This window comes from Mesorhizobium sp. PUT5, from assembly GCF_052216645.1.
Classification (GTDB): Bacteria; Pseudomonadota; Alphaproteobacteria; order Rhizobiales; family Rhizobiaceae; genus Mesorhizobium.
In genome coordinates this window covers 2015340-2069618 of record NZ_JBQOSO010000003.1, presented here as the reverse complement: position 1 = coordinate 2069618, position 54279 = coordinate 2015340, and the positions used below count along the sequence as shown (strand labels likewise).

The following is a 54279-nucleotide window of genomic DNA, read 5'->3' as shown; positions in this document are numbered from 1 at the left end:
GCGATGGCAAAAGCCGCCGCTTTGGCAACGACAAGGCCGGCCATAGAGCATTCCTGGCGTGGCTGGCACAGCCTGACACCCGCATCGTCTACGAACCGACCGGTCCTTATCACCGAGCCTTCGAGCGGAGGCTGGCGGATGGCGGCTTCGCCCTTGTCAAGGTCAATCCGCGTCAGGCAAGGCGCTTCGCCGAGGCCACCGGCCGGCTTGCCAAGACCGACCGGCTCGACGCCGCCATGCTGGCGCGCATGGGGATGTTGCTCGACCTCGAGGCCCGACCGACGCGCGGCCCGCTCCTTAATGATCTCAAGGATCTCTCCATGGCCCGCGAGGCGCTGGTGAAAAACCGCACGGCGGCGAAGAACAGAGCAAAGAACCTGACCTTACCCATCCTCAAGCGTCACAATGGCGAGCAACTCAGGCAGATCGAGCGCCAGCTCGCCGCGATCGAAGTCGAGATCATGAAGCTCATCAAGGCCGATCCTGACCTAGCCAACCGCTTCGACATCCTTGTATCGATCCCCGGCGTCTCGGCCATCACCGCCTTCGCGCTGATCATCGACATGCCCGAACTCGGCACCCTCGAAAACACCCAGGCTGCATCGCTCGCTGGCCTCGCCCCGGTCGCACGCCAGTCTGGAAAATGGACAGGCCGCGCCTTCATCAGAGGCGGTCGGGCCAACGTTCGCCAGGCCCTCTACATGCCGGCCCTCGTCGCCACGCGCTTCAATCCAGACCTCAAGGCAAACTACGATGGGCTCAAGGCCGCCGGCAAAGCCTCCAAGGTCGCCATCACCGCCATCATGCGAAAGCTGATCGTCCTCGCAAACGCACTGCTCAGGGACCACCGCAAATGGGCCCCATAACTTCCTTGACCAAAACGGATACTCTAGCGCAGGCACCGCACCGGCATGCGGCGCACAACGCCGCGGTACGGTCTCCGGGGATCGTTTCCGGCCGGCGCCCTATCGCGCGACGGTGACGATCTCGTTGTAGGCGTCGAGGTCCACGTAGAAGATGCGGGTGATCTCCGAAATCATCTCGTCTTCGTCGTAACCGCGCGACTTCAGGATATTGACGGCTGTCAGGATATCGACGCGCTCCGTGAGCCGCCGCTTCTGATAGTCGTCGAGGAAGTGCTCCGTCATTTGCCCATGCCCCTTGCTCCCACGGGTCGGATGACTCAAAGGAAGACGCTGGGAATATTGGGAACGGTCGCTTGCGCGGAACTTGCCGGCGCCGCCGCCTTCCCTCACATCTGCCCCCAGACACACACGGAAAAAGCGGCCGACTCACCAAGCCATGGACAGAATACAACAGCTTCGGCCACGGGCGGAAAGAATGTTGGAGCAACGACGCAGACTATCCAGGCCGGATATTCACGATAATCTGTCCGGTAACGGCCGTGCCGGCCACCGGACGCCGCGATCCACCCGAACCGGATGCGACATGAGACGTTTTCTGCCCTGTCTTGCCGTTCTCTGCCTGGCCATGGCCGCCGGCCGCCCGGCCGACGCAGCCTACGTCCCTGGCCACCTGCCGGACGGCAGCTACCGCTGCGAGGTCTATATGCTGGGCATGTTCCTGACCCTCGGCGACATCGGCATCAAGGGCAGCGTCTATCAAGGCCCATCCTTCGAAGGGCCCTTGTTCTCCGGAAGGCCGCAGCAGGGCTACAACTACCAGATCAATCCCAACGGCGAGATCACCTGGCTCGGTCCGCTCGGCGGCTTCACCTCGGGCGGCAACAGCGTGGTGCTCACGCAGGTCACGGACGATGGCGAAACGACGGCGTCCTTCGACATCGTCATGCGCCATCGCGACGGCGCCTTCACCGCCGCCACCTGCACGATCCGGCCGCACTCCTGAAAGGCATCCCCGCCCGGCCTACGCCTCGAGCACTTCCTTCACCACGGTGGCGAGTTGCTTGAGCGAGAACGGCTTGGGCAGGAAGCCGAACTGGGCGTCCGCCGGCAGGTTCTTTGCGAACGCATCCTCGGCATAGCCGGACACGAACACGAACTTGATGTTCGGCTGGCGCTTGCGCAGTTCGCCGAGCAATGTCGGCCCGTCCATCTCGGGCATGACCACGTCCGAGACGACGATATCGATCTTGCCGTCCAGCGAATCGAATACCTCCAGCGCCTCGACCCCGGAAGACGCCTCGTGGACCGTATAGCCGCGCGAAGTCAGCGCGCGCATGCCGCCCATGCGCACCGCATCCTCGTCTTCCACCAGGAGCACGGTGGCCGAGCCCGACAGGTCCCTGGCGGCGGGGTCGGCCTTGGCGGCCGCGACCGCTTTCGCCTCCGCGCCGCCGGCCTTCGGCTCGGCCGCCTGGACGGCCTCGGCCACGTGCCGCGGCAGGAAGATGCGGAAGACGGTGCCCTTGCCCTGTTCCGAATCGCAGAAGATGAAGCCCCCGGTCTGCTTGATGATGCCGTAGACCATGGAAAGGCCGAGACCCGTGCCCTTGCCCACCTCCTTGGTGGTGAAGAACGGCTCGAAGATCTTCTTCAGCACGTCCGGCGCGATGCCGGAGCCGCTGTCCTCCACCTCGACCAGCACATAGTCGGCCGGCACCAACTCGCGGCGATAGGAAAATGCCGCGCATTCGTCCGCCGTCACGTTCCTGGTGCGCACCGTCAGTTCGCCGCCGTCGGGCATGGCGTCGCGCGCATTGACGGCCAGGTTGACCACGACCTGCTCGAACTGGCCGATGTCGACCTTGACCGGCCACAGGTCGCGGCCGTGATCGACCTTGAGCTTGATGTTGTTGCCGACGAGACGGGCAAGCAGCATGCGCAGGTCGGCCAGCACGTCGGTGAGGTTGAGCACTTCCGGCCGCAGGGTCTGCTTGCGCGAGAACGCCAGGAGCTGCCGGACCAGCGAAGCGGCCCTGTTGGCGTTCTGCTTGATGTTCATGATGTCCGGGAAGGACGGGTCGGACGGCCTGTGATTGGCCAGCAAAAGGTCCGACGCCATGATGATGGCGGTAAGAACGTTGTTGAAATCATGCGCGATGCCGCCGGCAAGCTGGCCCACCGCCTGCATCTTCTGGCTCTGCGCCATCTGGCCTTCCAGCGCCTTCTGCTCGGTGGTGTCCACCGCATAGACGATGGCCGCCTCCTCGGCGCCGTCGCCCGCCGTGCCGTCGGCCACGGCGTTGACGTAGAAGCGCACATGCCGCTCCTCGTCGTTCGGCAGCACCGTATCGATCGGAGCGATGTCGGCCTGCTGCTGGCGCGCCTTTTCCAGCGCGGCGGCAAAGGCGGCCCGGTCGCGCTCGTGGATGACGGTATCGAAGCGCACCCGCCGGTCGAGCGCGTCGCGGTCCACCACGCGGGAGAACAGCGACAGGAACGGCGCGTTGGTGCGCAATATGCGCCCCTGATGATCGACGCCGGCGATCGCCATGGGGGTGGAGTTGAAGAAACGCGTGAAGCGGACCTCCGATGCCCGCAGATCGGCGGAAGCGTCCTCTCCCTGGGTACGGTTGAGCACGATGGTGCGGGTCGGGCCGCTCACGCCTTCGCGGCTCGCCGAGACGCGGTGCATGAAGCGCACCGGAAGCGCCTCGCCCGTCATGGTGGTGAGGTCGAGGTCGATGACGGCGTTGCGCGTCGTGCCCGGATCGGCCCGCACCGAGCGGATCAGCGCCATGCCGTCGCCGGCAACGATCTCCGGCAGGGCCACCGCGCCCGGCGTGAAGGAGGCGAGGTCGATGCCCAGCCATTCGGCGAGCGTGGCGTTGATGTAGGTGACCCGGCCCTCCTGGTCGGCCGAGAAGAAGCCTGCCGGCGCGTGGTCGAGATGGTCGATCGCCTCCTGCAGGTCCAGGAAGAAGCGTTCCTGCTCGGCGCGCTCGCGGGAAATGTCGGCGAGTTGCCAGGCCGACAGCGGCTGGCGCTGCCCGGGCACGTTGAAGATGCGCGCCCTCACGCGATACCAGCGCGCGCCGGGCTCGGCGCCCGGCCGAATCGGCTGGGAAAGACGGAACTCGCCGTCGCCCGCCTGGCCGTCCCTGAGGCCGGAAGCGAGGCGATAGATGGTGGAGGAAGCCTCCGGCACATCGGAAAGCAGGCCCTCGACGGTCTTGATGTCGGCCGGGGAGCCGGCCCCCGTCATATCGGCATAGGCGCGGTTGGCATAGATGACCCGGCCCTTGTTGTCCGAGACCAGAAGGCCCTGCGACATCGAATCGATGAAGGCCTTGGACAGTTCGTCGCCCGTGGACCGCGGCGCCACCTGAACGAAGCCGATGGCAGTGGCGAACAGGAAGCCGACGCCGATCATTGCCAGCACGCCGAGCAGCCCGAGCAGGAAGGGGTCGCCGAATCTTTCGCGAAAGACCGCAAAGACGATGGCCGCACCCGCCAGAACGACCATGAAGGCGATCAGCCGCGTGACCGCCCCGGGCCGAGTGCCCTGATCCACGATCGGCACGGGATAGAAATCGCCGCCCGTTTCCTTGGCCATCTGCCTCTTATCCACGAATTCCTGTGCCCCGCCCCGCCCGTTCCGGTTGGATCATATTCTACCTGCACAAAAAAGGCCTCCGCTGCAACGTCGGCGAAAAATGCAGAGGGAACGGTCGCGAGGCTCCGGGGCCGCAGGGACATGGCGTCACATTATCCACATTGCCGAATGGCAACTTGCGGGCGCCCGCCGCGCCGGTCTAGTGTCGCGCTCGGGCGGATTTTGAGGGCAAGGCGATGCAGGAGTGGCTGGATGGCATGGCGGGTCCTGGATATGCGGCGGCCATCCTGTGGACGCTGGCGGCCCTCGTCCTGCTGCTCGTGGTCCTGCTCATCGTCAAGCTGGTCCGCAGCCTGACCTTCGGAACCTTCGTGGCCGGCGGCAGGAATCGCAAGACGCGGCTGGCGGTCATGGACGCCACCGCCGTGGACAGCCACCGCCGCCTCGTGCTGGTGCGCCGCGACGACATCGAGCACCTGCTTCTGATCGGCGGGCCCACCGACGTGGTGGTCGAGCGCGACATCCGCCTCGTCCCCGCCCGGCGGCAGCCGCCGCCTGCCGAGCACGGAAATCCGCATCCCGCCGCGCCGCCGCGGCCCCGTGCGCCGCAGCCTGCTCCTGCCCCCGTTCATCGGCAGGTTCCGGCAGGTCAGCAATATGCCGCTGCACCGCCTCCACCGCCGCCGGCACCGCAACGTGGGCCGGCAGCCGCTGTGGCGCCGCCGCCCGCGCCGCGGCCCGAACCGGTGCCGCATCCGAAGGACGCGGCAAACCCGGAGCCGCCGGCCCGGCCCGTTTCCGCCCCGGCTTCTCCGGCGGAGATCGACGATACGCTGCTGCGCGAACTGGAAGTGTCGCTGGAGGAAACGCCGGATACGGCCCCGGTCTCTGCGCCGAAGGCCCCGCCTTCGCTCGATGACGAGATGGCGCGTCTGCTGGGCGAGCTTTCCCACCACAGGAAATGACGAGACGCACCGGCGGGACCCCAAGCCGGCTGCACTAATCGAAGCGGCAGCAGGGCATCGGACCGAAAAGTCCGCTAGGCTTTCGGGATATTCCGCCGCTCAATCAAAGCATCCAAAGCGTCCTTCGCGCGTGCGAAGGAACGCACGGCGCTTCGGCTTGCCAGGCGCAAGAAACGGCGCCCGGCCGATCACCCGGCACCGATCATCACCGCAAGCTTCACCGCCCTTCGGGGGGCGGTGCGCCTGCCTCAATCGTCGCGGTAAACCTTCTCGCGGCGCTCGTGGCGTTCCTGCGCCTCGATCGACAAGGTGGCGATCGGCCGCGCATCCAGACGCTTGAGCGAGATCGGCTCGCCGGTCTCCTCGCAATAGCCGTATGTGCCCTCGTCAAGACGCTGCAGCGCGGAATCGATCTTGGAGATCAGCTTGCGCTGCCGATCCCGGGCACGCAGTTCGATCGCGCGGTCGGTTTCCGACGAGGCGCGGTCGGCGAGATCGGGATGGTTTGCGTTTTCCTGCTGCAGGATTTCGAGGGTTTCACGCGCTTCGCGCAATATGTCGTTCTTCCAAGTAACGAGCTTCTGCCGGAAGTAGGATTTCTGCCGCTCGTTCATGAACGGCTCGCTTTCGGAGGGCACGTAATCGGTAGCAATAAGATCGCTCATTCGACTCACCCGACAACCCCAAAGTTTGGCGCCTATATATTCGCCGCAACAAGGCTATACAAGCGCAAACCTCCGCACGTTGGCGTATTGTCGCAAACGTTGTTCCCGCATGGGTTGCGAGCGGTCGCGTTGTCCAAACCCGCCCGCCGTTGCGCGCCGGAGCGCAGACGGCTAGAGCTTGGGTCGCGGGGCTGCATCCCGCCGGAGGATGCGGATGGCGAGGCTTTTCCTTCTCAGGCACGCGAAGGCCGGGTGGGCCCAGCCCGGAATGCGCGATTTCGACCGCGCGCTGGAGCCCTCCGGCGCCGCCGACGCCGAAGCGATGGGCGAGGCCATGCGAACCCATGGCTACGTGCCCGACCTGACGCTGTGCTCGACGGCCGCAAGGGCGCGCCAGACGCTGGAAGGCGTCGCCGGCCGCGCCGACACCGGCCGGGTGGTCTTTCTCGAAGAACTCTACAGCGAGGATGCGGCAGGCTATCTTGCCATCATACGCGCTCACGGCAGCGCCGGTTCCCTGCTGGTCATCGGCCACAACCCGATGATGGAAGACCTTGCGGTGGAAATGTCCGGCCGTGGCGAAGAGGAAGCGAAGATGCAGCTTCGCCACGGGTTTCCCACCAGCGGGCTCGCCGTCATCGGCTTCGAGGGCGGCATCGCGGCAGCCGCGCCCGGCACCGGGCGGCTGGAAGCCTTTCTCAGGCCGGCAAGGCGCTGAAAACCGCTGCCGCCATGCCTATATGGGTTGGCCGACGCTTGAGAGGACCAGATTGGCATCATCGCTGACCAGCTTTTCCGACGAGGCCCGCATTGCGCTGGATACCATTGCCGGTCGCGCCACCGGGCTTCTTTCGCCGTCGCTGCGCCTGGGCGTGACCGGCCTGTCGCGCGCCGGCAAGACGGTGTTCATCTCGGCCCTCGTCCACAACCTGATCCATGGAGGCCGCCTGCCGCTGTTCGAGGCGCAGAAATCCGGCCGCATCGCCCGCGCCTTCCTGGAGCATCAGCCCGACGACGCCGTGCCGCGCTTCCAGTACGAGGACCATGTGGCGGCGCTGGTGGACGAGCGCGTGTGGCCGGACTCCACCCGCGCCATCTCCGAGCTTCGCCTCACCATAGAATATGAATCGGCGTCCGGCTGGGGGCGCATGTTCTCGCCCGGACGGCTTTCGCTGGACATTGTCGACTATCCCGGCGAATGGCTGCTCGACCTGCCGCTGCTGGGAAAGTCCTTCGCCGATTTCTCGCGCGAGGCCTTCGAACTGGCGGCGCTGCCGGTGCGTGCGGACCTGTCGCGGGAATGGCGCAGCCTGTCGGCCGGGATCGACGCGCAGGCCGGCGCCGACGAGATGACGGCCCGGCGGCTGGCCGAAAGTTTCGCCGCCTATCTCAAGGCCTGCAAGCACGACGAGCGGGCGCTCTCGACCCTGCCGCCGGGCCGCTTCCTGATGCCGGGAGACATGGAAGGCTCCCCTGCCCTGACCTTCGCGCCGCTGCCCGACCTGAGCGACGGCCGGCCGCACGCCGGCTCGCTGCATGCGATGATGGAGCGGCGCTACGAAGCCTACAAGACGCATGTGATAAAGCCGTTCTTCCGCGAGCATGTCGCGCGCCTCGACCGGCAGATCGTGCTGATCGACGCGCTTCAGGCGCTCAATGCGGGCCCGGCCGCCATGGCCGACCTCGAACGCGCCGTGACGGAGATCCTCGCCTGTTTCCGCCCCGGGCGCGGCAGTCTTTTCACCGACCTTTTCTCGCGCCGCATCGGCCGCATCCTGATCGCGGCGACCAAGGCCGATCATCTCCACCACGAGAGCCACGACCGGCTCCAGGCCATCGTGCGGCGGCTGGCCGAGCGCGCCATCGCGCGCGCCAACTTCACCGGCGCCGATGTCGACGTGGTGGCCATGGCGGCCGTGCGGGCCACGCGCGAGGGCACCGTGAAACAGGGGCGCGAGACATTGCCCGTCATCATCGGCACGCCGCTGGCGGGCGAGCGCATCGGCGGCGAAACCTTCGACGGAAATACGGAAACAGCCATATTTCCCGGTGACTTGCCGGAAAAGGTTGAAGCCGTGTTCAAGGACATTAAGGCAACACCCAAGGCGCCCGACGCCGACCCGGCCATCCGCTTCGTGCGTTTCCGGCCGCCAAGGCTGGAGCGCACGGCCGAGGGGGTGGCGCTGTCGCTGCCGCACATCCGGCTGGACCGGGCCTTGCAGTTCCTGATCGGAGATCGCCTCGCATGACCGAACCGCGCAAGCCGGCCGCGTTCCGTATCGAGCCGGAACCGAAACCAGCGTCGACCGGTGCCGCCGCGACAGCCGCGGAACCGCAGCGCCGGCCGCGCGCGGTCAAACCGGCGGAAGCGGTGGTCATCGCAGATGCCGTGGACGCATTCGCCGAGCCCGACATCGTCGCGGCGGAACCGCCGCCGGCGATCGCGCCGCGCAAGCGCTCGATGCTTGCCACGGTCTTCTTCGGCGCGCTCGGCGTGCTTGTGTCGCTGGCCGTCGGCCTGTGGACGGACCGGCTGATCCGCGACCTGTTCGAGCGCGCGCCGTGGCTGGGCTGGTTCGCCGCCGGCATGGCCGGCCTGGCGCTGGTGGCGCTGGTGGCCCTGCTGGCGCGCGAGTTCCTGGCCATCCGGCGGCTGGCAGAGGTCGAAAAGATGCAGTCGCGCGCGCTGGACGCCTTCGCCCGCAACGACCCGAAGGCGGCGCGGGCGCTGGTGGACGAGTTGTCGGCCTTCGTCGCCGCCAGGCCGCAGACCGCCGCCGGCCGCAAAACCCTGGAAGGGCTGCGCGGCGAGGTCATCGACGGCACCGATCTCTTGAAGCTGGCCGAAACGGAAATCCTGCGGCCGCTCGACGAGCGTGCCAAGGTGCTGATTCTCGACGCGGCCAAGCGCGTCTCGCTGGTCACCGCCGTCAGCCCGCGCGCGCTGGTCGACGTCGCCTATGTCACCTTCGAGGCCGGGCGGCTGATCCGCCGCCTGTCGGAACTCTATGGCGGCAGGCCCGGCACGCTGGGCTTCCTGCGGCTGGCGCGCGGCGTGCTGGCGCACCTGGCGGTGACGGGTTCGATCGCCGTCGGCGACAGTTTCGTCCAGCAGATCGTCGGCCACGGCCTGGCGGCCCGCCTGTCGGCCAAGCTCGGCGAAGGCGTGGTCAACGGCATGATGACGGCACGCATCGGCATCGCCGCGATGGAGACGACGCGCCCCCTGCCCTTCACCGCCGCAAAGCGCCCGGGCCTCGGCGATTTCCTGTCGGCCCTCACCGCCTACGCCACCGGCCGCAAGCGTGCGCCGGGCACTCCCGACGCTTGACCCGAACCCATTTTTCGTAAAGCTCTGCCACGCGGCAGTGACGAAGCATTAACCAATCTTCTTCATGGTCCGGCTATCCCTTCCGCGTGTCTTTCGTTGCCTGGTGTCGTTCATGAAGAGCATGTTCCTGTCCGCCGTACTGCCTCTCGCGATCGCCGCCTCGGCGTCGGCCGGTGTTGCGGCAAGCGCGTCCGCCGGCGAGCGGGACGTCGACTTCTTCCGCACCGTCGAAGGCAAGTGGGTCGGCCCCGGCGAGATCGTCGCCGGCAAGTACAAGGGCACCAAGTTCACCTGCAATTTCACCGGCTCCACGCCGGCCGGCAAGGTCGGCATGTCGCTGGACGGCGGCTGCCGCGTCGGCGTCTTCAGCCAGCCCATGTCGGCTTCCGTCGAGCGCAAGGGCCGCGCCGGCTACAAGGGCAGCTTCATGGGAGGCGCCTCCGGCAACGGCCTCGACATCGTCGCAGGCAGCGTGGTCGACCAGCGCAAGGTGGTCTTTTCCATCAACCGCAACCAGTTGCGCGGCGTCATGCAGGCGCGCGTGCCCGACGACAATTCCATGATCGTCACGGTTTCGGTAAAGGTCGAGGACCAGATGGTGCCGGTGATCGGCATGAACCTGAAGCGCGTGGACGCGGCTTCGGTCGGCGCGGTCGCCAAGAACTGACGGCCAAGGCGCGTCGCGCCGATCCGTTTCCTTCCTGCCGGATACGGCCTTCGGGCGATGTGCCGCGCGCGGCCGGAATTGCCCCTGTCCATTCGCCGTCGCAGCCCCTATCTTTGCCGCTCGGCCCTGCCGCGCCGCGGCGCGGCGCGAAGGATCGGACACATGCATGTCGGCTGAGGTTTCGGGCACCGATCTTACCCAGGTGGTGGCGCTTCTGGCGGCCGGCGTGGTCGCGGTGCCGATCTTCAAGCGCGCCGGTCTGGGCTCCATCCTCGGCTATCTGGCCGCCGGCCTCGTCATCGGCCCGTTCGGCCTGCGCGTCTTCTCCGATCCTCAGGCCATCCTCCACGTCGCCGAACTCGGCGTGGTCATGTTCCTGTTCATCATCGGGCTGGAGATGCAGCCTTCGCGGCTGTGGGGGCTGCGCGGCGAGATCTTCGGCCTCGGCACGCTCCAGGTCGGCATCTGCGCGGCACTGCTGACGCTGGCCGGCCGGCTGGGCGGCTTTTCCTGGGCGCAGTCCTTCGTGGGAGGGGCCGGCTTCGTGCTGACCTCGACCGCCATCGTCATGCAGCTTCTGGAGGAACGCGGCGACATCGCCGTGCCGAAGGGCCAGCGCATCGTCTCCATCCTGCTGTTCGAGGACCTGATGATCGTGCCGCTGCTGGCGGCGGTGGCCTTCCTCGCGCCGGGCGGAAGCGAGACGACCCTGTCCGAACGGCTGACGGAAGTCGGCATCGGCATCGCCGCCATCGTCGGCCTGATCGTGGCAGGACGCTACCTGCTCAACCCCTTCTTCCGCATCCTGGCCGATGCGCGCGCCCGCGAGGTGATGACGGCCGCTGCCCTGCTGGTGGTGCTGGGATCGGCACTCGTCATGCAACTGTCGGGCCTGTCCATGGCCATGGGCGCCTTCCTGGCCGGCGTGCTGCTTTCCGAATCGACCTTCCGCCACCAGCTCGAAGCCGATATCGAGCCCTTCCGGGGCATATTGCTCGGCCTGTTCTTCCTGGCGGTCGGCATGTCGCTGGACCTTGCCGTGGTGGCACAGGACTGGCGGCTGGTGGCCGTCTATGTGGTGGCCTACATGGTCGCCAAGGCATTCGGCATCTATATCGTGGCGCGGCTTCTGCGGACCCGCCACGAAGAAGCGCTGGAACGCGCCGTGCTGATGGCGCAGGGCGGCGAGTTCGCCTTCGTGCTCTATTCGTCGGCCGCTGCCGTCGGCATCATCGATGCGCGCGCCAATTCGGTGCTGACCGCTATCGTCATCCTGTCCATGGTGCTCACCCCGCTGGCCATCGTGGCGCTGCGCCGCCTCGGCCCGCGCGACGAGCAGTCGCTGTCCGACGTGGAGGTGGCGGACGGACTGACCGGCTCGGTGCTCATCATCGGCTTCGGCCGATTCGGCCAGATCGTCAGCCAACCCCTGCTGCTGCGCGGCGTGGACGTGTCGATCATCGACAACGACGTGGAGATGATCCAGGCGGCGGCCGATTTCGGCTTCAAGGTGTATTACGGCGACGGCACGCGCCTCGACATCCTGCACGCGGCCGGCGCCGGGCGCGCCCGGGCCGTGCTCGTATGCGTGGACAAGCCCGAGACGGCCGTCCGCATCGCCGAGCTTCTCAAGGCGGAGTTCCCGTTGGTGACGGTGCTCGCCCGCGCCTACGACCGGGGCACTGCGCTGCAACTCATCCACGCCGGGGTGGACTACCAGTTGCGCGAGACCTTCGAATCGGCGCTGGTGTTCGGTGGCTCCACGCTGGAGGCGCTGGGCGTCGATCCCGAAGACGTGGCCGATACGATCGAGGACGTGCGCCGCCGCGACGACGCGCGGCTCGACATGCAGCTTTCAGGCGATATCCGCGACGGCCGCAACTTCCTCCAGGGAAATATCGCCACGCCCGTGCCGGCCCCGCTCGCCCAGCCGCGCCAGGCGGGCCGCGCCCTGAGCGAGGAGACCGCCGACATGTTGAGAAACCCACAGGACAGGACCAGCCCGTCATGACCCAGCCCGACGCCATCACGACCTTGCCCGACGAAAGAGCGCTCGCCGTGACCGCCTTCTGGCGCGAAGCCGGGCGCGATGCGTGGTTCAGTAAGGACGAGGCCTTCGACGACGGGTTCCGAAGCCGCTTTCTCGACCTGCACTACATGGCGGCCAGGCGCGAACTGGACGATTGGGCTGACCACCCGGAAGGCTCGCTGGCGCTGATGATCCTGCTCGACCAGTTCCCGCGCAACTGTTTCCGCGGCACCGGCCATATGTTCGCGACCGATCCGCTAGCGCGGCACTTTGCGGCAAGGGCAATCGAGGCCGGGCACGATCTGGCTGTCGAGCAGGAGGTGCGCGTCTTTCTCTATCTGCCATTCGAGCATTCGGAGGACATGGCCGACCAGGAACGCTCGGTCGAGCTCCACAAGGCCCATGCCGAGGGCGAGCTTGAATATGCCGTCGACCACCGCGACATCATCGCCCGCTTCGGTCGTTTTCCGCATCGCAACTGCGCGCTCGGGCGCGAGACGACGCGCGAGGAGCAGGCCTTCCTCGACGGCGGTGGGTTTTCCGGCTGAGAGGGGCCGCTCGTCAGGCCGCCGGCGATGCGGAATTGCCGGCTCGCCACCAGCCCTGCCCGGTTGGCAGCCTTTCGATGCCGGCGGCATCCATGGCGGCCAGCCGTTCGGAAACGCTGCGGCCGGCAACGACCAGGCCGGGCGCGATTTCGGCCAGAGGCGCGAGCACGAACGCGCGCTCCAGCATGCGCGGATGCGGCACGTCCAGCCCCACCTCGTGGATGGCGCGGTCGCCGAAGACCAGTATGTCGACGTCGATCAGCCGCGGCCCCCAGCGCTCCTCGCGCACCCGCTTCAGTCGGCGCTCGATTTCCAGGCAGAGGTCCAGCAGGCCGCGCGGGGCCAGCGTGGTCGAAAGCTCGGCAGCCGCGTTGAGGAAATCCGGCTGGTCGGTCTTGCCCCAGGGCGGCGTGCGGTAGAGCGAGGAGACGCGCACCACCGTCGTGCCGGCGTCCTCGTCCAGCATGCGCAGCGACTTGCCCATGGAGGCTGCCGGATCGCCGAGATTGCCGCCCAGGCTGACGAAGACGGCGCTCGCGCCCGAATTATTGCGGCCAGACAACTGTCACCTCGACATGGTCGAGCACGCCGCGCACCGGAGCGTTGGGCTTGCGCACGGTGATCTCGGCCTGCACGATCTGCGGGAAGCGCACGGTGAGGGCCTTGGCCACCTCCAGCGCCAGCGATTCGATGAGGAAGCGGCGGGCCCCGGTGATGATCTTCTCGATCAGTTCGAAGGCGACGCCGTAGTCCACGGTGGCCTCGATGGCGTCCTCCTCCAGCGCGCGGCCGGGGTCGACGGTCAGTGCCGCGTCCACGTAGAAGCGTTGGCCGAGCGTCTCCTCCTCGTCCAGCACGCCGTGGCGGGCGAAGAAGGCGCAGTTCTTCATGCGGATCGTGTACATCAAGGCAGGTCCTGCAAGGCGGTCTGTCGGGTCACAATAGCATCGGCGACGGCCAGCGCGTCCACGTTGATTGCGACATCGTGGACGCGAAACAGATGCGCCCCCTTCAGCCGCAAGACGACGCTGGTGGCCGCCGTTCCGGCCGCGCGGTCGGCGGCGTCGCGACCCGTCACCGTGCCGAGAAAGCGCTTGCGCGAGGTGCCGACCGCCAGCGGAAAGCCGAGCGCGTGCAGTTCCCCGAAGCGCACCATCAGGTCCAGATTGGCCTCGGCCGTCTCCTTGGCGAAGCCGAAGCCTGGATCGAGCATGATGCTTTCGCCGCGCACGCCGGCCTGTCTGGCGATCTCCAGCGATCTTTCGAGGAAGAAGAACTGATCCTCAATGACGTCGGGCAGGATCTCCCGTTCCCGGCCGGTGTGCATGATGACCAGCCCGGCCCCCGTCCGAGCCGCGACCTCGGCTATACCGGGCTCGCGCTGGAGGCCCCAGACGTCGTTGACGATATGGGCACCGGCGGCCACCGCCAGCCGCGCCGTCTCGGCGCGATAGGTGTCGACCGAGATCAGCGCCTCGCCCGCTGCCGCCAGGGCCTCGATCACCGGCAGCACGCGGTCCTGCTCCTCGGCCGCGCCGATCGGCGCGGCGCCGGGCCGGGTCGATTCGCCGCCCACGTCCACGACAGCCGCGCCCTCGGCGATCATGCGCCGGGCCTGCGCCAGGGCGAGGCCGGCGGTATCGAACAGGCCGCCATCGGAAAAACTGTCCGGCGTGACATTGAGGATGCCCATCACCACGGCCTTCTCGCCGAGGTCGAGGTGGCGGCCATGCGCCAGTTGCCATCGTCTCATCATCATTGCCGGTCAACCATGGCCGCAGACAGGACCGACCCTTCATGGGTTTTCCGTTGCGCCGGCAACGGCCCTAACGCAAGGTGGAAGCAGAGGCAACATGATGAAACGTCCCCTGCTCTGCGTTCTTGTCCTGCTCTTGGCCGCATTTCCGGCCGAGGCGGCTTCGCTGGTCAAGACCTACAGCTATTTCACCATACGCGGGCACACGCTCGACCAGATCCAGGACCAGCTCAACAGCCACGGTCCACAGGTGAAGACCACCGGGCTGCGGCATCCGGGCGCCACGCAGATGCGCTTCACCACCCGCATCGGCTATGCCCAGCAACCGGGTTCCTGCTCCATCGTCTCGGCGGAGGTGACGATCCGCACCAGCGTCATCCTGCCCAGGTGGCGTCCGCGCGGCAAGGTCGATCCGGGGGTGCGGCTTTTCTGGGACACGCTTTCGGCCGACATAAAGCGCCACGAGGAGCGGCATGTCGAAATCGCCAAGAACTACGGCCGCGAGTTGGAGGACGCGCTGAAGGCGAGTTGGCCGCAGAAGACCTGTCAGGCCGCGACCGCCAAGGCCGGTGAGATCAGCGCCGCTATTCTCGCCCGCCACGACAAGGCGCAGGCCGAGTTCGACCGGGTCGAACTCATCAACTTCGAAAGCCGCATCCTGCGGCTCATGCGCTACCGCCTGGAGCGCATGGAAGCCGCAGCGGGCCGACAGATCAACTAACGGCTGTCCTAGGGTCAGGACCTGTTAATTTGGTTGGAATGGCGTTCGAGATGGCAAGAGATGCGAGGAAAAGTCCGAAGAGCGGGGCGGTTCCCCCGGTCGAGGACTTTGACGCGGCAGATCGACGCCAGCTCGATCGTCCTTCGGATCGGGCGGATTTGCACGGGCTGCTTTGTCGCAAGGCCTTGAAAGGCTTCAGCCTTCCTGCGGCCTTGCTTCGCGCATCCGCACAAATCCGCTCCGACCATTCCAACCAAATTAACAGGGCCTGACCCTAGCCTACACCTACACCAGCCGGCTCTGCGCGATCGCCGCCTCGATGAAGGAGGCGAACAGCGGATGCGGGTCCAGCGGCCGGCTCTTCAATTCGGGATGGTACTGCACGCCGATGAACCAGGGATGGTCGGGATATTCGACCGTCTCCGGCAGCACGCCGTCCGGCGACATGCCGGCGAACACCAGCCCGCACGCCTCCAGCCGCTCGCGATAGTCGATATTGACCTCGTAGCGATGGCGGTGGCGCTCGGAAATGTCGGTGCTGCCGTATATGTCGGCGATCTTGGAGCCCGGCGCCAGCCGTGCCTCATAGGCGCCGAGCCGCATGGTGCCGCCGAGATCGCCGACCGCCTGCCGCTTCTCCAGCATGTTGCCCTTGAGCCATTCCGTCATCAGGCCGACGACAGGCTCCTTGGCGGGGCCGAATTCGGTGGACGAGGCATTCTCGATGCCGGCCAGCGAGCGCGCGGCCTCGATGCAGGCCATCTGCATGCCGAAGCAGATGCCGAAATACGGCACCTTGCGCTCGCGCGCGAACTTGGCGGCCAGGATCTTGCCTTCCGAGCCGCGCTCGCCGAAGCCGCCGGGAACGAGGATGCCGTGAACCTTTTCCAGGAACGGCGCCGGATCCTCCTTCTCGAAGATCTCGCTTTCGATCCAGTCGAGCTTGACCTTGACGCGATTGGCGATGCCGCCATGCGACAGCGCCTCGATCAGCGACTTGTAGGCGTCCTTCAGCCCGGTGTACTTGCCGACGATGGCGATGGTGACCTCGCCTTCCGGGTTGTGGATGAGCCTCGAAACGCCCTGCCACGGCTCCATGCGCGGCTTCGGCGCGGGATCGATGCCGAAGGCGGCCAGGACTTCCGAATCCAGCCCTTCCTTGTGATAGGCCATCGGCACGTCGTAGATGTGGCCGACATCCAGCGCCTGGATGACGGCGCTCTCGCGCACGTTGCAGAACAGCGACAGCTTGCGCCGCTCTTCCTTCGGTATGGCGCGATCGGCGCGCACCAGAAGGATGTCGGGCGCGATGCCAATGGAGCGCAGTTCCTTCACCGAATGCTGGGTGGGCTTGGTCTTCAGCTCGCCCGCGGCCGGAATCCACGGCATCAGCGTCAGGTGCACGTAGACGGCGTTGTTGCGCGGCAGATCGTTGCCGAGCTGGCGGATCGCCTCCAGGAACGGCATGGCCTCGATGTCGCCGACCGTGCCGCCGATCTCGCACAGCACGAAATCGAACTCGTCATTGCCGTCGAGGACGAAATTCTTGATCTCGTCGGTGACGTGCGGGATCACCTGAACGGTGGCGCCGAGATAGTCGCCGCGCCGTTCCTTCTCGATGATGTTCTGATAGATGCGGCCGGTGGTGATGTTGTCGTTTCGGTTGGCCGAGCGGCCGGTGAAGCGCTCGTAATGGCCGAGGTCGAGGTCGGTCTCGGCCCCGTCGTCGGTGACGAACACCTCGCCGTGCTGGTAGGGGCTCATCGTGCCCGGGTCGACGTTTAGATAGGGGTCGAGCTTCTTGATGCGCGCGCGGTAGCCGCGCGCCTGCAACAGGGCTCCGAGAGCCGCCGCGGCAATGCCTTTACCAAGTGAGGAGACCACGCCGCCGGTGATGAATACATATCGCGCCATGGGAACCATCGCATAACGCGGCTGGAACGATTCCGCCAGAGGAAAAACCGCCGCGAAGGCTTTTCCAGGCAAGTCGAAGCGCCCGAACGGGCAAAACAAAAGGGCCGGTCCGAGCCGGCCCTTTCGCCAGATTGTGCCGCTGCGTCAGAGAATGACGACCTTGGTGCCCATCCGCACGCGGCTGTAGAGGTCCATCACATGCTCGTTGATCATGCGGAAGCAGCCGTTCGAGGCGCTGGTGCCGATCGTCTGCGGAGCGACGGTGCCGTGGATGCGCAGATGCGTGTCCTTCTTGCCCTGATAGAGGTAGATGGCGCGCGCGCCAAGGGGGTTCTCGCCGCCGCCCGGCATTCCGTCCTTGTACTGGCCGTAATGCTTCGGCTCGCGTTCCTGCATCTCCTTGGTCGGAATCCAGCGCGGCCATTCCTGCTTGTCGCCGACGGAGGTCTCGCCCTTGAACTGCAACCCTTCCTTACCGACGGCAATCGCATAGCGGCGCGCCGTCGAGCGGGTTTCCACGAGATAGAGGCGCCGCTCCTGCGTGTCGATGACGATGGTGCCCGGCTCATAGCCGGAGAACGTCACTTCCTGCGGCACGAATTCCGGCCTCACCTGGAAGGGACGCTTCTCGTTCTTCTTTCGCAGGGCCGAATCGAGCGCGCGGGTTTCCGGCAGCAGCGAGATCGAGGACGTGGTGCCGCCGAACAGGCCGGCGAACAGGCCGCTGCTTTGCTTCCGCTCAACCGTTTCGGAGCGCAGTTCGCCATTGTTGCCCGACAGCATGACGCTCTGCGCCTCCGGCGGAATCGCCTCCTCGGCCTGCAGGATGGGCTTCAGCGGCGCGACCGGCCGCACAGGAGCCGCCGCCGCGGCCTTGACTGCGAACTTGCCGCTTTCGCGCTTGGCGAGGAAGGCCTCCCGCTCGGCCTTGGCCCGGGCCTTGGCGGCCTCGCGCATGGCCAGTTTCTTGGCCTCGACGGCCTTGGCCTGGGCGATCGCCCGCTCGGCCGCGACCTGCTTTTCCAGTTCCTTGATGCGAGCCAGGTCCTCGTTGGTCGGCTTCTTCTTTTTCTTGAGCTGCCTCAACTCGGCCGCCGGGCTCTTGGCGGCCGCCAGCATCACATCAGTCGCCGCGCCACCCTCCGGCGCCTGAAGAGCCGGCATGGCCGCATGAGCGGGCATGCCAAATGAGAACGCCGCGCAAAGGCCGGCGAGAATGAAGCTGCGAAGCTGCATGGCGAAATTTCCGATCAGAAAGCGTGTTGCCCACGGCGCCGCCCGGCGCCTCGCAGGACGCCGAATATGCCGCAGGGCAGCTATAAGCGATTGAGTGCCGTGGCCTCAAGCGGCGCCGCGGCGAATCGCAGCGCCAATGCGCCATTTGTCGCCACTGTGTTCAAACAACAACAGGTTGCGGCGGGGATGCGCGAAACAGGGCTTACTGGTTCGGAACCTGCGGCTGCGCAGGCTGGGTCGCCTCGCCTGCCGGCGGCGTGGCGGAAGCCGGCGCGGCCTCGGAAGCGGGTGCGGCCGCATCGCTGCCGGAGGGCGGCGTCGGCGCCTTGCTCTCATTCGGAGCGGCGGGCGGCAGCGCGCCCGGCAACTGGTCGAGAACGCCCTTGCCCGCGCCCTGCTCGGTGGCCGGCACGCGATCCAGGATATCGATCGGCTTTTCGCCGTAGCGGGCGAGGATCGAAAGAATGAGCGAGGTGGCGAAGAAGGCCGCCGCCAAGATCGCCGTGGTGCGCGTCAGCGCGTTGGCCGCACCGCGCGCGGTCATGAAGCCGGAACCGCCGCCGATGCCGAGACCACCGCCTTCCGAGCGCTGCATCAGCACCACGCCCACAAGCGCGAGCACGACCATGAGATGCACGACGATCAGTACGGTTTCCATTCTCTATCCTGGCAAGGCTGGCGCGGGCGCACGCGGCGCCGGGTCATCGGAGGCGGCTCAATACAATGCTTTGGCGGCATTTCCAAGCCCGCGCCCTGAATATGGGTCGCGTGGCCGGATTATCAAACCGTCTGGGCGCCGCATCAGATGGAACGATAGGCTTCCGCGATGGCGAGGAAATCCGCAGCCTTGAGGCTGGCGCCGCCGACCAGCGCGCCGTCCACATTGGCCACGCCGAGCAGTTCCACCGCGTTGGAAGGCTTGACCGAGCCGCCGTAAAGGATGCGCATCTTTGCCGCAGCCGACCCCAGCTTCTCGGCAAGCCGCTCGCGTATGTGCCGGTGCGCCTCCGCTACGTCCGCCACGGTCGGTGTAAGCCCCGTGCCGATCGCCCAGACCGGCTCATAGGCCAGGATGGCGTTCTGTGCCGTGGCGCTTGCCGGCACGGACCCGGCTATCTGGCGCGCCAGCACGTCGAGCGTGGCATCGGCCTCGCGCTCGGCCTTGGTCTCGCCGATGCAGATGATGGCCGTCAGCCCCGCCCGCCAGGCGGCACGCGCCTTGGCCTGCACGGTGGCGTCGTCCTCGCCATGGTCGATGCGGCGCTCAGAATGGCCGACGATGACGTGGCTGGCGCCCGCGTCCTTCAGCATCTCGGCCGAGATGTCTCCGGTATGGGCGCCGCTCTCGTCGGCGTGGCAGTCCTGGCCGCCGACGCGCACCGGCGTGCGGGACACCGCCTCTGCCGCCCTGGTGAGCAGCGTCGCGGGCACGCAGACGAGCGCCTCGGTTTCCGCGTCGAGCCCGCCCATGAAGCCGTTGCCGATCATCCTCAACTCGTTGAGCGAGGCTCCGGTGCCGTTCATTTTCCAGTTCCCGGCGACGAGCGGGCGAATCCCTGGTGTCATCGATCTGACCTCCGAAGCGGCCGGCTGGGCCTGTTGCGAACACCGGCTTCACTACCAAAATCGAGGCACAAAGCAATCGACACTGGCCGTGAAGGAGGCTATTGCCCTTTCATCTGTCAAATTGGACGTGGCAATGCTCGGTACCTTAAGAGATGCGGCTGGAACCTGGGTGGCCAAGGCGCTGCTTTCCCTGCTCGTGGTGAGCTTTGCCGTGTGGGGCATATCCGGGCGGGTCATGGGCACGATCGCCGGTCATCACTCCGTCATCACGGCCGGCGGCACCACGGTTTCCGTCACCGAATACCGCCTGGCCTATGACCGCCAGATCAACGCGCTGTCCCAGCAGTTCGGCCAGCGGCTGACGACCGAGCAGGCGACCGCCCTGGGGGTCCAGAACCAGGTCCTGGCCGGGCTGGTTTCCGGCGCGCTGCTGGACGAGCAGGCCCGCAAGCTCGGCCTCGGCCTGTCCAAGGACCGGCTTGCACAGCTCACCCATACCGATCCCGCGTTCAAGGGCGCCGACGGCCAGTTCGACCGGCGCATGTTCGACTACGTGCTGCGCCAGGTCGGCATGCGGCCGGAAGACTATCTGAAAAACCGCTCCCAGGTCGCCGTGCGCCAGCAGATCGTGGAGGCCGTGTCGGACGGGCTCAAGACCCCCGACACCTTCCTGAAGGCGGTCGCGCTCTATCGGGGCGAGGACCGCACGATCGACTATGTCGTGTTGCCCAGGTCGCTGGTCGAGCCGATCGATCCGCCGTCCGCCAGCGCGCTTTCGGCCTATTTCGAAGAAAACAAGAAGGCCTACGCGGCGCCCGAATACCGCAAGTTCTCCTATGTGCGGCTCGAGCCGCAGGATATCGTCGACACGAGTTCGATCACCGACAGCGAGGTCGCCGCCGACTACGAAAAGAACAAGGACCGCTACACCACGCCGGAAATGCGCACCGTGGAGCAGCTCGTGTTCAAGTCGGCCGAGGCCGCCACAGCCGCCGCCGACTCGCTGAAGGCCGGCGCCACCTTCGACAAGCTGGCCGCAGCAGAGGGCAAGACCGAGGCCGACACGGTGCTCGGCACCCTGTCCAAGGACAAGATTCCCGACAAGGCCGTGGCCGATGCCGCCTTTTCGCTCAATCTCAATGAGGTGAGCCCTGTCGTGAAGGGCGCCTTCGGCCCCGTGCTGCTGCGCGTCACCGAGATCAAGCCGCAGGTGGTGAAGCCGCTGGCCGAGGTTTCCGACCAGATTCGCAAGGAACTGGCGCTCGTGGAGGCGAACCGCGTGCTGCCCGACACGCACGACGCCTATGAGGACGCACGCGCCGCCGGCGAGACGATGCAGGAAGCCGCCAACAAGATGAAGCTCAAGGTCGTGACGGTGGACGCCATCGACCGCGCCGGGCAGCACCCCGACGGCACCGTCGCGGCGGGGCTGCCCGAGTCCGCAGCCCTGATCCGGGCGGTGTTCGACGCCGAGACCGGCGCCGAGAACGAAGGGCTGAGCACGGCCGATGGCGGCTACGTCTTCTACGAGGTCAACGCGGTGACCCCTGCCCGCGACCGCACGCTGGACGAGGTGCGCGAGAAGGTCGTCGCGGACTGGACGAAGGCGGAGGCCGAGAAGCGCCTCAGCGCCAAGGCCGACGAACTGGAGAAACAGGCCAGGAACGGCGCCTCGCTCGACACGATCGCCGGCGGGCTGAACCTGGAAAAGCAGACCAAGCGCGGCCTGAAGCGCGAGGCCGACGACGCCGATTTCGGCAAGGAGGGCGCAGCCGCCATGTTCGGCGTTCCGGATGGAGCGGTGGGCGTGGTGCCGGCGCCGACGGGCGAGGCCGAGATCCTGTTCAAGGTGGCGGAAGTGTTCGAGCCGGCCGGCGCCGACGCCGGCTCGGTGCCCGAGGAGGCGCGCAACGCCTTCGCCTCCGGCATGGCCGACGACATGCTCGACGAACTGGTGGCGAAATTGCAGACGCAATACGACGTGCGCATCGACCAGACCGCGATCGCCCAGGCGATGAACCAATGAGCGCGCTCAAGACCCACATAGCCAAGGTGGCCGCGGGCGCGCCCCTGTCCTTCGAGGAAGCGCGCGAGGCCTTCGACATCATCATGTCGGGCGACGCCACGCCGGGCCAGATCGGCGGCTTCCTGATGGCGTTGCGGGTGCGCGGCGAAACCGTGAGCGAGATTTCCGGCGCGGTCGCCACCATGCGCGACAAGATGCTGCGAGTGAACGCGCCGGAGAACGCCATCGACATCGTCGGCACCGGCGGCGACGGCTCGCACAGCCTCAACATCTCCACCGCATCCGCCATCGTCATCGCCGGCTGCGGCGTGCCGGTGGCCAAGCACGGCAATCGCGGGCTCTCCTCGCTCACGGGCGCCGCCGACGTGCTGACCGCGCTCGGGATCAAGATCGACCTGTCGGCGGAGGCGATCGGGCGCTGCATCCGCGAGGCCGGCGTCGGCTTCATGTTCGCGCCGGCGCATCATCCGGCCATGAAGCATGTCGGCCCCACGCGCGTGGAACTGGGCACCCGCACCATCTTCAACCTGCTCGGACCGCTTTCGAACCCCGCCGGGGTCAAGCGCCAGCTCGTGGGCGTGTTCGCGCCGGAATGGATCGTGCCGGTTGCCGAGACGCTGAAAGCGCTGGGCGCCGAGCATGCCTGGGTGGTGCATGGCGACGGCTATGACGAGATCACCACCACCGGAGAGACTTCGGTGGCCGAGCTGGCGGACGGCGAGATCCGCACCTTCACGCTCCAGCCGGAAACCTTCGGCCTCAAGCGGCACGGCCGCGAGGCGCTGCGCGGCGGGGATTCGGCTTTCAACGCCAAGGCCCTGCGGGCGCTGCTCGACGGCGCGCCAGGCGCCTATCGCGACACCGTACTGATGAACGCCGGTGCCGGCCTCGTGGTCGCCGGCGTCGTGACCCGGCTGGAGGACGGCATCCTGAAGGCCGCCGGCGCCATCGACAGCGGCCGCGCGCGCGACGTGCTGAAGAAGCTCGTCGAGGTCTCCAACGAGCAGGAAGATGGCTGACATCCTCAAGAAGATCGAGGCCTACAAGCGCGACGAGATCGCCGCTGCCAAGGCGCGCGTGCCTCTGGGCGAGATCGAGGCGCGGGCGAAGGACGCCGATGCGCCGCGCGGGTTCCTGGCCGCGCTCGAAGCCCGGCGCGGGCAAGGCCGCTTCGCCCTGATCGCGGAGATCAAGAAAGCCAGCCCTTCCAAGGGCCTGATCCGCGCCGATTTCGATCCGCCGGCGCTTGCCAGGGCCTATGCCGCCGGCGGCGCGGCCTGCCTGTCGGTGCTGACGGACGCGCCGTCCTTCCAGGGCGCGCCGGAATTCCTCACCGCGGCGCGCGCCGCCTGCCCGCTGCCGGCGCTGCGCAAGGATTTCCTGTTCGACCCCTATCAGGTCTATGAAGCGCGCGCCTGGGGCGCCGACGCCATCCTCATCATCATGGCCAGCGTCGACGACGCGCTCGCACGCGAACTGGAAGAAGCCACTTTCTCGCTCGGCATGGATGCGCTGGTGGAGGTGCATGACGAAGCCGAGATGGAACGCGCGCTGAAACTGTCGTCGCGGCTGATCGGCATCAACAACCGCAACCTGCGCACCTTCGAGACCAGTCTGGAAACGTCCGAGCGGCTGGCTGCCATGGTCCCGCCCGACAGGCTGCTGGTGGGCGAGAGCGGCATCTTCACCCATGCCGACTGCCAGCGGCTGGCGCAAAACGGCATCGGCACCTTCCTCGTCGGCGAGAGCCTTATGCGCCAGCAGGACGTGACCGCGGCAACCCGCGCTCTTCTCGGGCTAGACACGGCTGCGGAGGCCGTCTGAGCTCATGTCCGGCCGCCCTGCCCTCACCCATATCGGCCGGCAAGGCGAGGCGCACATGGTCGATGTCGGCGAAAAGGCCGAGACCCAGCGCACCGCCGTGGCCGAGGGTTTTGTCCGCATGCTTCCGGAGACGCTCGCGACCATCCTGGAAGGTAATGCGAAGAAAGGCGACGTGCTCGGCACGGCCCGCATCGCCGGCATCATGGCGGCCAAGAAGGCGCACGAGCTGATCCCGCTCTGCCACCCGCTGCTGCTGACCAAGGTTTCCGTGGAGATCGAACCGGACGAAGCCCTGCCCGGCCTGAGGGTCACGGCGCTCGCCCGGGTAACGGGCAAGACCGGCGTGGAAATGGAGGCGTTGACGGCGGCCTCGGTCGCCTGCCTGACCATCTACGACATGGCCAAGGCCGTGGACCGGGCCATGACGATTTCCGGCATACGGCTGGTCGAGAAAACCGGCGGAAAGTCCGGCGACTACAAGGCTGACGCGTGATGGCACTCATCCCGATTTCGGAAGCGCTCGACCGCCTGCTCGAAGGCGCAGACGCGCTGCCGGCCGAGAGCGTCGCGCTGGCCGATGCCTGGGACCGCGTGCTGGCGGCGCCGCTCATGGCGCTGCGCACCCAGCCGCCCTTCGATGCCTCGGCCATGGACGGCTATGCCGTGCGCGGCAGGAACGTGGCGACTGCGCCTGCGCGGCTGCAAGTGGTGGGCACGGCGGCCGCGGGCCACAGCTTCGGGGGGCGCGTGGGCGATGGCGAAGCCGTGCGCATCTTCACCGGCGCACCGCTGCCGGCGGATTGCGACACCGTCGTTATCCAGGAGAACGTGCGCGACCTGGGCGACGGCGCCATAGAGGTGCTGGAGCCGGCCTCAATGGGCCGCAACGTTCGCAAGGCCGGCCTCGACTTCGCGGAAGGCGACCTGCTGCTGGAGGCCGGGCGCCGGCTCGACGCGGCAGCCCTGTCCCTGGCGGCGGCGGCCAACCATCCGCGCCTGGACGTGGTGCGGCGGCCGCTGGTCGCCATCGTCGCCACCGGCGACGAACTGGCGACGCCAGGCAGCGCCATCGGCCCCGACCAGATCATCGCATCGAACGCCTACGGCGTGGCGGCCGCCGCACGCTCCGTGGGCGCCGCGACACTCGACCTCGGCATCGCGCCGGACAGCCGCGAAGCCATCGCCGCGCTCGTGCGCAAGGCGGTCGCAGCCGGCGCCGACGTGATCGTGACGCTCGGCGGGGCCTCGGTCGGCGACCATGATCTGGTTCACGACGTGCTGACGGCGGAAGGCATGAAACTGGGCTTCTGGCGCATCGCCATGCGTCCCGGCAAGCCGCTGATGTTCGGCCGGCTGGACGGCATTCGCTGCCTCGGCCTGCCGGGCAACCCGGTGGCGAGCCTGGTGTGCTCGCAGCTTTTCCTCAAACCCCTGCTTTCGCGCCTCGGCGGCCGGCCGTTCAGACAGGACATGCGCGAGGCGCGCCTCGGCATCGCCATGGCCGCGAACGACCGTCGCCAGGATTATGTGCGCGCGGTGGTGGTGAAGGAAGACGAAGGCGCGCTCGTGGCGACGCCTTTCGGCACGCAGGATTCCTCGATGCTGAAGATGATGGCCGACGCCAACGGCCTCGTCATCCGCGAGCCGTTCGCTCCGGCCGTCGAGGAAGGAGCCGCCTGCCGCGTGCTCATGCTGCGCTGAGCCCCATACCGGCCGGGCGAGAACATCGAGGAAGATACCCCTGTCGAAATCTCTACAGGGTCGAAATCTCTGCAGGGTGGTGAGCCGGGAGGGGATCGAACCCTCGACCACATGATTAAAAGTCACGTGCTCTACCGCTGAGCTACCGGCCCGTCCTGGCATTCCGGCCGCGACGGAATTTCCGTTTCGCAACCTTCCGGCCGCGCGGCGGAAAAGCCGCGTTCGCCTCGGCAACCGGACGCGCCTGCCGCTGCGTTTCCGAGGCTTCTCACGCCCCGAAATTGCGGCGGAACATAGGGAGCGAGCTTCGGCCGGTCAACCGGAAAAAGCGCCCCGCCACAGGAGTTTGCGGCTGCCCCTGCACCGGAAGGCGCGGCGCGGCGGATTTGGCGCCGGACGGGCAAAAGCTTGACTTCGCGGAACAAATGCCACCTCCCTTCGTTTCCCCGTGGGACGTCAAGCAAGGAGAAGATTCATGAAGAAGCTGATGCCAGGTCTTCTGGCGGCCGCCTTGGGCGTTTCGCTCGTTGCCGCCGAGATCACGGCGGCCAACGCCCAGTCGGTTTACGTGCCGCAGAAGCCCGTGGCCTCCTCCGATCTCCAGACCGTGCAGTGGAGAGGGCGTGAACGGGTGATCCGTCGCGGCGGCGACCGCGTCGTCCGTCGCGGCGGCGACTACTACTGGCGCGGGCATCGCGGCTATCGCAACTATCGGCCCGGCTATCGCCGCCATGGCGATCTCTGGTTCCCGCTGGGGGCCTTCGCGGCCGGGGCGATCATTTCCGGTGCCCTCGCCAATGACCGCCCGCCACCTGCGGCCTACGGCAATGCCCATGTGAACTGGTGCTCGCAGCGCTATCGTAGCTATCGGGCCTACGACAACACCTGGCAGCCCTATAACGGCCCGCGCCGCCAATGCGTTTCGCCGTATTGACGGACGGCTGGCCCCGACAGGCAAAGACGGCCGCGCCGGCGACGGCGCGGCCTTTCACGTGGCGCTCAAGGTGCGTCGCACCGCATCGCGCCAGCCTTTCAGCTTGGCGGCCCGCGTGGCGGCGTCCATCTGCGGCTCGAATCGCCGGTCGAGCGCCCAGCTTCGGGCGAATTCGTCCGCCGCCGGCCATACTCCCGCCTCGGCACCGGCCAGCCATGCCGCGCCCAGCGCCGTCGTCTCCAATATCGTGGGCCGGTCCACCGGCGCGTCGAGGATGTCGGCCAGGCGCTGCATGGTCCAGTCGGAGGCGACCATGCCGCCGTCCACCCGCAGGACGGTCCTCGCCGCCTTTTCCTGCCAGTCCTTTTTCATCGCGTCCAGCAGGTCGCGCGTCTGGTAGGCGACCGATTCCAGCGCGGCGCGCGCAAATTCCGCCGGCCCCGAATTGCGGGTGAGGCCGAAGATGGCGCCGCGCGCCTCGGCATCCCAGTGCGGCGCGCCGAGCCCGACAAAGGCCGGGACGAGATAGACATCCTGGGCGGGGTCCGCCTCGGCGGCAAGCATGCCGCTGTCTCCGGCCTTGCCGATCACCTTCAGTCCGTCGCGCAGCCATTGCACGGCTGCGCCCGCCACGAAGATGGAACCTTCCAGCGCATAGGTGGTCTTGCCGGCCAGGCGATAGGCGATGGTGGTGAGCAGGCGGTTTTTGGAGCGCACCATGTCGGTGCCGGTGTTCAGCAGGGCAAAGCAGCCGGTGCCGTAGGTGGATTTCATCATGCCCGGCTCGAAGCAGGCCTGGCCGATGGTGGCCGCCTGCTGGTCGCCGGCCACGCCGCAGATCCTTGTCCGCGCGCCGAACAGCGTTTCGTCCGTTGTGCCGAAATCATCGGCGCAATCCTTCACCTGCGGCATCATCTGCGCCGGGATGTCCAGAATGCCGAGCAGATCCTCGTCCCAGGCATTGTCGGCTATGTTGTAGACCAGCGTGCGCGAGGCGTTGGTGGCGTCGGTGACATGCGCCCTGCCGCCGGTCAGCCGCCAGATCAGGAACGAATCGATCGTGCCGGCCAGCAATTCGCCCTTTTCGGCCCTTTTCCTCGCGCCCTGCACCCTGTCCAGAATCCAGGCGATCTTGGTGCCGGAGAAATAGGGGTCGAGCAGCAGTCCGGTCCTGCGGGTGAATTCCGGTTCCAGCCCCTGTTTCTTGAGCCTGGCGCAAAGCGGCGCGGTGCGCCGGTCCTGCCACACGATTGCCGGGTGGATCGGCCTGCCGGTCGCCCTGTCCCAGATGACGACGGTCTCGCGCTGGTTGGTGATGCCGATGGCGGCGATCTCGCCGGCCTGCCGCCCGGCCTTTTCGAGCGCCGCCTTCACGCTCGCCACCACGCTCGACCAGATCTCCTCCGGGTCATGCTCGACCCAGCCGGAAGCCGGAAAATGCTGGGTAAACTCCTGCTGGCCGACGCCCGCCATCCTCATGGCGCCGTCGAACAGGATCGCTCGGCTCGAAGTCGTGCCCTGGTCGATCGCCAGGATATGGCCGGTCATATTCCCCCCTCTTGCACGCACCGCCCGACCCTATCCCGCCGCCGCTCGATGCGGCCCTTTCGCAGGTTGCAGGAAATCTTCCAGCGCCGCCACCTGCGCGGGGCTGAAATGCAGCCCGCGCTTGGTCCTTCGCCACAAAATGTCCTCGGCCGTCCGCGCCCACTCGTTGTCGACGAGATAGCGCACCTCCGCTTCGTATAGCTCGGCGCCGAAGTCGCGGCCAAGCTCGGCCTTCGATCCGGCGGAACCGAGCAGGACACGGGCGCGCGTGCCGTAGAGCCGGGTGAGCCGCCGCGCCAAACCGGCGCCGAGAAAGGGATAGTCGGCGGCAAGCCGCTCCGCCTCCGCTTCGAAGCCGGTGGCCGGGAAATCCCCGCCCGGCAAAGGCGCCTCGGCCGTCCACGGCGCGCCGCGCCGGCCAAGAAAAGCCTCGATCTTGTCCAGCATCGCTTCCGCGAGCCGGCGATAGGTGGTGATCTTGCCGCCGAAGGCGTTGAGCAGGGGAGCCTCGCCTTCCCCGCCATCGGCCTTCAGTACGTAGTCGCGCGTCGCCTCCTGCGCCCTGGAGGCGCCGTCGTCATAGAGCGGCCGCACCGCCGAATAGGTCCACACGATGTCGTCGCGCCGCACGGCTTCCGCAAAATATTCGCTTGCCGCCGTGCACAGATAGTCGATCTCCTCCTCGCTGATGCGCACGTCGTGCGGATCGCCCGGGAAATCCCGGTCCGTGGTGCCGATCAGCGTGAACTCGTCCTCATAGGGGATGGCGAAGATGATGCGGCCGTCACGGTTCTGGAAGAAATAGGCGCGCGGGTCGTCGAACTTCTTCCGTACCACGATATGGCTGCCCTGCACCAGGCGCACATTATGCACCTCCGACAGGCCCACCGTGTGGGAAAGCACATGATCCACCCACGGGCCCGCCGCGTTGACCAGCAGGCGCGCCCTCACCTGCTCCGTGGCGCCGGTGCGCCGGTCTTCCAGCGTACAGGTCCACAACCCATTTTCGCGCCGGGCTGCCGCCACCCTGGTGCGCGTGCGGATCACCGCGCCGCGGTCGGCGGCATCGCGCGCGTTCAGCGCCACCAGCCGCGCGTCGTTGACCCAGCCGTCCGAATATTCGAACGCCTTGGAAAACAACGGTTTCAGCGGCACGCCGGCCGGGTCCGTGCGCATGTCCAGCGTGCGGGTGGGCGGCAGCAGCCGGCGCCCGCCGATGTGGTCGTAGAGGAACAGGCCGAGCCGCAGCAGCCAGGCGGGCCGCAACCCGGCCGCATAGGGAAGCACGAAGCGCAGCGGCCAGATGATGTGCGGCGCGTTGCGCCACAGCACCTCGCGCTCCATCAACGCCTCACGCACCAGCCGGAATTCGTAGAACTCCAGATAGCGCAGCCCGCCATGGATCAGCTTGGTGGAGCCGGAGGAGGTACCGCTGGCAAGATCGTCCATCTCCGCCAGGAAAACCGAAAATCCGCGGCCGGCCGCATCGCGCGCGATGCCGCAACCGTTGATGCCGCCGCCGATGACCAGGATGTCATGGATGGGGTTTTCGCCCAAAGATCCCTCCTGGCGACTTCGCATTGCAGCATTTTCGGCTTTCACGAAAATGTGGAGGAATTATTCCGAAATAGAAACGCGTGTCAAACGAAATTATGGCAATGAAAACCGCCGTTCGTACCGGCTTCAGGGCAGCGCGGTCTCGACCAGCTTGACGTCCGATTCCGCGCAGATACGGCGGATGGCGGGGATGTCGCAACGGTCGGTGATGAAGGTGTCGACCTGCGACAGATGGCCGATGCGCACCGGCGCGGTGCGCTCGAACTTGGTGCGGTCCGAAACCAGTATCACGTGCCGCGCATTGGCGATGATGGCCTGGGCCACCTTCACCTCGCGGAAGTCGAAATCCAGCAGCGCGCCGTCATGATCGATCGCCGAGGCGCCGATGACGGCATAGTTGACCTTGAACTGCTTGATGAAATCCACCGCGGCCTCGCCCACGATACCGCCGTCCGACCCGCGGACGACCCCGCCGGCAATCACCACCTCTATGGAAGGATAGACCCGCATCCTATTGGCGACATTGATATTATTTGTGATGACCATAAGGCCGGAATGGTCGAGAAGCGCCTTGCTGACCGCTTCCGTGGTGGTGCCGATATTGATGAACAGCGAAGCGCTGTCGGGGATGATGCGCGCAGCCGCCCGCCCGATCGCCTCCTTCTCCTCGGCCGCGATCTTGCGCCGCGCCTCGTATTCCATGTTCTCGATGCCGGAGGGAAACAGAGCCCCACCATGGATTCGGGTCAGAAGCCGCTGGTCGCACAAATCGTTGAGATCCTTGCGGATCGTCTGCGGCGTGACCTTGAAATGGCTCGCCAGGTCGTCCACCAGAACGCGGCCATGATCCTTGGCCAACTGGATGATCTCGGAATGACGCGGCGACAGATACATCGGCCCTCTCCACCGTTTTCGTTTTTCTTAGCAATAGCTGAAAACGAAAGCAGTGGAAAGGAAAAGTCGGGGTGTGCGCCGCAAGGCGCCGCCGTTCAGAAGGCGCGGAAGGTCACCGTCGTGAAGGTGTCCTTGATGCCGGGGATCACCTGCACCTTCTGGTTGACGAAGTGACCGATATCCTCGTCGTCCTCCAGATAGAATTTGGCCAGCAGGTCGTACTGCCCGGCCGTCGAATAGATTTCCGATGCGATCTCGGCGTCCGCCAACTCGCTGGCGACTTCATAGGCCTTGCCGAGGTCGCACTTTATCTGCACGAAAAACGCCTTCATCGCCTCGCTCCACTTGCGCCGGGTCTTCGGCCTTGTGACAGACCGGAGGCTGCCTTTCAAGCCGGGGCCGGCCGCCGGCGCCATCGCCTCACAGCGGCGCGATGTCGCCGCGCGCCCAGCCCTCGGAAATTTCCTGCGCCCGTTCCGCAAACGCGCCGGCCTCGATCGCGGCGCGGATATCCTGCATCAGCTTCTGATAGTAGGAAAGATTGTTCCAGGTCAGAAGCATCGCCCCCAGCGCCTCCTGCGAGCGCACCAGATGATGCAGATAGGCCCTGCTGTAATCGCGCGCGGCTGGGCAGTCGCTCTCCTCGTCCAGCGGGCGATGGTCGTCGGCATGGCGGGCGTTGCGCAGGTTCACCTTGCCGCGCCGGGTGTAGGCCAGCCCGTGCCGCCCTGCCCGCGTGGGCATGACGCAGTCGAACATATCGATACCCCGCGCCACCGATTTCAGGATATCGTCGGGCGTGCCGACGCCCATCAGGTAGCGCGGCTTGTCGGCGGGCAGTTCGGGACAGGTGGCGTCGAGCATGTCCAGCATCACCGCCTGCGGCTCGCCCACGGCAAGCCCGCCCACCGCATAGCCCTTCAGGTCCATGGCGGCCAGCGCCCGGGCCGAGCCGACCCGCAGGTCTGCCACGTCGCCGCCCTGCACGATACCGAACATGGCCTTTCCCGGCTGACTGCCGAAGGCCGCCTTGCAGCGCTCGGCCCAGCGCAGCGACAATTCCATCGCCCGCTCGATTTCGGTGCGCGGCGCCGGCAGCGCGGTGCACTCGTCGAGCTGCATCTGGATGTCGGAATCGAGCAGTCCCTGGATCTCGATCGAGCGCTCCGGGGTCATCTCGTAGGGCGCGCCGTCGATATGCGAGCGGAAGGTCACGCCATGGTCGGTCAGCTTCCTCAGCTTGGACAGCGACATGACCTGGAAACCGCCGCTGTCGGTCAGGATCGGGTGCGGCCAGCGGGCGAATTCGTGCAGGCCGCCCAGCCTCGCCATCCGCTCGGCCCCGGGCCGCAGCATGAGGTGATAGGTGTTGCCCAGGATGATGTCGGCGCCGAGGTCGCGCACCTGGTCCATATACATGGTCTTGACCGTGCCGCCGGTCCCCACCGGCATGAAGGCCGGCGTGCGCACGGTACCGCGCGGCATGGAGACTTCGCCGCGGCGCGCCTTGCCGTCGGTGGCCAGCACCTTGAAGGAAAATTCGGAACTCATGTGTCGGCCCTGAACAGCAGGCTGGCGTCGCCGTAGGAATAGAAGCGGTAGCCGCCTGCAATGGCATGCGCATAGGCCGCGCGCATCGTCTCCAGCCCCGAAAAGGCCGAGACCAGCATGAACAGGGTCGAGCGCGGCAGATGGAAATTGGTCATCAGCGCGTCGGCCGTCCGGAAGCGGTAGCCGGGCGTGATGAAGATGTCGGTGGCCCCCGACCAGGCGGCAATGGTGCCGTCCTCGCGCGCGGCGCTCTCCAGCAGGCGCAGCGACGTGGTGCCGACGGCCACGATGCGGCCGCCCCTGGCCCTGGCGGCGTTCAGCGCATCGGCCACGTCCTGCGGCACGAATCCGGTTTCGGCGTGCATTTTATGATCGGCCGTGTCGTCGGCCTTGACCGGCAGAAAGGTGCCGGCTCCCACATGCAGCGTCACGAAGCGGCGCTCGATGCCGGCCGCGTCCAGCGCGGAAAACAGTTCCGGCGTGAAATGCAGGCCGGCGGTGGGGGCAGCCACCGCGCCCTCCTCGCGGGCATAGACGGTCTGGTAGTCGGCCAGGTCGCGCTCGTCGTCGTCGCGCTTCGAGGCAATGTAGGGCGGCAGCGGAATATGGCCGACGGCATGCAGCGCCTCGTCCAGGAAGGGGCCGGAAACGTCGAAGCCGAGCAGCACCTCGCCGCCCTCGCCCTTTTCGATCACCGTGGCGTCGAGCTGGCCGAGAAAACACGAATTGCCGTCATGGCCGAAATGAATGCGGTCGCCGGCGGCGACGCGCTTGCCCGGCCGCATGAAGGCCAGCCAGCGGTCGGGCGCGGTGCGCATGTGCAGCGTGGCCTCCACCTGCGCCACCGCCTCGCCGCGCCGGCGCAGCCCCTTCAACTGGGCGGGTATGACCTTGGTGTCGTTGAACACCAGCACGTCGCCGGGGGCCAGAAGGTCCGGCAGGTCGCGCACGCGCAGGTCGCGCAGCGCTTCACCCGGCTTCACCTCGAGCAGGCGGGCCCGGTCGCGCGGTTCCGCCGGCCGCAGCGCGATGCGCTCCTCGGGCAATTCAAAATCGAACAGGTCCACGCGCATGTTCAGTAGATCCGGATCAGCACCGCTCCGGCAAGCAGCAGCATGGCGCCCGCGACGCGCCCGACCGAAATCTCACGCACCGCAAGCCCGAGGAAGCCGATGCGGTCCACGATTAGGCCGGCAAACAATTGACCGGCGACCACGAAGCCCATCGTGGCTGCCGCGCCGAGCCGCGGCGTCAGGATGATTATGGCGGTGACGAAGGCGGCGCCCAGGCAGCCGCCGGCAACGAACATCCACCATGGCGGAACGCGCCAGCCGATCGTAACGCCCTGCGCCTGCGAAACCGCCATCGACACGAAGGCCAGCGCCACCGCGCCGGCGAAAAAAGACGAGGCCGCGGCCGCCACAGGCAGGCCGAGGCCCTTGCTGAGTGCGGCATTGATCGGCGCCTGGATGGCGAGGAACGACCCCGCCACCACGCCAAACGCCGCCCAAAGCAGGCTCCAGATCATGCCGGTCTCAAGCCGCGACGTCGGCAGCGACCTTCAGCGACACGATCTTGTCGGGGTCCTGCACCGGCTCGCCGCGCTTGATCTTGTCGACATTGTCCATGCCCTCGACGACCTGGCCCCAGACCGAGTATTGCCGGTTGAGGAAGGAGGCGTCATCGAAGCAGATGAAGAACTGCGAGTTGGCCGAGTTGGGGTTCTGCGCACGCGCCATGGAGCAGGTGCCGCGGCCATGGTTGGCGTTGGAGAACTCGGCCTTGAGGTCCGGCTTGTCCGAACCGCCCATGCCGGCGCGCGAAGGCGCGAAGGAAGGCTTGGACGAGTTGCCGTACTGCACGTCGCCGGTCTGGGCCATGAAGCCGTCGATGACGCGGTGGAACACCACGCCGTCATAGGCGCCCTCGCGCGCCAGTTCCTTGATGCGGGCGACATGGCCCGGCGCCAGGTCCGGAAACATTTCGATGACGACGGTGCCCTTCGTCGTTTCCATGATGAGGGCGTTCTCGCGGTCCTTGATTTCGGCCATTTTCCTGTCCTTTCGTCATCCGGCTCCTTGCGGCCGGCTTACTTTCCGTCTGCCGCGATGCGAACCTTGACCATGCGGTCGGGGTCGTCCACGGCGCCGTTGCGGGCATCGTCGCCCTTCTTGATGTTGTCGACCAGTTCCATGCCCTTCTCGACATTGCCGACGATGGTGTATTTCCCGTCGAGGCTCGGTGCGGGCCCGAACATGATGAAGAATTGCGAATTGGCCGAATCCGGGTTCTGCGACCGGGCCATGCCCACCACGCCGCGCACGAAATGCTCCTTGGAGAACTCCGCCGGCAGGTTCGGCAGTTCCGAGCCCCCGGTACCCACGGCAGAGGCGTTAAAACCCTTCTTGGCATTGCCGTATTGCACGTCGCCGGTCTGGGCCATGAAGCCGTTGATGACGCGGTGGAACACCACGTTGTCGTAGGCGCCCTCGCGCACCAGCTTCTTGATCTGGGCGACATGCTTGGGCGCAAGGTCCGGACGCAGCGCCACGGTGACGTCGCCGTCCTTCAGCGTGATGATCATGGTGTTTTCCGGATCAGCCGCAAAGGCCGTCGCCGATCCGGCGAAGAGCCCCGCCAGCACGACGAGGAAGGCAGCGAGCTTCTTGAGCTGCATGAATGTATCTCCGAGCTATTTCGCGAACTTGGCGACGAGCGCGCCGACAACGCATGCCGGCACGAAGGGGCGGATGTCGCCGCCCATCGAGGCGATCTGACGCACGAGTGTGGCGGTAATGGTGCGCACGGAGGGGCTGGCCGGCAAAAACACCGTCTGCAGTTCCGGCGCCATGGTCTCGTTCATGCCTGCCATCTGCATCTCGTAGTCGAGGTCGGTGCCGTCACGCAGGCCGCGAATCATGATCGAGGCGCCATGCCTGCGCGCCGCGTCGACGACCAGCCCGTCAAAGGCCACGACCTTGATGCGCGCGCCGTCGGCACCCAGTTCTTCGCGTGCGGACCGCTCGATCAGGTCCACCCGCTCCTCGAACGAAAACAGCGGCTTCTTGCCCGGGTGGACGCCGATGGCCGCATAAACGATGTCGGCGACCGCCAGCGATGCCTTCAGCACATCGAGATGGCCGTTGGTCAGCGGGTCGAAGGAGCCGGCATAGATGGCGACGCGTTCTTTCATGGCGCAGCTTTCTAGATCAGCCGCAGGACAAATGCCATCCCCGCAGGCGCATGAACCATTCGGAAACCATGAACTTCAAATGAACGCGCCGGTCAGGAGCGGTTAAATATCGTTCACGTAGAGATGATGGCGTGGGTGAAACCAATTCGCGGCCCGTTCGTTGTCGAACCAGGAGAACCAAGCCATGATGATCTTCATGCTCGCCGCCGCAATGACCGTCGCCATGCTGATCGCCACAGTGTTCGGTCTGCATCAGGAAGCTGAAAGGGTGCGCCTGAACACCCGCGACCGCCGTTACCATTTCGGCCGCCGCGACTGATCCTAAAGCCTTTTGCTCAGCGCTCGCCGGGGTCTTTCTTCGACAGGTCCTTTTCCATGTAGACGACCGTCCAGCCGTCCCGCTTGGGATGGAAGCGACGCTCCCTCTCCACATAGCCATAGGCCGCGTAGAGCCCGATGTTGCGGGTCAGGCGCTCATTGGTAAACAGCCGCATGCGATCCAGCCCGGCAAGCGCGGCCCGCTCCTCGGCCCAGTCGAGCAGGCGATGGCCGAGCCTGCGCCCCTGGAAGGCGGGGGCCACCACCACGCTGTAGATCAGCATATGGTCGGAATGCGCCTCCAGCACGATCAGCCCGGCCGGCTCGCTCTCCACCTCCAGCAGCCAGACCTGGCCGGCGGCGATTCGGGGCGCATAATCTTCCCCGACAGGCAGCGGCGGCGCGCCGAGCAGCGGCGTGTATGGCGCATAGGCTTCCTCGGTCAGCCGCTCCACCGTCGCCAGATCGCCGGCAACGGCAAGGCGCAGCGAGGAAGCGGCCGCGCCGGTCATGCCTCTTCGCCGGCTCCGTTCTCTTGCGCCGGGCCAGCGTCTTCGGTTCCGTTCTCGCCGTCGCCGTTATCTCCGTCGCCCTGGGGCTCGGAAATGCGCTCGACGGAGACCACCTTCTCGCCGGCAGCGGTGTTGAAGATGGTGACGCCCTTGGTCGCGCGGCTGGCGAAGCGGATGCCATGGACGGGAACGCGGATGACCGTGCCGCCGTCCGACACCAGCATGATCTGGTCTTCGTCACCCACCGGGAAGGTTGCAACCAGCCGTCCGATCTCGTCCACCTTCGACACGTCGGTGGCGCGGATGCCCTTGCCTCCACGTCCGGTCCGCCGGAAATCGTAGGAGGAGGAACGCTTGCCGTAGCCGAACTCCGTGACGGTCAGCACGAACTGCTCGTGCTGCCTGAGGAATTCGTAGCGCTCGTCGGAGAGCTGGGCCTCCTCGCCCACCTCCTCGTTGGTCAGCGCGATCTCCTCCTCCTCGCCGGCGCCCGAGAGCAGCCGGCGCTCGGCGGTCGAGCGCTTCAGGTAGGCGGCACGCTCCGAAGCGTCGGCCTCGACGTGCTCGATGACGGTCATGGAAATCGCAGGGTCGTTCTCGGCCATGGAAATGCCGCGCACGCCGACCGAATTGCGGCCTGCAAACACGCGCACGTCCGAGACCGGGAAGCGGATGCACTGGCCTGACGCCACCGTCAGCAGCACGTCGTCGTTTTCCGTGCAGGTCTCCACGCCGAGGATCTCGTCGCCCTCCTCGTCCAGCTTCATGGCGATCTTGCCGTTGCGGTTGACCTGGACGAAGTCGGACAGCTTGTTGCGGCGCACGGTTCCGCGCGTGGTGGCGAACATCACGTCCAGCTCGCCCCAGCTTCCCTCGTCCTCCGGCAGCGGCATGATTGTGGTGATGCGCTCGCCCTGCTCCAGCGGCAGCATGTTGATGAGCGCCTTGCCGCGGGACTGGGGCGTGCCGATGGGCAGGCGCCAGACCTTTTCCTTGTAGACGATGCCGCGCGAGGAGAAGAACAGCACCGGCGTGTGCGTGTTGGCCACGAACAGGCGGGTGACGAAATCCTCGTCCTTGGTGGACATGCCCGAGCGGCCCTTGCCGCCCCTGCGCTGGGCCCGGTAGAGCGACAGCGGCACGCGCTTGATGTAGCCGGAATGGCTGACGGTGACGACCATGTCCTCGCGCTGGATGAGGTCCTCGTCCTCCATGTCGGCCCCGCCTTCGGCAAGCTCGGTGCGGCGCGGGGTGGAGAACTCGTCGCGCACGGCGGCCAGCTCGTCCTTGACGATCTGCTGGATGCGGGCGCGCGACGACAGGATGTCGAGGTAGTCGGCGATCTCGACGCCGATCTTGTTCAGCTCGTCGTCGATCTCGTCGCGCCCCAGCGCGGTCAGGCGCTGCAGGCGCAGTTCGAGGATGGCGCGGGCCTGCTCCTCGGACAGGTTATACGTCCCGTCGTCGTTGATGCGATGGCGCGGGTCGTCGATGAGCTTGATCAGCGCCTCGACGTCGGCGGCCGGCCAGCGCCGGGTCATCAACTGGTCGCGCGCCGTCTGCGGATCGGGGGCGCTGCGGATCAGCCGGATCACCTCGTCGATATTGGCGACGGCAATCGCCAGGCCGACCAGCACATGGGCGCGGTCGCGCGCCTTGCGCAGAAGATATTTCGTACGCCGGCTGATCACGTCCTCGCGGAAGGCGACGAAGGCCCGGAGCATGTCGAGCAGCGTCATGACTTCCGGCTTGCCGCCGTTCAGCGCCACCATGTTGGCGCCGAAGGAGGTCTGCAGCGGCGTGAAGCGGTAGAGCTGGTTGAGAATGACGTCGGCGTTGGCGTCGCGCTTCAGCTCGATGACGACCCGGTAGCCCTGCCGGTCGCTCTCGTCGCGGATGTCGGAGATGCCCTCGATGCGCTTCTCGCGCACCAGCTCGGCCATCTTCTCGATCATGGAGGCCTTGTTCACCTGGTAGGGAACCTCGGTGACGATGATGGCCTCGCGATCGCCGCGGCTCTCCTCGATATGCACCTTGCCGCGCATGATGATGGAGCCGCGCCCGGTGGAATAGGCGCTGTGGATGCCGGAACGGCCGAGCACGATTGCCCCGGTCGGAAAATCCGGCCCCGGCACGATCTCCATCAGCTCCGAAAGATCGATGGCCGGATTGTCGATGAGGGCGATGGCGCCGTTGCAGACCTCGCCCAGATTGTGCGGCGGGATGTTGGTGGCCATGCCCACCGCGATGCCGCCCGAGCCGTTGACCAGAAGGTTCGGGAAGCGCGCGGGCAGGACGCGCGGCTCGCTGCCGGAGGCGTCGTAGGTGTCCTGGAAATCGACCGTGTCCTTGTCGATGTCCTCCAGAAGCTCGTGCGCGACCCGGGTGAGCCGCGACTCGGTGTAGCGCATGGCCGCCGGCGGGTCGCCGTCGATGGAGCCGAAATTACCCTGCCCGTCGATGAGCGGCACGCGCATGGACCAGTCCTGCGCCATGCGCACCAGCGCATCGTAGATCGAGGCGTCGCCATGCGGGTGGTATTTACCCATCACGTCCGCCACGGGACGCGCCGACTTCACATATTTGCGGTTCCAGTGATAGCCGCTCTCATGCGCGGCGTAGAGGATGCGGCGGTGGACGGGCTTCAGGCCGTCGCGGACATCCGGCAGCGCCCGGCTGACGATCACGCTCATGGCGTAGTCGAGATAGGAGCGCTGCATCTCCTCGATAATGGAGACGGGCTCGATGTCCGAGGGGCCGTCCGGCCCCCGAGGTGTCTTCTGGTCGGTCAAAACAGGTCACGCAATTCAGGAATCATCCACCCCTTATATAGGAAAGCGCACCGTTTCTCCAATGGCGGGGACCGTTTTCCAGAACTGGTTTTCCTCGGTATTTCAAATGGATGCGCCTTGCGGGCGGGAATGTCGCGGTCAGCCGCGGGTGCGCGGTCCAGCCGTCTGCGCGGCATTTGGCAAAACCGCTTCCCACCTTGCCGGGCAATGCGCTAGCCTGCATGCGACGGGGGAGGCCGCATGCCCAGTTTCGACAGCATCTTCAATGCTTTCGTCACCATATTGGTGACGATCGACCCGCCGGGGCTTGCGCCGATCTTCCTGGCGGTGACGCGCGGCATGAACCGCGAGCAGCGCCGGCAGGTGTCGATCCGCGCCAGCGTCATCGGCTTCCTCGTCATGGCGCTCTTCGCCGTCGCCGGCGCCGCGATCCTTTCGGTATTCGGCATCACGCTGCCGGCCTTCCGGGTGGCCGGCGGCTTCCTTCTGTTCTTCATCGCCTTCGAGATGGTGTTCGAGCGCCGGCAGGACCGGAAGGAAAAGATCTCCGACGTCGCGATCACCCGCGACCACATCCACAATCTGGCCGCCTTCCCGCTGGCGATCCCGCTGATCGCCGGTCCCGGCGCCATCTCGGCCACGGTGCTGCTTTCCGGCTCCTACCAGGGGTTCGCCGCGCGCGCGGCCCTGGTCGGCATCATTTTCCTGTGCCTGGCCATCACCTATATGGTGTTCGTGCTTTCCGAGCGCATCGACCGCCTGCTCGGCCAGACCGGCCGCTCGATCCTGACGCGGCTGCTGGGCGTCATCCTGGCCGCGCTGGCCGTGCAATTCGTCGCCGATGGCATCAAGGCGCTGGCCGCGAGCTAGGTTCACGCGGCCGGCGCATTGCCATCGGCGGCATTGCACAGTAAGCACGATGTCAAAGCAGCCGCTTTTGATGAACGAGGTTTCGATGTCCGCGCGCATTTTCAGCCCCGCGAAAACAGCCATGCAGTCCGGCACGGCCAAGACCGGCCACTGGGTGCTGGAGTTCGACCCGGAAAAGCCGCGCAAGATCGATCCACTGATGGGCTACACAAGCTCCGGCGACATGAGGAGCCAGATCAGGCTGGCCTTCGACACGCGCGAGGAAGCGGTGGCCTATGCCGAAAAGCAGGGCCTGCCCTATCGCATCGAGGAACCCACCCCGCCCAAGCGCCGGCAGATTTCGTATTCGGACAATTTCCGCTTCGACCGCCGCACGCCCTGGACGCACTGAGCGTCGTCCCGCATGATCCCGAAAGGCGCAAAGCGGTTTTCGGGAAAAGGTCATGCGCAAACAGTAAGAGAAACGGGGATGACGGTCCCGTGGGCCATCATCCCGATCCAGCGGTCCCGTAGCTCAGCTGGATAGAGCACCGGCCTTCTAAGCCGATGGTCGCAGGTTCGAATCCTGCCGGGATCGCCAGCAATTCCTCGCAGGACCGCAGCCGGCTTCAGCGCCGGCCGACCAGGAACATGGCCGCCAGCCCGAGCGCGACGAGGCCGATCGCCGCGGCGGTCGCCGGATGTTCGCGCGCCGATCTTTCGATGGCCCTCGCCTGCCTGCGGACCGCGGGCAGGCTGCTGCCGATCCGTTCGGCGAGATCGTCGGAGAAGTCCGAAACCATGTCGCGCCCGTCCTCGTAATAGGAGTTGCCGCGGCGGGCCAGGACCTTCTTCAGCGAAGCAAGTTCGCGCGAAAGCGAGGCGACCTGCTTTTCCAGGTCGCTGTCGGAGAGGTTGGAAAAAAAGTTCATTCCCATGTCCCTGTTGAGTGAGGACATGAAACGGCCACCGGCCAGGTTGGTTCCTGCGCCGGCACCGTATATGCCGGAAGGGCGCAAAGCGCGCCCGGAGCATGCGTTCAACGCACCTGGTCGAGCAGGCGCTTGCACTCCAGCAGGTCGAACAGCGCTTCCTGCAGCAGCGCGCGGTTGTCGCGCGAAAGCTTGCCGCTGTCGGCCTGCACCGGTCCTTCCTCCTCGCTCTTGCCCAGGCCGAAGAAGCGCCGGCTGGGCTTGACCTTGGGCTGGCCCACCAGCATCTCCTCGTCCACGGCGCGCGGCTGCGCGCCCTGGGTCAGCGGCACCGTGTCCGCCTGCTTGCGCTGGGCGATCGCCTCCACGGCGGCAAGGTCGCCGTTGCCGATGGCGATGAGGAACTGGTTGCCGTTCTCGCGCAGCAGCTTCTGCACGCCCTTGATGGTGTAGCCCTGGTCGTAGAGCATGTGGCGGATGCCCTTGATCAGTTCCACGTCCTGCGGCCGGTAGTAGCGGCGGCCGCCGCCGCGCTTCATCGGCTTGATCTGCGTGAAGCGCGTTTCCCAGAAACGCAGCACATGCTGCGGCAGGTCGAGGTCCTCGGCTACCTCGCTGATGGTGCGGAAAGCATCGGGGCTCTTGTCCATGGGCGAATCCTCTCGCTGGACGGCGAAACGGCGGAAAATGCCGAATCGACACCTTATTTCAGCGGTTTATCGGACGCCATTCAAGCCCCGCCTCAATGCGGGCGCCCGTTTTCCAATCCTAGAGTATCCGTTTTGGTCAAGGAAGTTATGGGGCCCATTTGCGGTGGTCCCTGAGCAGTGCGTTTGCGAGGACGATCAGCTTTCGCATGATGGCGGTGATGGCGACCTTGGAGGCTTTGCCGGCGGCCTTGAGCCCATCGTAGTTTGCCTTGAGGTCTGGATTGAAGCGCGTGGCGACGAGGGCCGGCATGTAGAGGGCCTGGCGAACGTTGGCCCGACCGCCTCTGATGAAGGCGCGGCCTGTCCATTTTCCAGACTGGCGTGCGACCGGGGCGAGGCCAGCGAGCGATGCAGCCTGGGTGTTTTCGAGGGTGCCGAGTTCGGGCATGTCGATGATCAGCGCGAAGGCGGTGATGGCCGAGACGCCGGGGATCGATACAAGGATGTCGAAGCGGTTGGCTAGGTCAGGATCGGCCTTGATGAGCTTCATGATCTCGACTTCGATCGCGGCGAGCTGGCGCTCGATCTGCCTGAGTTGCTCGCCATTGTGACGCTTGAGGATGGGTAAGGTCAGGTTCTTTGCTCTGTTCTTCGCCGCCGTGCGGTTTTTCACCAGCGCCTCGCGGGCCATGGAGAGATCCTTGAGATCATTAAGGAGCGGGCCGCGCGTCGGTCGGGCCTCGAGGTCGAGCAACATCCCCATGCGCGCCAGCATGGCGGCGTCGAGCCGGTCGGTCTTGGCAAGCCGGCCGGTGGCCTCGGCGAAGCGCCTTGCCTGACGCGGATTGACCTTGACAAGGGCGAAGCCGCCATCCGCCAGCCTCCGCTCGAAGGCTCGGTGATAAGGACCGGTCGGTTCGTAGACGATGCGGGTGTCAGGCTGTGCCAGCCACGCCAGGAATGCTCTATGGCCGGCCTTGTCGTTGCCAAAGCGGCGGCTTTTGCCATCGCTCATGCGGTGGGCGTCGAGATGGTCTTTCGAGATGTCGACGCCGATGGTATCGTTCATCATCTTTCGCTTGTCCTGTGCTTGTCGTCCGCAGCCGAACTGCGGGTATCCGTTCAGGCCTCAAGAGAAAGACGAGGGCGATCACACTCTAGCTCGACCCGTCAACGGTCAGCATTTCAACGATCCGACCCTCGCCGCCGACGAGGGGCTGCTACCCCTCCCGGCGGTCCCTTCTTCGCCCGTTCGGCAGCAAAAGTCATAAGACAAGCCTTTCATGGTTACACGGGACCATTCTGCCGGAGCAGGTTTGGGCCAAGGTCGAGGGGTTCGGCGAGGTCGATGTGGGGCATCGGCCGCTGCCGAAGTCCGATGGATTTGGCCCGAACCGGCCCGGCCCTCCGGGTTTCCGTTTGGCGGCCGCCCACGGCGTCAGGCCGCTCGGCCGATGCACCACATCGACCTTCGCGCCCTTCCTGGTGGATCGGCACGCCAAACGAGAAACAGAATGGTCCCGTGTAACCATGAAAGGCTCTAAGCCCGTGCGGCTGGAACGCCTGCCCCTCGCGTCGGGCTCAGATCGCCCCCGCGCCTTGCGGCGCATGGCGGCGATCCTTTTCATCGCCCGGGCTTCGGACCGGCCGGCTCCCTTGTCCAACTCCCTTGTCCGGCCCGATACTCTATTTGCCCGCCTTGGCCTTGTTCTGGTGCGCACGCAGGATGCGGCTCTTCAGCACGTTCGAAGCCTTGAACGTCATCACCCTGCGCGGCAGGATCGGCACCTCTTCGCCCGTCTTCGGGTTGCGGCCGATCCGCTCGTTCTTGGATCGCACGTGGAATGTGGCGAAGGACGACAGCTTCACCGTCTCGCCCCGCACGATCGCTTCGCAAATCTCATCGAGCACCGCTTCCACCAATTCGGCGGATTCGGTCCTGGACAGGCCGACCTTGCGGTAGACGGCCTCGGCAAGGTCAGCACGCGTAAGTGTCTTTCCCCCCATCGACCGTCCCATCCGCTAAAAAACATATCTTCCAAACGACGGCGGAGCGTAAGTAATTGATCCGTCAAGGTCAAGGACCGATGCGGACCGCTCTGCCGTTACCAGCGGATCAGCACCGCGCCCCAGGTGAAGCCGCCGCCCATCGCCTCCAGCAGCACCAGATCGCCACGCTTGATGCGCCCGTCGGCAACCGCGACGGACAGCGCCAGCGGCACCGATGCCGCCGAGGTGTTACCGTGGAGGTCCACGGTTATCACCACTTTCTCCTCGGCTATCCCGAGCTTCTTGGCGGAAGCGTCAATAATGCGTTTATTGGCCTGGTGCGGAACGAACCAGTCGAGGTCCTGGGCGGTGATACCGGCCTGGGCGAATGTCGCCTCGATCACGTCGGTAATCATGCCGACGGCGTGCTTGAACACCTCGCGGCCTTCCATGCGCAGATGCCCCACGGTTCCGGTGGTGGAAGGCCCGCCATCGACGTAGAGCTTGTCCTTGTGGGTGCCGTCGGAACGCAGGCTCGCCGCCAGAACGCCGTGGTCGGCGATGGTGCCCGCGCCCTCGCCCGCCTCCAGCACCAGCGCGCCTGCGCCGTCGCCGAACAAGACGCAGGTGGAGCGGTCGTTCCAGTCGAGGATGCGCGAGAAGGTCTCGGAGCCGATCACCAGCACGCGTTTGGCCATGCCGCCGCGGATGTAGAGATCGGCCGTCGTCACCGCATACACGAAGCCGGAGCACACGGCCTGCATGTCGAAGGCGAAGCCGTGGCGCATGCCGAGCCGGTTCTGGATCTCCACCGCCGTGGCCGGAAAGGTGTTGTTGGGCGTGGAAGTGGCCAGCACGATCAGGTCGATGTCGTCGGGCGTCAGGCCCGCATCGGCAAGTGCCGCGCGTGCGGCGGCCTCACCCAGCGAGGCGGTGGTCTCGTCGTCGGCCGCGATGTAGCGCTGGCGGATGCCGGTGCGCTGGACGATCCATGCGTCCGAGGTCTCGACCATGCCTTCGAGATCGGCATTCCTCATGATGCGGCGGGGCAGCGCGGAACCGACCCCACGAACGACTGATCTGATCAATGTCTTACATTTCCTGGTTTTCTTCGCCGGCTTCGGCGTCGGATTTCGTGCTTGCCTGGGCCTGAACCTGCGGATTGCGGGCGTGGAACAGATCCAGATCGGCCTCGATCCGATCCAGCAGGCGGTTGCGGACCATGTCGTAGGCCAGCTCCACGGCTGCCGCGAAGCCCTCCGAATCGGCGCCGCCGTGGCTCTTGACCACGATGCCGTTCAGCCCGAGGAAGACGCCGCCGTTGGAACGGCTGACGTCCATCTTCTCGCGCAGGCGATCGAAGGCGCCCTTGGCGAAGACATAGCCGATGCGCGCCATCAGCGTGCGGCCCATGGCGGCGCGCAGATAGGAAGCGATCTGTCGTGCCGTGCCCTCGGCGGTCTTCAGCGCGATGTTGCCGGAAAACCCTTCCGTCACCACAACGTCCACCGTGCCCTTGCCGATGTCGTCGCCCTCGACGAAGCCGCGATAGTCCATGGAAGTCATGTTGGCCTCGCGCAGCATGCGCCCGGCGTCCTTGACCTCCTCCTGGCCCTTGACCTCTTCCACCCCGACATTGAGCAGGCCGACCGTAGGCCGCTCCATGCCGAAGACGGAGCGCGCCATGCCCGTGCCCAATATGGCGAAGTCGACGAGCTGGTGGGCGTCCGCGCCGATGGTGGCGCCGACGTCCAGCACGACGCTTTCGCCGCGCAGCGTCGGCCAGATGGCGGCGATGGCGGGCCGGTCGATGGTGGCCATGGTGCGCAGGCAGAATTTCGACATCGCCATCAGCGCGCCGGTGTTGCCGGCCGACACGCAGGCTTCGGACTTGCCGGACTTCACCGCCTCGATCGCCATCCACATGGACGACTTCCAGCGGCCGTGGCGCAGAGCCTGGCTGGGCTTCTCGTCCATCTTGACCGCGACTTCGCTGTGGATGAACTCGCTCTTGTCCGCGAGCTTCGGATATTTGGCGAGTTCTGGCCGCACGGCCTCCTCCCGCCCGTAGATGGTGAAGCGGATGTCCGGCCGGCGCACCGCGACAGCCATAAGCGCGGGAATGACAACGCCCGGGCCGTGATCCCCGCCCATGGCATCGATGGAAATCCTGATCACGCTGGAATCATCTCTTGTTTTGCTGGGTCGCCCCGCGACGTTCGGCGAAAATAGCGGTTTTGAGCCGCCGCACAACCGGCATTTATCACCCCGCCCCCGTTTCAGGATTTTCCGAACAGGGATTTCAGCTTGCGTTGGAACTCGGTCTCGCCGTCATCGGCGTCATCGTCTTCGCCCAGCAGGACGCCCGGCTTGCGCGGATAGGGATCGATCGCCAGGCCGAAGAACTCCTCGGCCAGGGCGCCGACATCGACCGTGTCGCCGGAGAATATCTCAGGGCTGTCGGGGCCTTCCGCATCCAGCAGGATCTCGCCGCCGGCCTCGAATCCAAGCCGGCCGAGCTTGGAATCCTCAGGCAGGAACAGGCCCTCGACCGGCTCGTCGACATGGGCGGCGACCGGGTCGAGCGTGACCACGCAGGCCTGGGTGATGTCGGCCTCCACCCGGCCGGTGACCTTGACGCCGTTGCGGCGCCAGGGCGTGACCAGCAGCTCGGCACGGTAGGACGCCACCGAGAGCAGGCCATGCGCCTGCGCCAGCGCAGCGCGCTGGGCGGCATCGGCCTCGATCGTCACCGGCAGGCCGTTCTGCGGCATCCTGGCCACATGGGCAAGGAACGAAACGGGGCTTTGCGGCTGGGCCTTGTCGTGCATCGCCGGCTCCTTCACGCGGCCGCCGGAAACGACAGCCTGCCCGCGCAGATATCGCCCGAGGGCTGCGCGGCAAGCCCCTCTTTCACCCGGAAGGCATAGGCGGCCAGGCTTTCCGCCTCGGGCCACTCCCCTTCGTCCGGCCTGACGTTGCGGGCAAGGGCTGCGACCAGCGCCTCGCGGTCGCCGCGCTCCAGCGCGTCCGCATAGGTGGCGGTGCGGCCGTAATACATCTTCGCCAGCTTTTTCATGCGTTTTGGCACGCCGACGTCGCTGATTCCCAGTTCGCGCAGCGAATGGTCGACATCGGTGAAGAACTCGTCGATCAGCACCTGCGCCACATCGGCTGCGGGGCCGGTTTCGCCGACGAGACGGTTCTGCAGCAGGAACATGGCCAGCGACAACATCTCGAAGCGGCCGAGCGGCGTGTCGGGCACATTCCACTGCGAATAAAGGATTTCCTGCCGCGCGGCCGCCACGATTTGACCGTAGAGGGCGTCGGTTATAGCGCGGTTGACTTGGCGTTTGCGGCCGAACAGGCGCTGGAACATTGGGGGCGGTCTCCCGGGGACCTGTTTGTCGGGCGGCATTGTTGCATCGGCGGCCAAGCTGGTTTACCGCTTTTGCCGCCTCATGCAAGCGGTGCCGGAGGCGGAATTAGGGAGTTGTCGTTGCGCACTCGGAAAATCAAGTCGCTCTTTTCGGCCCTGCCGGTCGGCCTGGCTTCCATGCTGGCCGCCACGGCATTGTCCGGCTGCAACTCCTCCAAGATGTTCGGCGACCTCAGCCCGAGCGAGACGCTGAACCAGGGCTATATCGTCGACCAGCAGGCGCTGGACATGGTGCCCGTGGGCTCCAGCCGCGAGCAGGTGCTGCTGGCGCTCGGCACGCCTTCCACCACGGCGACCTTCGACAACGAAGTCTTCTACTATATCTCGCAGACGCGCCGGCGGTCCGTCGCCTTCGACAATCCGCGGCTCGTGGACCAGAAGGTGCTCGCCGTCTATTTCGGCCAGGACGGCCGCGTCAGCCAGATCGCCAATTACGGCCTGAAGGACGGGAAGGTGTTCGACTTCATATCGCGCACCACGCCGACCGGCGGCAAGGACCAGAACTTCCTCTCCCAGATCATCCGGGGCGCAGGCAAGATGACCCCCGGCTCGGCCGGCAGCCTGCTGGGCGGCGGCAGCGGCCCGTAACGCGCCGCGACACTTTTTTTGCAGATCGAAAGACGAAAAACCCGCGGAATCGCTTCCGCGGGTTTTTTTGTCCCTTGACGCCCTGCCGGCGGCGTTGCGCCGCCGGGAAATATATATGGGCGTCAGGCGGCTCCGCCGTGCGCCAGCACCGCCAGCAGCAGCAGCGCCACGATATTGGTGATCTTGATGGCGGGGTTCACCGCCGGACCGGCGGTATCCTTGTAGGGATCGCCGACCGTGTCGCCCGTCACCGAGGCCTTGTGCGCTTCCGAACCCTTCAGGTGCTTGACGCCGTCCTTGTCGGTGAAGCCGTCTTCGAACGACTTCTTGGCGTTGTCCCAGGCGCCGCCGCCGGAGGTCATCGAGATGGCCACGAACAGGCCGTTGACGATGACGCCGAGCAGCGAGGCGCCGAGCGCCGCGAAGGCCGAGGCCTTGGACCCCGAGATCAGCAGAACGCCGAAATAGACGACCAGAGGCGCCAGCACCGGCAGCAGCGAGGGAATGATCATCTCCTTGATCGCCGCCTTGGTGAGCAGGTCGACGGCGCGCGCATAGTTCGGCTTGGCGGTGCCCTGCATGATGCCCGGATTCTCGCGGAACTGCTTGCGCACCTCCTGCACGATCGCCCCCGCCGCGCGCCCGACGGCCGTCATGGCGATGCCGCCGAACAGGTACGGAATCAGGCCGCCGAAGATCAGCCCCGCAACGACATAGGGGTTCGACAGGTCGAAGGAGACCGTACCGAGGTCCGAGAAGTACGGGAACTGCGTCGGGTTGGCGGCGAAAAACTGCAGATCGTTGGAATAGGCCGCGAACAGCACCAGGGCGCCGAGCCCGGCCGAACCGATGGCATAGCCCTTGGTGACGGCCTTGGTGGTGTTGCCCACCGCGTCCAGCGCGTCGGTCGACTGGCGTACCTCCTTGGGCATGCCCGACATCTCGGCGATGCCGCCGGCATTGTCGGTGACCGGGCCGAAGGCGTCCAGCGCCACGATCATGCCGGCCAGGCCGAGCATGGTGGTGACGGCGATCGCCGTGCCGAACAGGCCTGCAAGCTGATAGGTGGAGATGATGCCGCCGACGATGACGATGGCCGGCAACGCCGTCGATTCCAGTGAGACGGCGAGGCCCTGAATGACGTTGGTGCCGTGGCCGGTCACCGACGCCTGGGCGATCGAGACCACCGGGCGCTTGCCCGTGCCAGTGTAATATTCGGTGATGACCACGATCAGCGCCGTGACCAGCAGCCCGACAAGACCGCAGATGAACAGGTTGGTTCCGGTGACGGGCGCCCTGCCCCCGGTGATGGCGAGTTCGCCCCATCCGATGGTGAGCGACGTGGCCACGCCAAGCCCGACCACCGACAGGATGCCGGTGACGATCAGGCCCTTGTAGAGCGCGCCCATGATCGAACCGTTGGCGCCCAGCTTGACGAAGAAGGTGCCGACGATCGAAGTGAGGATGCAGGCGCCGCAGATGGCGAGCGGGTAGATCATCACATCGACCAGATTGCCCGCGCCCGCGAAGAAGATGGCGGCCAGCACCATGGTGGCCACCACCGTCACCGCATAGGTCTCGAACAGGTCGGCCGCCATGCCGGCGCAGTCGCCGACATTGTCGCCGACATTGTCGGCGATGGTTGCCGGGTTGCGCGGATCGTCCTCGGGAATGCCGGCTTCCACCTTGCCGACGAGATCGCCGCCCACGTCGGCACCCTTGGTGAAGATGCCGCCGCCGAGGCGCGCGAAGATGGAGATCAGCGAAGCGCCGAAGCCCAGCGCCACCAGCGCGTCGATGACCGTGCGGTCGGCCGGTCCATGGCCGAGCGGCCCGGTCAGTACCCAGTAATAGACGGACACGCCGAGCAGCGCGAGGCCAGCGACCAGAAGGCCGGTGATCGCGCCCGACTTGAAGGCGATGTCGAGGCCGGCGGCGAGGCTGTTGGAGGCCGCCTGGGCGGTGCGCACGTTGGCGCGCACCGAAACGTGCATGCCGATGAAGCCGGCCGCTCCCGAAAGCACGGCCCCGATCAGGAAGCCGATCGCGGCGGTGCCGGAAAGCAGCCACCACGCGAGCAGGAAGACGACGACGCCGACGATGGCGATGGTTGTATATTGGCGCGAAAGATAAGCCTGAGCCCCCTCGCGGATGGCGGCGGCGATTTCCTGCATGCGCGCGTTGCCCTGGTCGGCGGCAAGCACCGACTGCGTCGCCCAGATGGCGTAGACAACGGAAAGCACGCCGCAGAGAATGACGACATAGAGCATGGTCATTTGCGGATTTTTCCTCGACTGATCATCCGGAAGAACCCCTCCCCGGACATTGAACCTCGACGGGCGCCAAATTCCTCCTCGGCGCCGGATCGACAGGGCGCATGCGAACAGGTTCCCCGGCGAACGTCAAGATATTGTTCGCTTTTCGCTGTCTTTTCGGCCGACGGGCCGTCCACCGGCGCCGAACGCCGCCGGCGGGCAGGCAGCGGCGGCTCATTCGCGCTCGAGATCGGCGTCCGGCTGGATGACGTAGATCAGCACCACGAGCATGGTGATATAGAACTTGAAGGCGGCGTCCTGTCCGTTCCAGGTCTTGGACTGCCACATGGCGAACCACTCGCCGCCGACGACCATGAAGCCGAAATACCAGACCAGGAAGCCCATCGTGGTGCCGATGACGGCGAACTTCTTGGCGTTGTTGAAGTCCCGGCCGCTGCCGTTGCGGGCGCTCCACAGGTTCCAGGCGGCGACGAGGAACAGGACGCAGGTGATCGCCTCACCGAGGATGATAAGCCAGTAGCCGGCCGTCCACAGCCCCGGGCTGGTGATGGAGCGATACATCAGCGCGTTGCCGGGAAAGGTCGTGTCCATGGACAGCACATGCTGGACAAAGGCGTAGTTCGAACCATAGTCGGTGATGTTGCCGAATGCGACGAGGAAGGCGAAGGCAGCCAGGCACAGGCACATGATGATCTTGGAAAGACGCAAAGTCATGGCGAAGTCTCCTCCGGAAAGTGGCGATCCCAACCACCGCAACCGAAACTGGCCGAGTCCCCTCGACAGTGCAACTTTTGCCGTGGAAATCGCGCTGACGGCGAGTGCGCGCCTTCACGCCGGCCGTCAGGAAGGACTATCGGCCGCGCTCAGCGCGCTGCGCCTGCCGGCCGGTTGCGCGCAAGGCGATCTGGTGACGCTGGAAACAGCCGGCGCACGGCACGACTTCCTCGTCCTCATGCGCCGCTGGGTGGCGTCGGGCGACGGGCTTCGGCTGGAGGTCACCCTCGACCACCCGGCACGACCGGTCGGCCGGTAGGCTCCCGCCCGACGACGGAAGCGCGGTTCAGGCGCTGCGGCGCCTGTTCGTCAGCGCGAGCACGCCCAGGCCCACGAAGCACACCGCCACTATGGGAAACACGATCCAGTTCAGCATGTCCCAGCCCCAGGCGTTGTAGACGGCGCCCGACATCAGCGAGGCGAAGGCGACCGAGCCGAACAGCACGAAATCGTGGAAGCCCTGCACCTTGCCCTTCTCGGCCGGCCGGTAGCTCTCGGCCACGATGGCCGTGGCGCCGATGAAGCCGAAGTTCCAGCCCAGCCCGAGCAGCACCAGCGCGGTCCAGAACTGCCAGAGCGCGAGTCCGGACAGGGCGACCAGGGCGCAGCCGACCAGCAGCGCCAGACCGAGGGCGACGATGCGCTCGGCACCGAAGCGATGGATGAGCGCGCCGGTGAAGAAGCTCGGCCCGTACATGGCCATGACGTGCCAGGAGATGCCGAGCGTGGCGTCGTCCGTGGACAGGCCGCAGCCGACCATGGCCAGCGGAGCACCGGTCATCACGAAGCTCATCAGCGCATAGCTCCCGACCCCGCACAGCAGAGCCACCGCAAATCGCGGGCGAGCGACGATTTCCAGCAACGGCCGCGCCTCGCCCGCCACCGTCGGCGGCGCCACGGACGAGCGCGCCGGCACGCGCAGGAACGAAAGAAGCAGGGCGCCCACGGCCGCCAGCACCAGAATTGCTGCGAAGGAGCCCGCGAACATGACCGGCGCGAGCAGTTCGCGCGTGAAGATGACGATCTGGGGTCCGAGGATCGCGGTGACGATGCCGCCGGCGAGCACGAAGGAGATGGCCCGCGCCTTGAAGGCGGGCGGGGCGTTGTCGGCGGCGGCGAACCGGAACTGCTGGACGAAGGCGCCGCCGATGCCGAGCATGGCAAGGCCGGCGGCGAACATCCAGAAACTGCCCTGGAACAGGGCCAGCGTGGCGATCAGCCCGCCCAGCGCCGTCACCAGGGTTCCGGTCATGAAGCCGCCGCGGTGGCCGAGCGCGCGGATCATGGCTGCGGCCGGCAGCGCGCCGAGCGCCACGCCGAGGTTGAAGCCGGTGATCGGGGCCGTGGCCAGCGACTTGTCCGGCCCGAGCAGGTAGTGCCCGGCCAGCGCGCCCATGGAGATCGCGATCGGCGCCGCGGAGCCGACGATCGCCTGCGCCGCTGCCAGGATGAAGGCCGTGCGGCGCGCTTCCGAGGAAGCGTCAGGGGCGGTCGCGACCGCCGTCACCGGGCATCCTTGCCGCGGCCCTCGCCGCGCACCCGGCGCGCGACGCGGTCCAGCACGGCGTTGACGAGCTTGGGTTCGTCCTCTTCGTAGAATGCCTTGGCGATATCGACATATTCGGAAACGATGACAGCCACCGGCACGTCCTCGCGCTTCATCAGTTCGTAGACACCGGCGCGCAGGATGGCGCGCAATGTGGAATCCAGCCGCGACAGCGGCCAGTCCTCGGTCAGCGCCTGGCGGATGATCGGATCGACGGTCTTCTGGTTCTCGACCACGCCGGCCAGGATGGCGCGAAACCATTGCGCGTCCGCCTCGCGGTAGAGCGAGCCGTCCACTTCCTTGCCGAGGCGAAAGGATTCGTACTCGGCCGTCGTCTCCAGAAGGCCGCTGCCTGCGACATCCATCTGATAGAGCGCCTGCACGGCGGCAAGCCGGGCTGCGCCGCGCTTGTTGGCCTGGCGGATTGGGGGCTGACCGCTGCCGGTGGGTTGCGTCACTTGCATCAAGCTCCGAGCTTCTTGCGCACACCGATCATGGTCAACGCGGCACGGGCGGCGAAACCGCCCTTGTCGCCCTCGCTCTTGCGCGCCCTCGCCCAGGCCTGCTCCTCGTTCTCGGTGGTGAGGATGCCGTTGCCGAGGCAGACCGATTCCTGGACCGAAAGGTCCATCAGCGCGCGCGCGGATTCATTGGCGACGATCTCGAAATGATACGTCTCGCCCCGGATCACCGTGCCGAGCGCCACAAAGCCGTCATAGGCGGCGGCGCCGTCGGCCTCGGCATCGAGGGCAAGCGAGATGACCGCCGGGATTTCCAGCGCCCCCGGCACCGTCACGACGTCGTACTTGGCGCCGGCGTCGTCGAGCGCGGCCTTGGCGCCTTCCAGCAGCGCATCCGCCAGGTCGTCGTAGAAACGCGCCTCGACGATCAAGAGTTTGGGTTTTTTGGTCCGGGCCATATCCGCATCTCCGAGGGAGCCGGTCAATTAGGCCGAAGCGCATGGGACCGCAAGGCCCAGATTGCCGCGGAAGGCGAAAGGCAAGTCGTTATTCGAAAACCGGGCTCACAGCCCTTCCCTGGCGGCTTCGGCCAGCCTGGCCGCATAGCGGGCCATGGTATCGATCTCGATATTGACGCGGTCGCCCACCTTTCGCTCGCCCCAGGTGGTGACCTCCAGCGAGTGGTGGATCAGAAGCACGTCGAAGCGCACGCCTTCGACCTTGTTGACGGTGAGCGACGTGCCGTCGAGCGCAACCGAGCCCTTCGGCGCGATGAAACGCGCCAGTTCGCGCGGCGCTGCAAGCGTGAAGCGCACGGCATCGCCCTCCTCCTCGCGCGCCACGATCGCGGCCATGCCGTCGACATGGCCCGAGACGATATGCCCGCCCAGTTCGTCGCCGATCTTCAGCGCCCGTTCCAGATTGAGGCGCGTGCCCGGCCGCCATGTCGACGCGGTGGTGAGCCGCAGCGCCTCCTCCCAAGCCTCGACCTCGAACCAGCGGGCGTTGGATCCGGCCTCCGGCAGCGCCGTGACGGTGAGGCACACGCCGCCGCAGGAGATCGAGGCGCCGATGTCGATGCCGGCCGGGTCATAGGCCGTGTCGATGCGCAGGCCGACGCCCTCCCTCAGCGGCTTGACGGCGGCGACGGTGCCGACGTCGGTGACGATGCCGGTGAACATCAGATGTCCCTCACCCATTCCCTGTACATGTCGTCGCCGAAGCGCATCTCGCGCAATTTGCGGAAGCCGGCCGGTATGCTCCGCTCGTCCAGCGGCGAAGCCACGCCGCCCGCGCCGATCTCGTCCGGCCCGCGAAACAGCACGATGCGGTCGACCAGGTCGTCCGCCAGGAACGCTTTCGCCACTTCCGCGCCGCCCTCGACCAATATGCTTGCCATGCCGAGCGCGGCAAGGTCTTCCATAAGTTCCGGCAGGGCGACCGCTCCGTCCACGGTCTCGGTGCCGATGAAGCGCACGCCCAGCCGCTCCAGCGCCGCGCGGCGATGCGGCTCGGCATCCGGCGCGGCCGCGATATAGAGCGGCACGCGATCGACGCCGGCGACCAGCCTGGATGTTTCCGGCAGACGGATGCGCCTGTCGAGCAGGACGCGCGCAGGAGAACGGCTCTCCAGCCCGGGCAGCCGCACGGTCAGCGCCGGATCGTCCTCCAGCGCCGTGCCGATGCCGATGAGCACCGCATCTGCCTCGGCGCGCATCAGATGCACCTCGCGGCGCGCCACCTCGCCGGTGACCGACACCTGCCCCCCGCCCCTGCGGCCGATATAGCCGTCGGCGGAAAGCGCAAGCTTCAGAACGATTTCCGGGCGCTTTCTCAGAGAACGGCTCATATAGCCGGCCATCTGCTCGGCCGCTTCCACCGCCAGCACCTTCTCCACCACTTCGATGCCCGCCTGCCGCAGGATCGCATAGCCCTTGCCGGACACGCGCGGGTCGGGATCGCTGGCCGCACCCACCACGCGCGCGATGCCGGCAGCCGCCAGCGCGACGGCGCAAGGCGGGGTGCGGCCGTGATGGGCGCAGGGTTCC

At 66.5% G+C, this 54279-nt stretch carries 58 protein-coding genes and 2 tRNA genes (2 of these 60 running past the window's edge); 22 read left to right on the top strand and 38 right to left on the bottom strand.

Going from position 1 to position 54279, the window contains the following annotated elements; genetic code table 11:
* On the top strand, positions 1-866 hold the 3' portion of the coding sequence (locus ACTDI4_RS11615; protein ID WP_442839992.1) for an IS110 family transposase. Its footprint begins 61 nt before the window's first position; only the last 866 of its 927 coding nucleotides appear in the window; its start codon lies beyond the left edge, outside the window; its stop codon occupies positions 864-866.
* Between the two features lie 99 nt (positions 867-965).
* Here the strand turns inward: ACTDI4_RS11615 and ACTDI4_RS11610 are convergent, their stop codons facing one another.
* Entirely contained in the window at positions 966-1148 is a 183-nt protein-coding gene (locus tag ACTDI4_RS11610; RefSeq protein WP_442841289.1) for a hypothetical protein, read from the bottom strand.
* 301 nt (positions 1149-1449) lie between these two features.
* Between ACTDI4_RS11610 and ACTDI4_RS11605 the strand changes: the two genes are divergently transcribed.
* Positions 1450-1869: a hypothetical protein gene (locus tag ACTDI4_RS11605; protein WP_442841288.1), complete on the top strand. Its 420-nt coding sequence runs from the start codon at positions 1450-1452 to the stop codon at positions 1867-1869.
* Positions 1870-1887: 18 nt separating this feature from the next.
* Here ACTDI4_RS11605 and cckA read toward each other — a convergent pair whose 3' ends face one another.
* Positions 1888-4479 carry a cell cycle histidine kinase CckA gene (cckA, locus tag ACTDI4_RS11600; RefSeq protein ID WP_442841287.1) on the bottom strand — a complete coding sequence of 864 codons (2592 nt, stop codon included), beginning with the start codon at positions 4477-4479 and terminating at the stop codon, positions 1888-1890.
* Between the two features lie 236 nt (positions 4480-4715).
* On the opposite strand from cckA, the gene ACTDI4_RS11595 reads away from it, so the two are divergent.
* A complete protein-coding gene (locus ACTDI4_RS11595; RefSeq protein ID WP_442841286.1) occupies positions 4716-5444 on the top strand; it encodes a hypothetical protein in 729 nt (242 codons plus the stop codon).
* A gap of 248 nt (positions 5445-5692) precedes the next feature.
* Here the strand turns inward: ACTDI4_RS11595 and dksA are convergent, their stop codons facing one another.
* The gene (gene dksA, locus ACTDI4_RS11590) at positions 5693-6109 is read right to left on the bottom strand and encodes an RNA polymerase-binding protein DksA (protein WP_442841285.1); all 417 of its coding nucleotides are present in this window, start codon (positions 6107-6109) and stop codon (positions 5693-5695) included.
* Between the two features lie 214 nt (positions 6110-6323).
* On the opposite strand from dksA, the gene ACTDI4_RS11585 reads away from it, so the two are divergent.
* The 6 genes from ACTDI4_RS11585 to ACTDI4_RS11560 all read left to right on the top strand — a co-directional run bounded on the left by ACTDI4_RS11585 (position 6324) and on the right by ACTDI4_RS11560 (position 12684).
* Entirely contained in the window at positions 6324-6827 is a 504-nt protein-coding gene (locus tag ACTDI4_RS11585) for a SixA phosphatase family protein (protein WP_442841284.1), read from the top strand.
* A gap of 52 nt (positions 6828-6879) precedes the next feature.
* Positions 6880-8358 (top strand): YcjX family protein, encoded by a 1479-nt coding sequence (locus tag ACTDI4_RS11580; RefSeq protein ID WP_442841283.1) that lies wholly within the window; start codon positions 6880-6882, stop codon positions 8356-8358.
* Complete coding sequence (locus ACTDI4_RS11575) at positions 8355-9440, top strand: YcjF family protein (RefSeq protein WP_442841282.1); 1086 nt, start codon at positions 8355-8357, stop codon at positions 9438-9440. The genes ACTDI4_RS11580 and ACTDI4_RS11575 overlap by 4 nt, the downstream gene beginning before the upstream one ends.
* Positions 9441-9552: 112 nt before the next feature.
* The gene (locus ACTDI4_RS11570) at positions 9553-10107 is read left to right on the top strand and encodes a hypothetical protein (RefSeq protein ID WP_442841281.1); all 555 of its coding nucleotides are present in this window, start codon (positions 9553-9555) and stop codon (positions 10105-10107) included.
* A gap of 166 nt (positions 10108-10273) precedes the next feature.
* Complete coding sequence (locus ACTDI4_RS11565) at positions 10274-12118, top strand: monovalent cation:proton antiporter-2 (CPA2) family protein (protein WP_442841280.1); 1845 nt, start codon at positions 10274-10276, stop codon at positions 12116-12118.
* A complete protein-coding gene (locus ACTDI4_RS11560) occupies positions 12115-12684 on the top strand; it encodes a DUF924 family protein (protein WP_442841279.1) in 570 nt (189 codons plus the stop codon). Before ACTDI4_RS11565 ends, ACTDI4_RS11560 begins: the two co-directional genes overlap by 4 nt.
* Before the next feature lie 13 nt (positions 12685-12697).
* Here the strand turns inward: ACTDI4_RS11560 and folK are convergent, their stop codons facing one another.
* From folK to folP, 3 genes are read right to left on the bottom strand one after another with little or no spacing between them, the layout of a single operon-like run.
* Entirely contained in the window at positions 12698-13246 is a 549-nt protein-coding gene (folK, locus tag ACTDI4_RS11555) for a 2-amino-4-hydroxy-6-hydroxymethyldihydropteridine diphosphokinase (RefSeq protein ID WP_442841278.1), read from the bottom strand.
* Positions 13230-13589 carry a dihydroneopterin aldolase gene (folB, locus tag ACTDI4_RS11550; protein WP_442841277.1) on the bottom strand — a complete coding sequence of 120 codons (360 nt, stop codon included), beginning with the start codon at positions 13587-13589 and terminating at the stop codon, positions 13230-13232. The genes folK and folB overlap by 17 nt, the downstream gene beginning before the upstream one ends.
* Positions 13589-14443 (bottom strand): dihydropteroate synthase, encoded by an 855-nt coding sequence (folP, locus tag ACTDI4_RS11545; RefSeq protein ID WP_442841276.1) that lies wholly within the window; start codon positions 14441-14443, stop codon positions 13589-13591. Before folP ends, folB begins: the two co-directional genes overlap by 1 nt.
* Positions 14444-14537: 94 nt before the next feature.
* Between folP and ACTDI4_RS11540 the strand changes: the two genes are divergently transcribed.
* The gene (locus tag ACTDI4_RS11540; protein WP_442841275.1) at positions 14538-15161 is read left to right on the top strand and encodes a DUF922 domain-containing Zn-dependent protease; all 624 of its coding nucleotides are present in this window, start codon (positions 14538-14540) and stop codon (positions 15159-15161) included.
* A gap of 285 nt (positions 15162-15446) precedes the next feature.
* Here ACTDI4_RS11540 and ACTDI4_RS11535 read toward each other — a convergent pair whose 3' ends face one another.
* From ACTDI4_RS11535 to tpiA, 4 genes are all read right to left on the bottom strand, one after another.
* A complete protein-coding gene (locus ACTDI4_RS11535) occupies positions 15447-17075 on the bottom strand; it encodes a CTP synthase (RefSeq protein ID WP_442841274.1) in 1629 nt (542 codons plus the stop codon).
* Positions 17076-17219: 144 nt separating this feature from the next.
* On the bottom strand, positions 17220-18311 hold the full coding sequence (locus tag ACTDI4_RS11530) for a L,D-transpeptidase (RefSeq protein WP_442841273.1): 1092 nt from the start codon (positions 18309-18311) through the stop codon (positions 17220-17222).
* Between the two features lie 202 nt (positions 18312-18513).
* On the bottom strand, positions 18514-18969 hold the full coding sequence (gene secG, locus ACTDI4_RS11525; RefSeq protein WP_442841272.1) for a preprotein translocase subunit SecG: 456 nt from the start codon (positions 18967-18969) through the stop codon (positions 18514-18516).
* 143 nt (positions 18970-19112) lie between these two features.
* Positions 19113-19877 (bottom strand): triose-phosphate isomerase, encoded by a 765-nt coding sequence (tpiA, locus tag ACTDI4_RS11520; protein ID WP_442841271.1) that lies wholly within the window; start codon positions 19875-19877, stop codon positions 19113-19115.
* Positions 19878-20010: 133 nt separating this feature from the next.
* Here tpiA and ACTDI4_RS11515 point away from each other — a divergent pair, with 133 nt between their 5' ends.
* The 5 genes from ACTDI4_RS11515 to ACTDI4_RS11495 are packed head-to-tail and all read left to right on the top strand — an operon-like array spanning position 20011 to position 25428.
* The gene (locus tag ACTDI4_RS11515; RefSeq protein WP_442841270.1) at positions 20011-21903 is read left to right on the top strand and encodes a peptidyl-prolyl cis-trans isomerase; all 1893 of its coding nucleotides are present in this window, start codon (positions 20011-20013) and stop codon (positions 21901-21903) included.
* On the top strand, positions 21900-22922 hold the full coding sequence (gene trpD, locus ACTDI4_RS11510; protein WP_442841269.1) for an anthranilate phosphoribosyltransferase: 1023 nt from the start codon (positions 21900-21902) through the stop codon (positions 22920-22922). Before ACTDI4_RS11515 ends, trpD begins: the two co-directional genes overlap by 4 nt.
* Positions 22915-23727 carry an indole-3-glycerol phosphate synthase TrpC gene (gene trpC, locus ACTDI4_RS11505; RefSeq protein WP_442841268.1) on the top strand — a complete coding sequence of 271 codons (813 nt, stop codon included), beginning with the start codon at positions 22915-22917 and terminating at the stop codon, positions 23725-23727. The genes trpD and trpC overlap by 8 nt, the downstream gene beginning before the upstream one ends.
* A 4-nt stretch (positions 23728-23731) precedes the next feature.
* The gene (gene moaC, locus ACTDI4_RS11500) at positions 23732-24220 is read left to right on the top strand and encodes a cyclic pyranopterin monophosphate synthase MoaC (RefSeq protein ID WP_442841267.1); all 489 of its coding nucleotides are present in this window, start codon (positions 23732-23734) and stop codon (positions 24218-24220) included.
* Positions 24220-25428: a molybdopterin molybdotransferase MoeA gene (locus tag ACTDI4_RS11495; RefSeq protein WP_442841266.1), complete on the top strand. Its 1209-nt coding sequence runs from the start codon at positions 24220-24222 to the stop codon at positions 25426-25428. Before moaC ends, ACTDI4_RS11495 begins: the two co-directional genes overlap by 1 nt.
* Positions 25429-25505: 77 nt before the next feature.
* On the opposite strand, the gene ACTDI4_RS11490 is transcribed toward ACTDI4_RS11495, so the two are convergent.
* Positions 25506-25580, bottom strand: a tRNA-Lys gene (locus ACTDI4_RS11490).
* 323 nt (positions 25581-25903) lie between these two features.
* Between ACTDI4_RS11490 and ACTDI4_RS11485 the strand changes: the two genes are divergently transcribed.
* Positions 25904-26362 (top strand): BA14K family protein, encoded by a 459-nt coding sequence (locus ACTDI4_RS11485; RefSeq protein ID WP_442841265.1) that lies wholly within the window; start codon positions 25904-25906, stop codon positions 26360-26362.
* 54 nt (positions 26363-26416) lie between these two features.
* Here the strand turns inward: ACTDI4_RS11485 and glpK are convergent, their stop codons facing one another.
* From glpK to coaD, 10 genes are all read right to left on the bottom strand, one after another.
* Positions 26417-27910 carry a glycerol kinase GlpK gene (glpK, locus tag ACTDI4_RS11480; RefSeq protein WP_442841264.1) on the bottom strand — a complete coding sequence of 498 codons (1494 nt, stop codon included), beginning with the start codon at positions 27908-27910 and terminating at the stop codon, positions 26417-26419.
* A gap of 30 nt (positions 27911-27940) precedes the next feature.
* A complete protein-coding gene (gene glpD / locus ACTDI4_RS11475; RefSeq protein ID WP_442841263.1) occupies positions 27941-29467 on the bottom strand; it encodes a glycerol-3-phosphate dehydrogenase in 1527 nt (508 codons plus the stop codon).
* 126 nt (positions 29468-29593) lie between these two features.
* Positions 29594-30361 (bottom strand): DeoR/GlpR family DNA-binding transcription regulator, encoded by a 768-nt coding sequence (locus tag ACTDI4_RS11470; RefSeq protein ID WP_442841262.1) that lies wholly within the window; start codon positions 30359-30361, stop codon positions 29594-29596.
* Between the two features lie 95 nt (positions 30362-30456).
* Entirely contained in the window at positions 30457-30693 is a 237-nt protein-coding gene (locus ACTDI4_RS11465; protein WP_442841261.1) for an Lrp/AsnC ligand binding domain-containing protein, read from the bottom strand.
* A gap of 88 nt (positions 30694-30781) precedes the next feature.
* Positions 30782-31912: a tRNA guanosine(34) transglycosylase Tgt gene (tgt, locus tag ACTDI4_RS11460; RefSeq protein WP_442841260.1), complete on the bottom strand. Its 1131-nt coding sequence runs from the start codon at positions 31910-31912 to the stop codon at positions 30782-30784.
* Positions 31909-32985: a tRNA preQ1(34) S-adenosylmethionine ribosyltransferase-isomerase QueA gene (queA, locus tag ACTDI4_RS11455; protein WP_442841259.1), complete on the bottom strand. Its 1077-nt coding sequence runs from the start codon at positions 32983-32985 to the stop codon at positions 31909-31911. The genes tgt and queA overlap by 4 nt, the downstream gene beginning before the upstream one ends.
* 2 nt (positions 32986-32987) lie before the next feature.
* Positions 32988-33440: a DMT family transporter gene (locus tag ACTDI4_RS11450; RefSeq protein WP_442841258.1), complete on the bottom strand. Its 453-nt coding sequence runs from the start codon at positions 33438-33440 to the stop codon at positions 32988-32990.
* A 7-nt stretch (positions 33441-33447) separates the two neighbouring features.
* Positions 33448-33963, bottom strand: a complete 516-nt coding sequence (locus tag ACTDI4_RS11445; protein ID WP_442841257.1) for a peptidylprolyl isomerase — start codon at positions 33961-33963, stop codon at positions 33448-33450.
* 38 nt (positions 33964-34001) lie between these two features.
* The gene (locus ACTDI4_RS11440; RefSeq protein WP_442841256.1) at positions 34002-34589 is read right to left on the bottom strand and encodes a peptidylprolyl isomerase; all 588 of its coding nucleotides are present in this window, start codon (positions 34587-34589) and stop codon (positions 34002-34004) included.
* Between the two features lie 15 nt (positions 34590-34604).
* Positions 34605-35105, bottom strand: coding sequence for a pantetheine-phosphate adenylyltransferase (gene coaD / locus ACTDI4_RS11435; protein ID WP_442841255.1), 501 nt, complete (start codon positions 35103-35105; stop codon positions 34605-34607).
* 184 nt (positions 35106-35289) lie between these two features.
* Between coaD and ACTDI4_RS11430 the strand changes: the two genes are divergently transcribed.
* On the top strand, positions 35290-35424 hold the full coding sequence (locus ACTDI4_RS11430; RefSeq protein WP_442841254.1) for a hypothetical protein: 135 nt from the start codon (positions 35290-35292) through the stop codon (positions 35422-35424).
* Positions 35425-35440: 16 nt separating this feature from the next.
* Here the strand turns inward: ACTDI4_RS11430 and ACTDI4_RS11425 are convergent, their stop codons facing one another.
* Entirely contained in the window at positions 35441-35935 is a 495-nt protein-coding gene (locus ACTDI4_RS11425; RefSeq protein ID WP_442841253.1) for a GNAT family N-acetyltransferase, read from the bottom strand.
* Positions 35932-38727 (bottom strand): DNA gyrase subunit A, encoded by a 2796-nt coding sequence (gyrA, locus tag ACTDI4_RS11420; RefSeq protein ID WP_442841252.1) that lies wholly within the window; start codon positions 38725-38727, stop codon positions 35932-35934. Before gyrA ends, ACTDI4_RS11425 begins: the two co-directional genes overlap by 4 nt.
* A 240-nt stretch (positions 38728-38967) precedes the next feature.
* Between gyrA and ACTDI4_RS11415 the strand changes: the two genes are divergently transcribed.
* The 3 genes from ACTDI4_RS11415 to ACTDI4_RS11405 all read left to right on the top strand — a co-directional run bounded on the left by ACTDI4_RS11415 (position 38968) and on the right by ACTDI4_RS11405 (position 40177).
* Positions 38968-39597, top strand: coding sequence for a MarC family protein (locus ACTDI4_RS11415; RefSeq protein ID WP_442841251.1), 630 nt, complete (start codon positions 38968-38970; stop codon positions 39595-39597).
* A gap of 85 nt (positions 39598-39682) precedes the next feature.
* The gene (locus ACTDI4_RS11410; RefSeq protein WP_442841250.1) at positions 39683-39988 is read left to right on the top strand and encodes an ETC complex I subunit; all 306 of its coding nucleotides are present in this window, start codon (positions 39683-39685) and stop codon (positions 39986-39988) included.
* A 112-nt stretch (positions 39989-40100) separates the two neighbouring features.
* Positions 40101-40177 (top strand) — tRNA-Arg (locus tag ACTDI4_RS11405).
* 28 nt (positions 40178-40205) lie between these two features.
* Here the strand turns inward: ACTDI4_RS11405 and ACTDI4_RS11400 are convergent.
* The 8 genes from ACTDI4_RS11400 to ACTDI4_RS11365 all read right to left on the bottom strand — a co-directional run bounded on the left by ACTDI4_RS11400 (position 40206) and on the right by ACTDI4_RS11365 (position 46526).
* Positions 40206-40508, bottom strand: a complete 303-nt coding sequence (locus ACTDI4_RS11400; protein WP_442841249.1) for a hypothetical protein — start codon at positions 40506-40508, stop codon at positions 40206-40208.
* 107 nt (positions 40509-40615) lie between these two features.
* Positions 40616-41158, bottom strand: a complete 543-nt coding sequence (locus ACTDI4_RS11395) for a MerR family transcriptional regulator (RefSeq protein WP_442841248.1) — start codon at positions 41156-41158, stop codon at positions 40616-40618.
* Positions 41159-41303: 145 nt separating this feature from the next.
* Positions 41304-42230: an IS110 family transposase gene (locus ACTDI4_RS11390; protein ID WP_442840151.1), complete on the bottom strand. Its 927-nt coding sequence runs from the start codon at positions 42228-42230 to the stop codon at positions 41304-41306.
* A gap of 614 nt (positions 42231-42844) precedes the next feature.
* A complete protein-coding gene (locus tag ACTDI4_RS11385; RefSeq protein WP_442841247.1) occupies positions 42845-43165 on the bottom strand; it encodes an integration host factor subunit alpha in 321 nt (106 codons plus the stop codon).
* A 98-nt stretch (positions 43166-43263) separates the two neighbouring features.
* A complete protein-coding gene (locus ACTDI4_RS11380; RefSeq protein ID WP_442841246.1) occupies positions 43264-44235 on the bottom strand; it encodes a beta-ketoacyl-ACP synthase III in 972 nt (323 codons plus the stop codon).
* Positions 44236-44239: 4 nt separating this feature from the next.
* Entirely contained in the window at positions 44240-45325 is a 1086-nt protein-coding gene (plsX, locus tag ACTDI4_RS11375) for a phosphate acyltransferase PlsX (protein ID WP_442841245.1), read from the bottom strand.
* Positions 45326-45426: 101 nt separating this feature from the next.
* Positions 45427-45978 carry a YceD family protein gene (locus ACTDI4_RS11370; RefSeq protein WP_442841244.1) on the bottom strand — a complete coding sequence of 184 codons (552 nt, stop codon included), beginning with the start codon at positions 45976-45978 and terminating at the stop codon, positions 45427-45429.
* 11 nt (positions 45979-45989) lie between these two features.
* The gene (locus tag ACTDI4_RS11365; protein WP_442841243.1) at positions 45990-46526 is read right to left on the bottom strand and encodes a ubiquinol-cytochrome C chaperone family protein; all 537 of its coding nucleotides are present in this window, start codon (positions 46524-46526) and stop codon (positions 45990-45992) included.
* A 120-nt stretch (positions 46527-46646) separates the two neighbouring features.
* Between ACTDI4_RS11365 and ACTDI4_RS11360 the strand changes: the two genes are divergently transcribed.
* A complete protein-coding gene (locus ACTDI4_RS11360) occupies positions 46647-47174 on the top strand; it encodes an outer membrane protein assembly factor BamE (RefSeq protein ID WP_442841242.1) in 528 nt (175 codons plus the stop codon).
* 122 nt (positions 47175-47296) lie between these two features.
* Here ACTDI4_RS11360 and ACTDI4_RS11355 read toward each other — a convergent pair whose 3' ends face one another.
* A complete protein-coding gene (locus tag ACTDI4_RS11355) occupies positions 47297-49450 on the bottom strand; it encodes a sodium-translocating pyrophosphatase (protein WP_442841241.1) in 2154 nt (717 codons plus the stop codon).
* A 213-nt stretch (positions 49451-49663) separates the two neighbouring features.
* Complete coding sequence (locus ACTDI4_RS11350; RefSeq protein WP_442841240.1) at positions 49664-50164, bottom strand: DUF2165 family protein; 501 nt, start codon at positions 50162-50164, stop codon at positions 49664-49666.
* Here ACTDI4_RS11350 and ACTDI4_RS11345 point away from each other — a divergent pair.
* Positions 50163-50483 carry a hypothetical protein gene (locus tag ACTDI4_RS11345; RefSeq protein ID WP_442841239.1) on the top strand — a complete coding sequence of 107 codons (321 nt, stop codon included), beginning with the start codon at positions 50163-50165 and terminating at the stop codon, positions 50481-50483. The genes ACTDI4_RS11350 and ACTDI4_RS11345 overlap by 2 nt on opposite strands.
* A 27-nt stretch (positions 50484-50510) precedes the next feature.
* On the opposite strand, the gene ACTDI4_RS11340 is transcribed toward ACTDI4_RS11345, so the two are convergent.
* From ACTDI4_RS11340 to ribD, 5 genes are all read right to left on the bottom strand, one after another.
* Positions 50511-51731 carry an MFS transporter gene (locus ACTDI4_RS11340; protein WP_442841238.1) on the bottom strand — a complete coding sequence of 407 codons (1221 nt, stop codon included), beginning with the start codon at positions 51729-51731 and terminating at the stop codon, positions 50511-50513.
* The gene (nusB, locus tag ACTDI4_RS11335; RefSeq protein ID WP_442841237.1) at positions 51728-52234 is read right to left on the bottom strand and encodes a transcription antitermination factor NusB; all 507 of its coding nucleotides are present in this window, start codon (positions 52232-52234) and stop codon (positions 51728-51730) included. The genes ACTDI4_RS11340 and nusB overlap by 4 nt, the downstream gene beginning before the upstream one ends.
* Positions 52234-52689, bottom strand: a complete 456-nt coding sequence (gene ribH / locus ACTDI4_RS11330) for a 6,7-dimethyl-8-ribityllumazine synthase (RefSeq protein WP_442841236.1) — start codon at positions 52687-52689, stop codon at positions 52234-52236. Before ribH ends, nusB begins: the two co-directional genes overlap by 1 nt.
* Before the next feature lie 105 nt (positions 52690-52794).
* Positions 52795-53412 carry a riboflavin synthase gene (locus tag ACTDI4_RS11325; protein WP_442843335.1) on the bottom strand — a complete coding sequence of 206 codons (618 nt, stop codon included), beginning with the start codon at positions 53410-53412 and terminating at the stop codon, positions 52795-52797.
* Positions 53412-54279 carry the 3' portion of a bifunctional diaminohydroxyphosphoribosylaminopyrimidine deaminase/5-amino-6-(5-phosphoribosylamino)uracil reductase RibD gene (gene ribD / locus ACTDI4_RS11320; protein ID WP_442841235.1) on the bottom strand. The gene runs 257 nt beyond the window's last position, so the window shows 868 of its 1125 coding nt (coding positions 258-1125); its start codon lies beyond the right edge, outside the window — the gene reads right to left on this strand; it ends in the stop codon at positions 53412-53414. The genes ACTDI4_RS11325 and ribD overlap by 1 nt, the downstream gene beginning before the upstream one ends.

What these genes read in the sequence shown, in the direction of transcription:
- ACTDI4_RS11325 (WP_442843335.1), bottom strand. Translation starts at nt 53,412, where the DNA reads ATGTTCACCGGCATCGTCACCGACGTCGGCACCGTCGCCGCCGTCAAG.
- cckA (WP_442841287.1), bottom strand. Translation starts at nt 4,479, where the DNA reads ATGGCCAAGGAAACGGGCGGCGATTTCTATCCCGTGCCGATCGTGGAT.
- coaD (WP_442841255.1), bottom strand. Translation starts at nt 35,105, where the DNA reads ATGAAAGAACGCGTCGCCATCTATGCCGGCTCCTTCGACCCGCTGACC.
- folP (WP_442841276.1), bottom strand. Translation starts at nt 14,443, where the DNA reads ATGATGATGAGACGATGGCAACTGGCGCATGGCCGCCACCTCGACCTC.
- ACTDI4_RS11530 (WP_442841273.1), bottom strand. Translation starts at nt 18,311, where the DNA reads ATGCAGCTTCGCAGCTTCATTCTCGCCGGCCTTTGCGCGGCGTTCTCA.
- ACTDI4_RS11575 (WP_442841282.1), top strand. Translation starts at nt 8,355, where the DNA reads ATGACCGAACCGCGCAAGCCGGCCGCGTTCCGTATCGAGCCGGAACCG.
- dksA (WP_442841285.1), bottom strand. Translation starts at nt 6,109, where the DNA reads ATGAGCGATCTTATTGCTACCGATTACGTGCCCTCCGAAAGCGAGCCG.
- ACTDI4_RS11565 (WP_442841280.1), top strand. Translation starts at nt 10,274, where the DNA reads ATGTCGGCTGAGGTTTCGGGCACCGATCTTACCCAGGTGGTGGCGCTT.
- ACTDI4_RS11450 (WP_442841258.1), bottom strand. Translation starts at nt 33,440, where the DNA reads ATGATCTGGAGCCTGCTTTGGGCGGCGTTTGGCGTGGTGGCGGGGTCG.
- ACTDI4_RS11595 (WP_442841286.1), top strand. Translation starts at nt 4,716, where the DNA reads ATGCAGGAGTGGCTGGATGGCATGGCGGGTCCTGGATATGCGGCGGCC.
- ACTDI4_RS11410 (WP_442841250.1), top strand. Translation starts at nt 39,683, where the DNA reads ATGTCCGCGCGCATTTTCAGCCCCGCGAAAACAGCCATGCAGTCCGGC.
- ACTDI4_RS11560 (WP_442841279.1), top strand. Translation starts at nt 12,115, where the DNA reads ATGACCCAGCCCGACGCCATCACGACCTTGCCCGACGAAAGAGCGCTC.
- ACTDI4_RS11605 (WP_442841288.1), top strand. Translation starts at nt 1,450, where the DNA reads ATGAGACGTTTTCTGCCCTGTCTTGCCGTTCTCTGCCTGGCCATGGCC.
- queA (WP_442841259.1), bottom strand. Translation starts at nt 32,985, where the DNA reads ATGCGCGTGGACCTGTTCGATTTTGAATTGCCCGAGGAGCGCATCGCG.
- ACTDI4_RS11585 (WP_442841284.1), top strand. Translation starts at nt 6,324, where the DNA reads ATGGCGAGGCTTTTCCTTCTCAGGCACGCGAAGGCCGGGTGGGCCCAG.
- ACTDI4_RS11470 (WP_442841262.1), bottom strand. Translation starts at nt 30,361, where the DNA reads ATGTATCTGTCGCCGCGTCATTCCGAGATCATCCAGTTGGCCAAGGAT.
- tpiA (WP_442841271.1), bottom strand. Translation starts at nt 19,877, where the DNA reads ATGACACCAGGGATTCGCCCGCTCGTCGCCGGGAACTGGAAAATGAAC.
- ACTDI4_RS11355 (WP_442841241.1), bottom strand. Translation starts at nt 49,450, where the DNA reads ATGACCATGCTCTATGTCGTCATTCTCTGCGGCGTGCTTTCCGTTGTC.
- ribH (WP_442841236.1), bottom strand. Translation starts at nt 52,689, where the DNA reads ATGGCCCGGACCAAAAAACCCAAACTCTTGATCGTCGAGGCGCGTTTC.
- ACTDI4_RS11385 (WP_442841247.1), bottom strand. Translation starts at nt 43,165, where the DNA reads ATGGGGGGAAAGACACTTACGCGTGCTGACCTTGCCGAGGCCGTCTAC.
- ACTDI4_RS11540 (WP_442841275.1), top strand. Translation starts at nt 14,538, where the DNA reads ATGATGAAACGTCCCCTGCTCTGCGTTCTTGTCCTGCTCTTGGCCGCA.
- ACTDI4_RS11345 (WP_442841239.1), top strand. Translation starts at nt 50,163, where the DNA reads ATGGCGAAGTCTCCTCCGGAAAGTGGCGATCCCAACCACCGCAACCGA.
- ACTDI4_RS11430 (WP_442841254.1), top strand. Translation starts at nt 35,290, where the DNA reads ATGATGATCTTCATGCTCGCCGCCGCAATGACCGTCGCCATGCTGATC.
- glpK (WP_442841264.1), bottom strand. Translation starts at nt 27,910, where the DNA reads ATGACCGGCCATATCCTGGCGATCGACCAGGGCACGACTTCGAGCCGA.
- ACTDI4_RS11445 (WP_442841257.1), bottom strand. Translation starts at nt 33,963, where the DNA reads ATGGCCGAAATCAAGGACCGCGAGAACGCCCTCATCATGGAAACGACG.
- ACTDI4_RS11535 (WP_442841274.1), bottom strand. Translation starts at nt 17,075, where the DNA reads ATGGCGCGATATGTATTCATCACCGGCGGCGTGGTCTCCTCACTTGGT.
- ACTDI4_RS11350 (WP_442841240.1), bottom strand. Translation starts at nt 50,164, where the DNA reads ATGACTTTGCGTCTTTCCAAGATCATCATGTGCCTGTGCCTGGCTGCC.
- ACTDI4_RS11395 (WP_442841248.1), bottom strand. Translation starts at nt 41,158, where the DNA reads ATGGACAAGAGCCCCGATGCTTTCCGCACCATCAGCGAGGTAGCCGAG.
- ACTDI4_RS11365 (WP_442841243.1), bottom strand. Translation starts at nt 46,526, where the DNA reads ATGTTCCAGCGCCTGTTCGGCCGCAAACGCCAAGTCAACCGCGCTATA.
- ACTDI4_RS11425 (WP_442841253.1), bottom strand. Translation starts at nt 35,935, where the DNA reads ATGACCGGCGCGGCCGCTTCCTCGCTGCGCCTTGCCGTTGCCGGCGAT.
- trpD (WP_442841269.1), top strand. Translation starts at nt 21,900, where the DNA reads ATGAGCGCGCTCAAGACCCACATAGCCAAGGTGGCCGCGGGCGCGCCC.
- ACTDI4_RS11485 (WP_442841265.1), top strand. Translation starts at nt 25,904, where the DNA reads ATGAAGAAGCTGATGCCAGGTCTTCTGGCGGCCGCCTTGGGCGTTTCG.
- ACTDI4_RS11570 (WP_442841281.1), top strand. Translation starts at nt 9,553, where the DNA reads ATGAAGAGCATGTTCCTGTCCGCCGTACTGCCTCTCGCGATCGCCGCC.
- ACTDI4_RS11610 (WP_442841289.1), bottom strand. Translation starts at nt 1,148, where the DNA reads ATGACGGAGCACTTCCTCGACGACTATCAGAAGCGGCGGCTCACGGAG.
- nusB (WP_442841237.1), bottom strand. Translation starts at nt 52,234, where the DNA reads ATGCAAGTGACGCAACCCACCGGCAGCGGTCAGCCCCCAATCCGCCAG.
- folB (WP_442841277.1), bottom strand. Translation starts at nt 13,589, where the DNA reads ATGTACACGATCCGCATGAAGAACTGCGCCTTCTTCGCCCGCCACGGC.
- tgt (WP_442841260.1), bottom strand. Translation starts at nt 31,912, where the DNA reads ATGAGTTCCGAATTTTCCTTCAAGGTGCTGGCCACCGACGGCAAGGCG.
- ACTDI4_RS11440 (WP_442841256.1), bottom strand. Translation starts at nt 34,589, where the DNA reads ATGCAGCTCAAGAAGCTCGCTGCCTTCCTCGTCGTGCTGGCGGGGCTC.
- ACTDI4_RS11515 (WP_442841270.1), top strand. Translation starts at nt 20,011, where the DNA reads ATGCTCGGTACCTTAAGAGATGCGGCTGGAACCTGGGTGGCCAAGGCG.
- ACTDI4_RS11465 (WP_442841261.1), bottom strand. Translation starts at nt 30,693, where the DNA reads ATGAAGGCGTTTTTCGTGCAGATAAAGTGCGACCTCGGCAAGGCCTAT.
- trpC (WP_442841268.1), top strand. Translation starts at nt 22,915, where the DNA reads ATGGCTGACATCCTCAAGAAGATCGAGGCCTACAAGCGCGACGAGATC.
- ACTDI4_RS11390 (WP_442840151.1), bottom strand. Translation starts at nt 42,230, where the DNA reads ATGATGAACGATACCATCGGCGTCGACATCTCGAAAGACCATCTCGAC.
- secG (WP_442841272.1), bottom strand. Translation starts at nt 18,969, where the DNA reads ATGGAAACCGTACTGATCGTCGTGCATCTCATGGTCGTGCTCGCGCTT.
- ACTDI4_RS11370 (WP_442841244.1), bottom strand. Translation starts at nt 45,978, where the DNA reads ATGCACGACAAGGCCCAGCCGCAAAGCCCCGTTTCGTTCCTTGCCCAT.
- moaC (WP_442841267.1), top strand. Translation starts at nt 23,732, where the DNA reads ATGTCCGGCCGCCCTGCCCTCACCCATATCGGCCGGCAAGGCGAGGCG.
- ACTDI4_RS11495 (WP_442841266.1), top strand. Translation starts at nt 24,220, where the DNA reads ATGGCACTCATCCCGATTTCGGAAGCGCTCGACCGCCTGCTCGAAGGC.
- ACTDI4_RS11415 (WP_442841251.1), top strand. Translation starts at nt 38,968, where the DNA reads ATGCCCAGTTTCGACAGCATCTTCAATGCTTTCGTCACCATATTGGTG.
- ACTDI4_RS11400 (WP_442841249.1), bottom strand. Translation starts at nt 40,508, where the DNA reads ATGAACTTTTTTTCCAACCTCTCCGACAGCGACCTGGAAAAGCAGGTC.